64 protein-coding genes are annotated in these 53547 nt (G+C 32.4%); 29 read left to right on the forward strand and 35 right to left on the reverse strand.

What is annotated here, in order from left to right:
• Nucleotides 1-1052: 1052 nt before the first annotated feature.
• The 3 genes from asnS to BUR17_RS20205 form a co-directional block, all read right to left on the reverse strand.
• Nucleotides 1053-2501: an asparagine--tRNA ligase gene (gene asnS, locus BUR17_RS20195; protein ID WP_074232303.1), complete on the reverse strand. Its 1449-nt coding sequence runs from the start codon at nucleotides 2499-2501 to the stop codon at nucleotides 1053-1055.
• Between the two features lie 124 nt (nucleotides 2502-2625).
• Nucleotides 2626-3225, reverse strand: coding sequence for a CDP-alcohol phosphatidyltransferase family protein (locus BUR17_RS20200; protein ID WP_074232304.1), 600 nt, complete (start codon nucleotides 3223-3225; stop codon nucleotides 2626-2628).
• Nucleotides 3222-3869 carry an LA_2272 family surface repeat-containing protein gene (locus BUR17_RS20205; protein ID WP_074232305.1) on the reverse strand — a complete coding sequence of 216 codons (648 nt, stop codon included), beginning with the start codon at nucleotides 3867-3869 and terminating at the stop codon, nucleotides 3222-3224. The genes BUR17_RS20200 and BUR17_RS20205 overlap by 4 nt, the downstream gene beginning before the upstream one ends.
• 107 nt (nucleotides 3870-3976) lie before the next feature.
• On the opposite strand from BUR17_RS20205, the gene BUR17_RS20210 reads away from it, so the two are divergent.
• A complete protein-coding gene (locus BUR17_RS20210) occupies nucleotides 3977-4909 on the forward strand; it encodes a helix-turn-helix domain-containing protein (protein WP_074232306.1) in 933 nt (310 codons plus the stop codon).
• Between the two features lie 83 nt (nucleotides 4910-4992).
• Here BUR17_RS20210 and rimM read toward each other — a convergent pair whose 3' ends face one another.
• From rimM to BUR17_RS20230, 4 genes are all read right to left on the reverse strand, one after another.
• A complete protein-coding gene (rimM, locus tag BUR17_RS20215; protein WP_074232307.1) occupies nucleotides 4993-5535 on the reverse strand; it encodes a ribosome maturation factor RimM in 543 nt (180 codons plus the stop codon).
• Nucleotides 5536-5620: 85 nt separating this feature from the next.
• Nucleotides 5621-6184 carry a 30S ribosomal protein S16 gene (locus BUR17_RS20220; RefSeq protein WP_074232308.1) on the reverse strand — a complete coding sequence of 188 codons (564 nt, stop codon included), beginning with the start codon at nucleotides 6182-6184 and terminating at the stop codon, nucleotides 5621-5623.
• Between the two features lie 298 nt (nucleotides 6185-6482).
• Entirely contained in the window at nucleotides 6483-6995 is a 513-nt protein-coding gene (locus BUR17_RS20225) for a nitroreductase family protein (protein WP_074232309.1), read from the reverse strand.
• A 200-nt stretch (nucleotides 6996-7195) separates the two neighbouring features.
• On the reverse strand, nucleotides 7196-7645 hold the full coding sequence (locus BUR17_RS20230; RefSeq protein WP_074232310.1) for a hypothetical protein: 450 nt from the start codon (nucleotides 7643-7645) through the stop codon (nucleotides 7196-7198).
• Between the two features lie 72 nt (nucleotides 7646-7717).
• On the opposite strand from BUR17_RS20230, the gene BUR17_RS20235 reads away from it, so the two are divergent.
• Nucleotides 7718-8074, forward strand: a complete 357-nt coding sequence (locus BUR17_RS20235) for a DUF805 domain-containing protein (RefSeq protein WP_074232311.1) — start codon at nucleotides 7718-7720, stop codon at nucleotides 8072-8074.
• 62 nt (nucleotides 8075-8136) lie between these two features.
• On the opposite strand, the gene BUR17_RS20240 is transcribed toward BUR17_RS20235, so the two are convergent.
• Together BUR17_RS20240 and BUR17_RS20245 are read right to left on the reverse strand one after the other, a co-directional pair.
• Complete coding sequence (locus tag BUR17_RS20240; protein ID WP_074232312.1) at nucleotides 8137-8670, reverse strand: SRPBCC family protein; 534 nt, start codon at nucleotides 8668-8670, stop codon at nucleotides 8137-8139.
• Between the two features lie 18 nt (nucleotides 8671-8688).
• A complete protein-coding gene (locus BUR17_RS20245; protein WP_074232313.1) occupies nucleotides 8689-9039 on the reverse strand; it encodes a nuclear transport factor 2 family protein in 351 nt (116 codons plus the stop codon).
• A 183-nt stretch (nucleotides 9040-9222) separates the two neighbouring features.
• On the opposite strand from BUR17_RS20245, the gene BUR17_RS20250 reads away from it, so the two are divergent.
• The 12 genes from BUR17_RS20250 to BUR17_RS21270 all read left to right on the forward strand — a co-directional run bounded on the left by BUR17_RS20250 (nucleotide 9223) and on the right by BUR17_RS21270 (nucleotide 16721).
• Nucleotides 9223-11298 (forward strand): M3 family metallopeptidase, encoded by a 2076-nt coding sequence (locus BUR17_RS20250; protein WP_074232314.1) that lies wholly within the window; start codon nucleotides 9223-9225, stop codon nucleotides 11296-11298.
• A 67-nt stretch (nucleotides 11299-11365) separates the two neighbouring features.
• Nucleotides 11366-11800 (forward strand): hypothetical protein, encoded by a 435-nt coding sequence (locus tag BUR17_RS20255; RefSeq protein WP_074232315.1) that lies wholly within the window; start codon nucleotides 11366-11368, stop codon nucleotides 11798-11800.
• A gap of 224 nt (nucleotides 11801-12024) precedes the next feature.
• Nucleotides 12025-12366 carry a hypothetical protein gene (locus tag BUR17_RS20260; RefSeq protein ID WP_143747635.1) on the forward strand — a complete coding sequence of 114 codons (342 nt, stop codon included), beginning with the start codon at nucleotides 12025-12027 and terminating at the stop codon, nucleotides 12364-12366.
• A 72-nt stretch (nucleotides 12367-12438) separates the two neighbouring features.
• Entirely contained in the window at nucleotides 12439-13263 is an 825-nt protein-coding gene (locus BUR17_RS20265) for a carboxylesterase family protein (protein ID WP_074232317.1), read from the forward strand.
• Between the two features lie 34 nt (nucleotides 13264-13297).
• Entirely contained in the window at nucleotides 13298-13681 is a 384-nt protein-coding gene (locus tag BUR17_RS20270; protein WP_074232318.1) for a hypothetical protein, read from the forward strand.
• A gap of 28 nt (nucleotides 13682-13709) precedes the next feature.
• Nucleotides 13710-13916 carry a YqaE/Pmp3 family membrane protein gene (locus tag BUR17_RS20275; RefSeq protein ID WP_074232319.1) on the forward strand — a complete coding sequence of 69 codons (207 nt, stop codon included), beginning with the start codon at nucleotides 13710-13712 and terminating at the stop codon, nucleotides 13914-13916.
• 3 nt (nucleotides 13917-13919) lie between these two features.
• On the forward strand, nucleotides 13920-14339 hold the full coding sequence (locus BUR17_RS20280; RefSeq protein ID WP_074232320.1) for a DUF4348 domain-containing protein: 420 nt from the start codon (nucleotides 13920-13922) through the stop codon (nucleotides 14337-14339).
• Between the two features lie 73 nt (nucleotides 14340-14412).
• Nucleotides 14413-15087, forward strand: coding sequence for a DUF4919 domain-containing protein (locus tag BUR17_RS20285; RefSeq protein ID WP_074232321.1), 675 nt, complete (start codon nucleotides 14413-14415; stop codon nucleotides 15085-15087).
• Between the two features lie 178 nt (nucleotides 15088-15265).
• Nucleotides 15266-15859, forward strand: a complete 594-nt coding sequence (locus BUR17_RS20290) for a hypothetical protein (protein WP_074232322.1) — start codon at nucleotides 15266-15268, stop codon at nucleotides 15857-15859.
• Between the two features lie 77 nt (nucleotides 15860-15936).
• Nucleotides 15937-16314: a PEGA domain-containing protein gene (locus tag BUR17_RS20295; protein WP_074232323.1), complete on the forward strand. Its 378-nt coding sequence runs from the start codon at nucleotides 15937-15939 to the stop codon at nucleotides 16312-16314.
• Between the two features lie 78 nt (nucleotides 16315-16392).
• A complete protein-coding gene (locus BUR17_RS20610; RefSeq protein ID WP_084550853.1) occupies nucleotides 16393-16581 on the forward strand; it encodes a hypothetical protein in 189 nt (62 codons plus the stop codon).
• A 35-nt stretch (nucleotides 16582-16616) separates the two neighbouring features.
• Nucleotides 16617-16721, forward strand: coding sequence for a hypothetical protein (locus BUR17_RS21270; RefSeq protein ID WP_143747639.1), 105 nt, complete (start codon nucleotides 16617-16619; stop codon nucleotides 16719-16721).
• 1 nt (nucleotide 16722) lies between these two features.
• Here BUR17_RS21270 and BUR17_RS20305 read toward each other — a convergent pair whose 3' ends face one another.
• The 19 genes from BUR17_RS20305 to tssD (BUR17_RS20385) form a co-directional block, all read right to left on the reverse strand.
• Nucleotides 16723-17178 (reverse strand): VOC family protein, encoded by a 456-nt coding sequence (locus BUR17_RS20305; RefSeq protein WP_074232324.1) that lies wholly within the window; start codon nucleotides 17176-17178, stop codon nucleotides 16723-16725.
• A gap of 123 nt (nucleotides 17179-17301) precedes the next feature.
• Entirely contained in the window at nucleotides 17302-17502 is a 201-nt protein-coding gene (locus BUR17_RS20310) for a hypothetical protein (protein ID WP_074232325.1), read from the reverse strand.
• A 146-nt stretch (nucleotides 17503-17648) separates the two neighbouring features.
• Entirely contained in the window at nucleotides 17649-18104 is a 456-nt protein-coding gene (locus BUR17_RS20315) for a hypothetical protein (protein WP_074232326.1), read from the reverse strand.
• A gap of 25 nt (nucleotides 18105-18129) precedes the next feature.
• Nucleotides 18130-18693 carry a hypothetical protein gene (locus tag BUR17_RS20320; RefSeq protein ID WP_074232327.1) on the reverse strand — a complete coding sequence of 188 codons (564 nt, stop codon included), beginning with the start codon at nucleotides 18691-18693 and terminating at the stop codon, nucleotides 18130-18132.
• A 21-nt stretch (nucleotides 18694-18714) separates the two neighbouring features.
• Nucleotides 18715-20010, reverse strand: coding sequence for a PAAR-like protein (locus tag BUR17_RS20325; protein WP_074232328.1), 1296 nt, complete (start codon nucleotides 20008-20010; stop codon nucleotides 18715-18717).
• A gap of 13 nt (nucleotides 20011-20023) precedes the next feature.
• A complete protein-coding gene (locus tag BUR17_RS20330; protein ID WP_074232329.1) occupies nucleotides 20024-21082 on the reverse strand; it encodes a hypothetical protein in 1059 nt (352 codons plus the stop codon).
• A gap of 2 nt (nucleotides 21083-21084) precedes the next feature.
• A complete protein-coding gene (locus tag BUR17_RS20335) occupies nucleotides 21085-23226 on the reverse strand; it encodes a type VI secretion system Vgr family protein (RefSeq protein ID WP_084550856.1) in 2142 nt (713 codons plus the stop codon).
• A gap of 207 nt (nucleotides 23227-23433) precedes the next feature.
• Entirely contained in the window at nucleotides 23434-24342 is a 909-nt protein-coding gene (locus BUR17_RS20340) for an ankyrin repeat domain-containing protein (RefSeq protein WP_228418884.1), read from the reverse strand.
• A gap of 3 nt (nucleotides 24343-24345) precedes the next feature.
• Nucleotides 24346-25599: a PAAR-like protein gene (locus BUR17_RS20345; protein ID WP_074232330.1), complete on the reverse strand. Its 1254-nt coding sequence runs from the start codon at nucleotides 25597-25599 to the stop codon at nucleotides 24346-24348.
• 5 nt (nucleotides 25600-25604) lie between these two features.
• Nucleotides 25605-26456 carry a hypothetical protein gene (locus BUR17_RS20350; RefSeq protein WP_074232331.1) on the reverse strand — a complete coding sequence of 284 codons (852 nt, stop codon included), beginning with the start codon at nucleotides 26454-26456 and terminating at the stop codon, nucleotides 25605-25607.
• A gap of 111 nt (nucleotides 26457-26567) precedes the next feature.
• Nucleotides 26568-26972 (reverse strand): type VI secretion system tube protein TssD, encoded by a 405-nt coding sequence (gene tssD / locus BUR17_RS20355; protein ID WP_074232332.1) that lies wholly within the window; start codon nucleotides 26970-26972, stop codon nucleotides 26568-26570.
• Nucleotides 26973-27260: 288 nt separating this feature from the next.
• Nucleotides 27261-27938 (reverse strand): hypothetical protein, encoded by a 678-nt coding sequence (locus BUR17_RS20360; RefSeq protein ID WP_074232333.1) that lies wholly within the window; start codon nucleotides 27936-27938, stop codon nucleotides 27261-27263.
• Between the two features lie 70 nt (nucleotides 27939-28008).
• On the reverse strand, nucleotides 28009-28176 hold the full coding sequence (locus tag BUR17_RS20910; RefSeq protein WP_185116698.1) for a hypothetical protein: 168 nt from the start codon (nucleotides 28174-28176) through the stop codon (nucleotides 28009-28011).
• Nucleotides 28173-28481 (reverse strand): hypothetical protein, encoded by a 309-nt coding sequence (locus BUR17_RS20915; protein WP_074232334.1) that lies wholly within the window; start codon nucleotides 28479-28481, stop codon nucleotides 28173-28175. The genes BUR17_RS20910 and BUR17_RS20915 overlap by 4 nt, the downstream gene beginning before the upstream one ends.
• Nucleotides 28478-28588: a phage baseplate assembly protein V gene (locus BUR17_RS21115; RefSeq protein WP_228418887.1), complete on the reverse strand. Its 111-nt coding sequence runs from the start codon at nucleotides 28586-28588 to the stop codon at nucleotides 28478-28480. Before BUR17_RS21115 ends, BUR17_RS20915 begins: the two co-directional genes overlap by 4 nt.
• Before the next feature lie 21 nt (nucleotides 28589-28609).
• The gene (locus tag BUR17_RS20370) at nucleotides 28610-29260 is read right to left on the reverse strand and encodes a hypothetical protein (RefSeq protein ID WP_074232335.1); all 651 of its coding nucleotides are present in this window, start codon (nucleotides 29258-29260) and stop codon (nucleotides 28610-28612) included.
• Nucleotides 29253-30854, reverse strand: coding sequence for a hypothetical protein (locus BUR17_RS20375; RefSeq protein WP_074232336.1), 1602 nt, complete (start codon nucleotides 30852-30854; stop codon nucleotides 29253-29255). The genes BUR17_RS20370 and BUR17_RS20375 overlap by 8 nt, the downstream gene beginning before the upstream one ends.
• A gap of 2 nt (nucleotides 30855-30856) precedes the next feature.
• On the reverse strand, nucleotides 30857-32812 hold the full coding sequence (locus tag BUR17_RS20380; protein ID WP_074232337.1) for a type VI secretion system Vgr family protein: 1956 nt from the start codon (nucleotides 32810-32812) through the stop codon (nucleotides 30857-30859).
• A 363-nt stretch (nucleotides 32813-33175) separates the two neighbouring features.
• Nucleotides 33176-33580, reverse strand: coding sequence for a type VI secretion system tube protein TssD (tssD, locus tag BUR17_RS20385; protein ID WP_074232338.1), 405 nt, complete (start codon nucleotides 33578-33580; stop codon nucleotides 33176-33178).
• A gap of 253 nt (nucleotides 33581-33833) precedes the next feature.
• Between tssD (BUR17_RS20385) and BUR17_RS20390 the strand changes: the two genes are divergently transcribed.
• From BUR17_RS20390 to BUR17_RS20400, 3 genes are all read left to right on the forward strand, one after another.
• Nucleotides 33834-34034, forward strand: a complete 201-nt coding sequence (locus BUR17_RS20390) for a hypothetical protein (protein ID WP_074232339.1) — start codon at nucleotides 33834-33836, stop codon at nucleotides 34032-34034.
• 85 nt (nucleotides 34035-34119) lie between these two features.
• Nucleotides 34120-34383, forward strand: a complete 264-nt coding sequence (locus tag BUR17_RS20395) for a hypothetical protein (protein WP_074232340.1) — start codon at nucleotides 34120-34122, stop codon at nucleotides 34381-34383.
• Nucleotides 34384-34512: 129 nt separating this feature from the next.
• Complete coding sequence (locus BUR17_RS20400; protein WP_074232341.1) at nucleotides 34513-35673, forward strand: thioredoxin fold domain-containing protein; 1161 nt, start codon at nucleotides 34513-34515, stop codon at nucleotides 35671-35673.
• Nucleotides 35674-35869: 196 nt separating this feature from the next.
• On the opposite strand, the gene BUR17_RS20405 is transcribed toward BUR17_RS20400, so the two are convergent.
• On the reverse strand, nucleotides 35870-36892 hold the full coding sequence (locus BUR17_RS20405) for a 3-oxoacyl-ACP synthase III family protein (protein WP_074232342.1): 1023 nt from the start codon (nucleotides 36890-36892) through the stop codon (nucleotides 35870-35872).
• A 74-nt stretch (nucleotides 36893-36966) separates the two neighbouring features.
• On the opposite strand from BUR17_RS20405, the gene BUR17_RS20410 reads away from it, so the two are divergent.
• The 3 genes from BUR17_RS20410 to BUR17_RS20420 all read left to right on the forward strand — a co-directional run bounded on the left by BUR17_RS20410 (nucleotide 36967) and on the right by BUR17_RS20420 (nucleotide 40812).
• A complete protein-coding gene (locus BUR17_RS20410) occupies nucleotides 36967-37866 on the forward strand; it encodes a magnesium transporter CorA family protein (RefSeq protein WP_074232343.1) in 900 nt (299 codons plus the stop codon).
• 94 nt (nucleotides 37867-37960) lie between these two features.
• Nucleotides 37961-39541 (forward strand): patatin-like phospholipase family protein, encoded by a 1581-nt coding sequence (locus BUR17_RS20415; RefSeq protein ID WP_074232344.1) that lies wholly within the window; start codon nucleotides 37961-37963, stop codon nucleotides 39539-39541.
• Between the two features lie 494 nt (nucleotides 39542-40035).
• Entirely contained in the window at nucleotides 40036-40812 is a 777-nt protein-coding gene (locus tag BUR17_RS20420) for a hypothetical protein (RefSeq protein ID WP_074232345.1), read from the forward strand.
• A 186-nt stretch (nucleotides 40813-40998) separates the two neighbouring features.
• Here BUR17_RS20420 and BUR17_RS20425 read toward each other — a convergent pair whose 3' ends face one another.
• Both BUR17_RS20425 and BUR17_RS20430 read right to left on the reverse strand, forming a co-directional pair.
• Nucleotides 40999-41550 (reverse strand): DNA-3-methyladenine glycosylase I, encoded by a 552-nt coding sequence (locus BUR17_RS20425; RefSeq protein ID WP_074232346.1) that lies wholly within the window; start codon nucleotides 41548-41550, stop codon nucleotides 40999-41001.
• Nucleotides 41551-41628: 78 nt separating this feature from the next.
• The gene (locus tag BUR17_RS20430) at nucleotides 41629-42159 is read right to left on the reverse strand and encodes an NAD(P)H-dependent oxidoreductase (protein ID WP_074232347.1); all 531 of its coding nucleotides are present in this window, start codon (nucleotides 42157-42159) and stop codon (nucleotides 41629-41631) included.
• Between the two features lie 90 nt (nucleotides 42160-42249).
• On the opposite strand from BUR17_RS20430, the gene BUR17_RS20435 reads away from it, so the two are divergent.
• Nucleotides 42250-42606, forward strand: a complete 357-nt coding sequence (locus BUR17_RS20435; RefSeq protein ID WP_074232348.1) for a winged helix-turn-helix transcriptional regulator — start codon at nucleotides 42250-42252, stop codon at nucleotides 42604-42606.
• A gap of 22 nt (nucleotides 42607-42628) precedes the next feature.
• On the opposite strand, the gene BUR17_RS20440 is transcribed toward BUR17_RS20435, so the two are convergent.
• Nucleotides 42629-43528: an EamA family transporter gene (locus BUR17_RS20440; RefSeq protein WP_074232349.1), complete on the reverse strand. Its 900-nt coding sequence runs from the start codon at nucleotides 43526-43528 to the stop codon at nucleotides 42629-42631.
• 284 nt (nucleotides 43529-43812) lie between these two features.
• Here BUR17_RS20440 and BUR17_RS20445 point away from each other — a divergent pair, with 284 nt between their 5' ends.
• From BUR17_RS20445 to BUR17_RS20460, 4 genes are all read left to right on the forward strand, one after another.
• Nucleotides 43813-44190, forward strand: coding sequence for a hypothetical protein (locus BUR17_RS20445; protein WP_074232350.1), 378 nt, complete (start codon nucleotides 43813-43815; stop codon nucleotides 44188-44190).
• A 48-nt stretch (nucleotides 44191-44238) separates the two neighbouring features.
• Nucleotides 44239-45255 (forward strand): TQO small subunit DoxD, encoded by a 1017-nt coding sequence (locus BUR17_RS20450; RefSeq protein WP_084550859.1) that lies wholly within the window; start codon nucleotides 44239-44241, stop codon nucleotides 45253-45255.
• Nucleotides 45256-45369: 114 nt separating this feature from the next.
• Nucleotides 45370-45879 carry a hypothetical protein gene (locus BUR17_RS20455; RefSeq protein ID WP_074232351.1) on the forward strand — a complete coding sequence of 170 codons (510 nt, stop codon included), beginning with the start codon at nucleotides 45370-45372 and terminating at the stop codon, nucleotides 45877-45879.
• Between the two features lie 98 nt (nucleotides 45880-45977).
• Nucleotides 45978-46505 (forward strand): hypothetical protein, encoded by a 528-nt coding sequence (locus BUR17_RS20460; RefSeq protein WP_143747637.1) that lies wholly within the window; start codon nucleotides 45978-45980, stop codon nucleotides 46503-46505.
• Nucleotides 46506-46581: 76 nt separating this feature from the next.
• On the opposite strand, the gene BUR17_RS20465 is transcribed toward BUR17_RS20460, so the two are convergent.
• Entirely contained in the window at nucleotides 46582-47028 is a 447-nt protein-coding gene (locus BUR17_RS20465) for a hypothetical protein (RefSeq protein ID WP_074232361.1), read from the reverse strand.
• 220 nt (nucleotides 47029-47248) lie between these two features.
• Here BUR17_RS20465 and BUR17_RS20470 point away from each other — a divergent pair, with 220 nt between their 5' ends.
• The 3 genes from BUR17_RS20470 to BUR17_RS20480 all read left to right on the forward strand — a co-directional run bounded on the left by BUR17_RS20470 (nucleotide 47249) and on the right by BUR17_RS20480 (nucleotide 49836).
• Nucleotides 47249-47887, forward strand: a complete 639-nt coding sequence (locus BUR17_RS20470; protein WP_074232353.1) for an alpha/beta hydrolase — start codon at nucleotides 47249-47251, stop codon at nucleotides 47885-47887.
• A 97-nt stretch (nucleotides 47888-47984) separates the two neighbouring features.
• Complete coding sequence (locus BUR17_RS20475) at nucleotides 47985-49310, forward strand: PDZ domain-containing protein (RefSeq protein ID WP_074232354.1); 1326 nt, start codon at nucleotides 47985-47987, stop codon at nucleotides 49308-49310.
• A gap of 1 nt (nucleotide 49311) precedes the next feature.
• Entirely contained in the window at nucleotides 49312-49836 is a 525-nt protein-coding gene (locus tag BUR17_RS20480) for a hypothetical protein (protein WP_074232355.1), read from the forward strand.
• Here the strand turns inward: BUR17_RS20480 and BUR17_RS20485 are convergent.
• Nucleotides 49833-50858 carry a L,D-transpeptidase gene (locus BUR17_RS20485; RefSeq protein WP_084550862.1) on the reverse strand — a complete coding sequence of 342 codons (1026 nt, stop codon included), beginning with the start codon at nucleotides 50856-50858 and terminating at the stop codon, nucleotides 49833-49835. The two genes, BUR17_RS20480 and BUR17_RS20485, sit on opposite strands and share 4 nt — an antisense overlap.
• Before the next feature lie 191 nt (nucleotides 50859-51049).
• On the opposite strand from BUR17_RS20485, the gene BUR17_RS20490 reads away from it, so the two are divergent.
• The gene (locus BUR17_RS20490) at nucleotides 51050-51433 is read left to right on the forward strand and encodes a hypothetical protein (protein WP_074232356.1); all 384 of its coding nucleotides are present in this window, start codon (nucleotides 51050-51052) and stop codon (nucleotides 51431-51433) included.
• A gap of 242 nt (nucleotides 51434-51675) precedes the next feature.
• On the opposite strand, the gene BUR17_RS20495 is transcribed toward BUR17_RS20490, so the two are convergent.
• Nucleotides 51676-53547, reverse strand: a 1872-nt coding sequence (locus tag BUR17_RS20495) for a T9SS type A sorting domain-containing protein (protein WP_143747638.1), incomplete at its 5' end; no start/stop codon positions are given.

Below are 53547 nucleotides of genomic sequence, written 5' to 3' on the forward strand. Positions count from 1 at the left end.
TCAATGATCTCTTCTCTCTCGCTTTTTACGATACCTACATTTTCTGTCGTTTTCAGTACCGATTTGCGTGTGCAAAAGTAAAACTTTATTTCTAACTGACCAAATGTTTTTAAAAGAAATTTTAAAGTTTTTTAATGACCCTAAATCCTTATTTCCTACACTTGATTTATTCTACTCCGCTCCCGTTTTACCGGACTGCAAAGATACTAATCTTTTTATTTCTCGCAAATTTTTATTTCAAAAAATTTAAAAGTTTTTTTTAAGATCCTTATCTATTCGTAGATAACATTAGTATTATCGTTTTTGCCTTATTCAAAGCTCTTCTGCGCTACCGAACAACTCTCGTTTTTCAGTGGGGCAAAAGTAGTACTTTTTAATAACACAAAACAAATGAAGAAAACACCAAAATCAGAATTGTGGAAAATTACATTTTTAAATATTTGTTTTACAGAATATTAGTTTATTATTTATAGTTATCCACATTGACTTGATGTAATTTAGAAGTGTAAGTAAAATTGCTTTTATCCAGTTTCAATACATTTTTCTGGAAGAAAAAAAAACTGAGCAGCAATATTTAAATCGAAACGAACTACAAAACCATTTTATCTGTTTTGTTTTAAAAAATCGTAAGTTTCACTCCTCTGGAGCTCTTATCATGGTTACTAAATATTAATTCTACAAAGTTTTCGCTCCTACAGAGCTTTATATAATATAGAATAAGCTAATCGTTACTTGATTAAAGTATGACACTAATATTCACTTGATATGAATTACTAATTATTGGAACAGTATATATACATATCATACATTTCTGCTTTTCAATCGAAATAACAAATAATTCTACTTCTGACTTACTTTTTAGCCCGGATTGAACGGTATGTTTGAGCTCTTTTTGCTGCAAAGAAAAAGCTTGGCGCAAAAAAGCGAGTAGTGAAAGCTGGAATAAGCTACTGGAAAATGTGATAGTGTTGGATAATTTGAGAGTTGGGGATACTTATATATTAAGAATGTCCCTGAAATTTTCAGAGACATTCTTAATATATAATGTTGAATTAAAATTCTGCGTTCTTTGGAGTCCTTGGGAAAGGAATCACGTCGCGGATGTTTGTCATTCCTGTTACGAAAAGTACCAACCTTTCTAAACCTAAACCAAAACCTGCGTGAGGAACTGACCCAAATCTTCTGGTATCTAAATACCACCAAAGTTCGTGCTCGTCAACGTGCATTTCTGCCATTTTAGTTTTCAGAACATCTAATCTTGCTTCTCTTTCTGAACCACCGATGATTTCACCAATTCCTGGGAAAAGTACATCCATTGCAGCAACGGTTTTGTTATCATCGTTCAGTTTCATGTAGAATGCTTTGATTTCTTTTGGATAATCAAATAAAACTACAGGACACTCAAAATGCTTTTCTACCAAGAATCTTTCGTGCTCAGACTGAAGATCTGCCCCCCACTCTTCAATTGGGTAAGCAAATTTTCCTTTTTTATTTTCTTTTGAGTTTAATAAAATCTCAATTGCTTCGGTATAAGAAACTCTTTTGAAACGTTTGGCAATTACATTTTCAAGTTTTTCGATTAAACCTTCTTTTGCTCTTTCTTTTTCCGGTTTTGATTTTTGCTCTTCAGCAAAACGCTTGTCTAAGAAATCTAAATCGTCTTTACAGTTATCTAAAACATACTGAATGACATATTTCAGGAAATCTTCTGCCAAATCGATGTTGTCTTCTAAGTTATTGAAAGCAACTTCAGGTTCAATCATCCAAAATTCTGCTAGGTGACGCGTTGTATTTGAGTTCTCTGCACGGAAAGTTGGTCCGAAAGTATAAATTCTTCCCAATCCCATTGCTGCAGTTTCTCCTTCAAGCTGCCCAGAAACCGTTAAGTTGGTTTTCTTCCCAAAGAAATCCTGAGCAAAATCGATATCGCCTTGCTCGTCTCTTGGAATATTATTTAAATCGAAGTTGGTCACTCCGAACATTTCACCTGCTCCTTCCGCATCAGCTCCCGTTACAATTGGAGTGTTGATGTAGAAAAATTGGTTTTGGTTAAAAAATGAGTGAATTGCAAAACTCACGGCATGACGTACTCTGAAAACCGCACCAAATAAATTGGTCCTGAATCTTAAATGTGCCTGCTCTCTTAAAACTTCTAAAGAGTGTTTTTTGGGCTGAAGAATCGTTTTATCTCTTTCTTCGGTAAAGTTATCGCCTAAAATAATGATCTTTTTTGCAATAATTTCCACTGCTTGACCTGCTCCCTGGCTTTCTATCACCTCTCCTACTACCTTTAGAGAAGAAGCTGTGCTAATCTTACTGATCAACTCTTGATCGAAATTTTCAAAATCAACTACAATTTGCAAATTATTAATCGTAGAACCATCATTTAGCGCAATAAAGCGATTTGCACGGAATGTTCTTACCCAACCGTAAACTGTAATGTCATGATGTAATACTTTTTTGTAGCCCTCAAGGACTTCTTTAATCGTCTGCTTTTTCATTTGTTGATTAATAAATTTTTGTATAAAAAATTAATGTTTGCAAATTTACAAAAAACAGCGCAACTTTTAATGATTACGCCATTTGATTTAAAAATGATTATTTCATTCATGTGTTTTCTCTTGTTTAATTAAAAAAAGTAGTCTTTTTTCTTTGTTTTCCTTGCCTGATTTGCCATGCATGATAAAAACTTGGTACATCATACTGCCATTTTGGAAGAATTAAAATAATCAGAATTACATCAATGTGAGAAATAATTCCTAAAATTATTGTGAGATGAAACGCCCAACCTGCCTGTTGGAATCCGATTAAATAGGTGAAAGCAATCAGTAAGCTCAATCCCCACATTTTTGATAAAAAAGCGTGAGTGCAGGTTTCTTTCCCAAATTTTATCCAGCTTATAATATAACATAAAGCTTCCATGATGAAAATTAAAACAATACTTTGCCAATGATTTTTTATCAATTCGGTATTCAAAAAGTAAGTAGCCAATCCTAAAGAAAGCCAAAACACCAAATCTACCTGACTGTCGAGTCTTCTTAATTTTTCTGATGAAACTCCGACTTTTCTGGCGATGATTCCGTCAAAAATATCGGTAAGCAATCCAATAAACATTAAGGCTAAAATTAAAAACCGTGATTCTTCTCCTTTTAAATAAGCTAAAAACAAAATAATCGGTGCAAAAAGAAAACGGATTGCTATTAATATATAAGGTATATTTTTCATAATTTTTCTTTTTTAGATTTAAAATTCCAGTTGATAAGAGGTAATTTTCTTTTTTCATTTTCATTCCAAAAACCAATCTGCAATCCTTTTGAATCTTTACAGACATTGATAAGAGCGACTTGCAAACCTCTACACTTTTTGCTGACATTAGCAAATGTAGAAACCGTAACTCCGTTTGTTGTGTGATGGAAATTATACAAAGGTGAAACAGAAACTCCGTTGATAACAGAAGGAGCGCTAATGTTACTAGATAAACTTAGCTCAAACCCATTGGTTACCGTTGGTTCCATATTTATGATCGACAACTGCATTCCGTTTATCGTATTCATTTTCTTAGGTAAATCTTCAAAATCTGAATTATTAATTTCCCACGAATCAATACTTCCAATATTTACAAGAAGAAGAACCGGGAAAAAGACACCTAATCCATTAAATCCTAAACCAAGACCGTTTACTTTTTTAGGTTTAATTTCATTATCAATCTCATCATAATATTTCAACAACACTCCGTTTACATTTTTAGTTTTTTTGGAAGGAGAAACTCCAAATACTTTTGCTTTCTCGTTTTTATGTGATAAACTATCCTGACTATGCATCAAACTACTTATTAAAATAGTCATGATTAAAAAAAATTGCTTTTTCATTTTTGTAAATTTTAAAAATTATACTTCAAAGCTAATTTTGAAAACCCTATTTCTGAATGCGAAAAAAATTAAAATAAATTTCTACATTTGTGAAAATCGCAAAAACAATGAATCAGGAAGTATTACTGAAGCAAATTAGAAAGAAGATAGGCGACAAATCTTTGAATGATGAGATTGCTAATATTCTCAACATCAGTTACGATGCCGCTCACAGACGTACTTCAATGAAAGCAAAGTTCAGTTTTGAGGAAGCTTTGGAACTGGCAAAATATTATCAGATTTCTCTCGATCAGTTTTTGGGAACGGAAAATCAATTGGTGGTTAAAAGAACACGCCCGGTAAAAACACAGGAAGATTTATTGCATTTTTTTGAAAGTTCATTGAAGATTTTGGATGTTTTCCAAAGTGCCAATCAGTCGAAAGTCTATTATTCGGCGAAAGACATTCCGTTTTTCTATACGATTTCAGATACTATTCTTTCACGTTTTAAATTTTATGTTTGGATGAATTTGCTGAACGAAGACAAATTTCTATGTTCTTTTGAAGATTTTGACCTCCCCTATCATTCTCCAAAAAATGAAATGCTCAAAGAGCTATATGAAAATCAAAACGTAACCGAAGTCTGGAACGACACCACGATTATGAGTATTCTGATGCAGATTTCGTTCTACTCAGAAATGGGACTTTTAAAATATAAAGATATTGTACTTATTTTGGATGAAGTAAAAAGTGTAATTCAGAATATTGAGCATAAAATACAGCACAATCCTGATTTTAATTTCTACGTCAACGATTTGGTGATTTTAAGCAATAATATTTTGTTTAAAAATGAATATCAATCATCATTTTTTATTCCTTTCAATATGTTTGGATACATGATGACCAATGACGACAACACCTGTAGCGACACTTTAGTTTATTTTGAACACGAAATTAAAAATTCAAAGTCACTCAATACTTCCGGAAACCGGGAACGAAAAATGTTTTTTAATAAAATGTATAATCAGATTGATGACTTACTTGAGAAGCTAAAATCTTAACCATTCAAAAATTGAGTTTTATAATAAAAAAACATCTTCATTTCGAAAATAAAGATGTTGTATATAAAGATTGTATTTTAAATTTACTCATCCTTTTTAGAAGGCACCAAGAAAACATCGATCAAACCTTCCGGAAGTTGCATTTTGATGAATTTTTCATCACGGTCAACTTCAAGAATCCAGTCTTTAATCAAAGGAATTACTACTTCTTTACCATCTAAATTGGTAACAAAATAATTCTGCGCTGTCTGATCATTCACCGATCTGATGATCCCGCAACTGTTGTCCTGCTCATCAAAAATTTCATATCCGATGATTTCGTGATAATAGAATTGCTTTCCGGTAAGTTGAGGCAAACTCGTCAAAGGAAGATAGACACTTTTCCCTAAAGACTGATCTACCAAAGCTTCATTAGAATTTTTAAAAGCAATATTCAGAGCATCTAGTTTGCTCCAAGAAGATTTTTCAATAAAAAAAGGTACCAACAAACCATTGATTTCCACAAAAATAGAATCTAGTTTTTTATAAAGCTCGGGTTGGTCTGTATCCAGTTTAAGGATTACATTTCCGGCAAGCCCATGTCTGCGTGTAATTTTTCCTAATAAATAGCAATCTTCTTTTTTCATAATGATGTTTGAATTTTAAAAATCAGTTTTTAAACAACAAAGACACGAAAAAATCGTGCCTTTGCTTTGTATCTTTTTAGAAGAATTAAGCCTGAGTTTCTTCAGTTCCTTCTGCTTCAGCAGTTGGTTCTTCTGTAGCTTCTGTAACTTCTTCAGCAGGAGCGTTTGCAGCTTCTTCAGCAGCTTTCGCATCAGCTTCGGCTTGTGCAGCAGCAGCAATTCTAGCTTCTTTTACTTTAGTTTCAGCATCCAAAGCAGCTTTTTTAGCGTCAGCTTTAGCTGTTGCCAAACCATCAGCTTTACCTTGTACTTTAGATTCTTTAGCTTCAATCCAAGCACTGAATCTTTTTTCAGCTTCAGCCTCATCAAAAGCACCTTTAGCAACACCACCTTGTAAGTGTTTTTTGTAAAGAACTCCTTTGTAAGAAAGAATAGCTTTAGCAGTATCAGTTGGCTGAGCTCCGTTGTTTAACCACTTTACAGCAGAATCAACATTTAAATCTATTGTAGCAGGGTTAGTAATTGGGTTGTAAGTACCTAATTTTTCGATGAATCTACCATCTCTTCTAGCTCTTGCATCTGCAACTACGATGTGAAAAAAAGGTCTACCTTTTGATCCGTGTCTTTGTAATCTGATTTTTACTGACATAATGTTTGAATTTTAAGGGAACTCGTCCCGATTTAATATTTAAGTGTGCAAAGATAGTAAAAAAGTTTTAAGTAAGAAGACCCAAGTAAAAAGTTTTAGAATAATATTTTTTAGGAGCCGGGAACCTGCTTTCCGCTGTATCTTTTTCGCAAGCACTTTTTTCAAGCCAACGCAGAAAAAGGATGTCGCTGCAATCAGGGCTATAAAATTTGTCCGTAATTCACAATTTGTCCCTATTATCAAAATTGGTAAACTGCTACATTGTTAAATTGTTACATTATTAGATTGTTACATTAAACTAATCAACATTTCCCATGTAAAATAACCCAAGACACTTCTGGTTTTCTTCGATGGTTAAAGAATCTTTCAGATGATCAACAATTTTTGGGGAACTCCAGTAGCAACCCACTCCATTTGCGGTACACGTAAGATACATATTCTGTACAGCCATAGAAACTGCTGCAATTTCTTCCCATTCAGGAACCATTCCGCTGAAATTAACAATAATCGAAACTACAGCATCTGCTTTATTGATTTTAAAACCAATATCCTGATATTTTTTTTCTAAAAAAACTTGCGGAGCGGTAACCGATTTGTAAATTTCCTGCATTTCTACAGCCAAACTTGCTTTTTCTTCCCCTTTAAAAATCTTGAAACGCCAAGGTTTTGTACGCTTATGATTGGGAGCCAATGTTGCCGAATGAAGAATTTCATCGATGATTTCCTGAGAGATTTCTGTTTCGTTATAATCTTTTGGGAAGATACTTCTTCTCTGTTCTATAATATCTTTTAAGACTTCTGCTTTATTCATGCAGACAAAATTACGGAAAAGATGGAAGCGAGGTGTGAGAAGCGGAGTGTTTTTTTCGGATGCGGAATACTTTTACCAAATTTTTTGGTTACTATTTTTATGCTTTTTATGATGCCACGAATTCACGAATATAATTTTTAAAATTTGATAAAATTCGTGCATTCGTAGCGCTTGGCTCTTTTTACTTTTTCCTTGTCTCTTTAAACAACTTCCTCAATCTTCTGATGAATTTTATTCAGCGTAAACTCTTCACCCGCTTTCATGCCCATAATTTTTTGAGCCATCGGACTTTCAGGAGAAATAGCGTAGAAACGATCACCTTCAAAGAAAAATTCACCCAAGGAAACGGAAATATAAAACCTGGCTTTATTGGTAATGACCAGTGAACCTAACTTAACATGTTCAGAATCAGAATTTAAAACTTTCTTCATCTGTTGCTGCATGTTTTTTAAGTTAGCCATCTGTTTATCCAAATGGTAAATCTCATCCTGCATTTCTTCACGAATAGAATCGTATTTTGAAGTTTTTTTTACTTCGCGGCTTGCTTCCAAAGTAAAATTTAAATAAAACTCTAAGGTTTTTACTTTTCCGGAAATCATGTCTCTCACAAAAATCCGCAAATCATTTTTATTGTAAATCGCCTTCTGCATACATCGTAATCTTTAGTTAAAGATAATATTTTTTGAAAATAAATTATACTTTTACTCTTCAAAAATAAAACCATGTTTCAAAACGTATTTTCAACTGAAGGAAGAATCAGAAGAACAGAATTTGCTCTATCCATTTTAATACATGTAGCAGCTGTTTTTTTCACCGTTTTTTTAGCAGTCATTACTAAGATTGATTTTTTCTTTATCATTACAGCGCTTGTTTGGTTTGCAGGAATAATTTTCAGAGTTATTCAGGGAGCCAAAAGATGTCATGATATAGGCGTGAGTGGCTGGTTTCAGTTTATTCCGTTTTTTATTATTGCAATGGCTTTTGTAGATAGCAATCGTGGGAGCAATAAGTACGGAGATAATCCTAAAGGCACCGGAAATTACTATACAATCGACGAAATTGGTCAAAAAAATTATTAAATAAAAAAACTGTTTTCAAAAATTTGAAAACAGTTTTTAATAAGCTTAATTCTAAGTTATATTTACTTTTCAACCAAAGCTTTTAGATTATTAAGACCTTCTTCGTAAGATTTTCCCATTTGGTAATCCATCATCGGTCTCATAATTTTCATCCAGGTTTCCTGTTCGGTATCCATACTCCAGGTCACTTTTGTAGAATTTCCTTCCGAAGTTAAAACAATATCAGAAATCGCCTGTCCTTCGAAAGGTCTTTTGAAAAGCATTTCGGTCTTTTGTTTTTCGTTTGGGATAATCTCTTTAATTTCCTGACATCCTGCTCCTGCATCATCATTTTTGCTGTCCCAACAATACTTATCTCCTACTTCACCTGAGGTTCCACTGTAATTAATTGTCATATTCTTGTCTAATTTCATCCAAGGATTCCATTGGTTAAAAGATTTCATCGAAGCGATTTGCTGCCACACTTTTTCTTTCGGTGCATTCATCACCATCGATTTTTCGTAATGGTAATTTTTACCAAAAGCCAATACTGCAACGATTGCATATACCACAATCAGAAGGATAATTCCACCAATAATTTTTAAAATTGTTCGCATAGTTTATAAATATTAAAGTTATTTTTTTTGCATTAAATAAGAAACCAGCTTTTTAATGAGTCCGTTTTTCATTTCAAAAACATCGCAAAAATCAGCGTTCAGAATATCTCCGTTTTTAAAACTGGCAACCACATTTCCTTCAGCAATCACTACATCATTTTCTTCCGTCATTCTGAAAACTGTAATTTTAGGTTTTCCGGTAAAGTTTTCGTTCTCTATTTCTTTATCAAACGCTTCTTTTCCGTGATGAAGATAAACTCCGGGCATTTCCCAGATCACATCTTCGGTAAGGCAACTTAAAATCTTTTCATGATCTGTTTTCTGAAAAGAATCCATGTATTTCTGTACGGTCTTTTTGTTTTGAGACATGGTTTATTGTATTTACATCTAAAATCAAAATTAAACATTTCACTATAACCTCCTCTTTTCCTATGACAAGAATATTCTTCATTCAGTATTTTTGTCATACATCTTAATCAAGGCATCGTTTTTGTGTACCACATAGACAATTCAAATCAAATAATTAAATTTACATTAATTAAAAATACATCAATGAATATTTTAACAGAAAAATTCAGTACACCATATAATTCAGCGCCATTTAATCAAATAAAAAATGAAGATTATCTTCCTGCTTTCAAAGAATTAATTCAGAAATCGGAAGAAGAAATCAACGCAATTGTTAACAATCCGGAAGAACCAACTTTTAAAAACACCATTGAAGCATTGGCTTTTTCAGGTGAAAAGCTTGATGTAGCTTCCAATATATTTTTTAATTTAAATTCTGCAGAAACAAGTGACGAACTTCAGCAAATCGCTCAGGAAGTCTCTCCTATTTTAACTGAATATTCTTCAAAAATCTCTCAAAACGAAGCTCTTTTCAATAAAATCAAAAAAGTTTACGACGAAAAAGAGAAATATAATCTGAATGAAGAACAGCAAATGCTTTTGAATGAAACTTATAAAGGTTTTGTAAGAAGCGGTGCTTTATTAAATGAAGAAGACAAAGAAAAATTAAAGAAAATCAGCATGGATTTATCTTTAAAATCACTTCAGTTCGGACAAAATGTATTGGCTTCAACCAATAATTATTTTAAACACATCACCAATAAAGAGAATTTGGCTGGAATTCCGGAGGCTATTTTAGAACAATATGCCGAAGAAGCTAAAGAAAGAAATTTGGATGGCTATGTTTTGACATTGCAATATCCAAGCTATATTCCGTTGATGACCTATGCCGAAAACCGTGAATTGAGAAAAGAAATTGCATTGGCAAGCGGTAAAAAATCTTTCGATGGTGGTGAGTTTGATAATCAAAATTTAATAAAAGAACTTTTAAATCTAAAACAGCAAAAAGCAGAACTTCTAGGCTATGCAACTTATGCAGATTATGTTTTGGAGGAAAGAATGGCAAAATCTCCAACTAAAGTGATCGATTTTCTGAATGAACTTTTAACTAAAGCAAAACCTTACGCAGAAAAAGAGATCGAAGAATTAAAAACTTTAGCAAAAGCTGATGGAATTGAGGAAATGCAAGGTTATGATCATGCGTTTTACGCTGAAAAACTTCGTAAAGCAAAATATGACCTGAATGATGAGGAATTAAAACCATACTTCCCATTAGAACAGGTTCAGGAAGCTGTTTTTGGATTATCAAAACAACTTTTTGGACTAACTTTCGTGGAAAGAAACGACATTCCGAAATATCATGAAGATGTAAAAGTGTATGAAGTAAAAGAAGTCTTCGACTCCGCTCAGACTGACAACCAACTACCGTCAACTGACAACCAACAACCATCAACTAGCTACAAAGCTCTGCTTTACGTAGATTATTTCCCAAGAAAAGGCAAAAGAGCGGGAGCCTGGATGACGAGTTATAAAAATCAATATATAAAAGATGGCGAAAATTCTCGTCCGCATATTTCTATTGTTTGTAATTTCAGTAAACCGACAAAAGATACACCGAGTTTATTAACGTTCCAAGAAGTAACAACCTTGTTCCATGAATTTGGTCATGCGTTACACGGAATGTTGGCAAATACGCAATATCCGAATCTTTCCGGAACTTCTGTGAAATGGGATTTTGTGGAATTGCCTTCTCAGTTTTTGGAAAACTTCTGCTACGAACCTGAATTCTTAAAAACCTTCGCTAAACATTATAAAACAGGAGAAATTCTTCCTGACGAAAAAATCGAAAAAATTGCTCAGTCGAAAAACTTTATGGAAGGTTATCAGACGTTGAGACAAATTGGTTTTGGATTACTGGATATGAATTACCACACAAAAGTTGAAGAGTTGGAGAATAAAAGTGTGAAAGAGTTTGAGGATAATTATACAAAAGCAACACAACTTTATCCTGCAAATCCTGAAACAGCAATGAGCCCAAGTTTTTCACATATTTTCCAGGGTGGATATTCTGCGGGATATTATTCTTACAAATGGGCAGAAGTTTTGGATGCCGATGCGTTTCAATATTTTAAGGAAAACGGAATTTTCAATCCTGAAATCGCTGCAAAATATAAAGTTCTTCTTTCTTCCGGCGGAACTAAAGATCCAATGGAATTGTATAAAAATTTCAGAGGTAGCGAGCCAAAAGTGGAGAGTTTGCTGAAGAGAGCGTTTGGATAAAAAATAAACATCGAAAACCATTAAGTTTAAATAAAGCTTAATGGTTTTTTAATTTAATAAAAAATCGATGGAAATAATTAGAGATATTGTATGTCAGGTTTATTACGATACAAAATCATCTGAAAAAATTTTTGAGCTTCTCAATTTCTATTTACCGAAATATGAATCGCTAACTTTAGATTATACTTTCAGAATTGACAATGAGAAAGGATTTATCAGTAATCAAGAAATGATTGATTATTTTGTAAATACCGATAATATTGATCAAACATTTTATTGGAATCAGTATACTGATAATCCTGATAAAATTTATTTTGGTGTAAATATTACAGACGATAATAAAACTGTGTTTAGTTTGACAATTGATATAACAATTGAACAAGCTGAAATTTACTTAAATGATTTAAAACAGAAATTAAATTCTGAAATAGGAACCATTACTTTTGTAAATCCTGCGGAATATGAAAATGGACTTGATTTTAAAATGAAATATCTAAAATAACACGCCAAATCACAGATAAACTCATATTTGAAAATAAAGAATATTACCTCAACGTTGAGCTTTTAGAAGATTACTTCCGCGAATTCCCTGAGAAAAGACCTGAATTTAAAATCAGTTGCACTGCCTTATGGAGAGGATATATTGCTGTTTTTGAAATTAAAAATAAAGAACTTTTAATTAAAGAAATTAACTGGTTAACTGATGTTGATTTTAACATGAAATCATTGAAAGATGAAATATTTCCAAGTAATAAATTTGAATGGTATTCCGGATTGATTAGAATTGATGATTTTAGAGGAGAATTTGATAAAGAACCTCAAAATGGAATATTTGAATATTTGCAAATTGAAAACGGTAATTTTATTCAAAAAAGAGTTTTTAATTATGAGGAACTACAGAAATTTAAAAAAGAACAATACGAATATTTTTTATTGTCAGATGAAATAGAAATAATTTATGATTTTTGGAGAAAAAATAATGAAGAGGGAATAATCAATAAAGAAAAATTGAACAAAATTATTTCTGAGAATATTATGACGTATACACGAAAAGTATATGTTGATTAAAGTATTCTAATTATCTTTTTTTTTAAACACGAAAATAAACGAACTTTTTGCTTTCTAATAATCTTAACATTTATGAAATTTAAAGTAATTCTTTTATTAATTTTCACCATCCATCAAGCTTTTGCACAAAGAAAAGAATTTCGGGATACCGAAGTCGATACGCTTACATTTTTAAACAATAGAAAATTATTGAATAGTTTAAATACAGACAAATTTCAAAAGAAAATATTTGTAGAAAATGACATTCAAATTCCATACAGATTTTTAACACCGAAAAACAACCGAAAAAACGAGAAGTTCCCTTTGGTTATCACCTTTCATAATTCTACAAGGATTGGAAATGATAATGAAAATCAACTTGAACCATTTGCGAAAATGTGGTTACGAGATGAAATTTATGAGAAATACCCATGTTATGTTGTAGCACCACAATTTAATAAACGCTCCACAAATTATGAAATTAATGGAGAAGGTATTCAAATTTCAAAACCCTCCAACGAGGTTTTTGCTTTATTGAAATTGATTAAAAATCTTGAAAAACAATATCCAAACATTGATAAAAACAGGATTTATCTGATCGGTTATTCAATGGGAGGTTCTACCGCTCAAAATCTTATGAATTTAGATCCTGATACTTTTGGAGCAGTTGTTTCTGTTGCCGCTGTTCCTGATCTGTCAAACCTTAATAAAATTAAAGACAAGAATATATGGCTAATTCATGGCAAACAAGATGATGAAAACCCATACATTGGCAGCATTGAACTCTATAATAAACTTTCTACCAGCAAAAATTTGATCTTTACAACTTTCACAAACCTTCATCATAACAATATTGTGATCCCTTTTTTAGTAACAGATGAAATTCCGAAATGGTTATTTGAAAAACGCAGAAAATAGAAAATAAGTATTGGTAATTCCGTAATTTTACAAAATGAATAATATAGACCAAAGACTGGAAAATGTAAAAAAACTTCAGGCAAAAAGATGGGAAAATGAAGATCATTGGGACGACATCAATGATCTTTTGATTAAAGAGCTTGAAGATATTCTGACCATTGACGCTCAAAATATATCTGCTTTGGTTAATCTTGGTGCTATTTTATGTGATTCGGGTGAATATGAAACTGCTCTCGCTATTTTAAAAATCGCATTAGATCTGGGTTCAGAAGATAAAAATCTGTACACCAATCTTGCCATCGTGATGGTTGATATGGGAATGAATCCTGAAGAATATCATGAATATTTGGAAATTGCTGAAAATATGAGCGAAAACCCACTCACTTTTAAGGCATATTTTGATCCACATGCTTATTAAAAACCAATTAATTTAAAAACTCAAAACCATGTTACTCGCTATTTTACTTCCATTTTTATCATTCATTGTGAGAGGCAAAATCATCACTGGAATTATATGTTTTATTTTGCAAATTACCATTTTGGGCTGGATTCCTGCAGCGATTTGGGCAGCTTTATCGTTACAAAATTCAAGAGCTGAAAAGCGAAATGAAAAATTGATTCGTGCTGTACGTGAAAATAAAGCTCAATTTTAAAACATGAAATTCTTTAAAATAATTTGCATCAATACCTTTATTTTACTATTTTTTATATCCTGTCATCAGCAAAAAAACTGCGGTTCAGATTTTAATGTATTCATAGAAAAATTTAAAAAAGACAGCACCTTTCAAAAACAACACATCAATTTTCCGATGATAGAATATTATTCTGACGAAGATTTCCCGATGGATATTCTCGAAAGAATGACAACGGAAGACAGCTACAGCTTTATTGATATAGAAAATGATTTACCTACAGAATTAAGAAATAAAGATTTGTATGATGTTCACATCAACCAAAATCAGGATACCATTTATTATCAAAAAATTGGGAAACAGAACAGCATTAATATTACCTACAAATTCAGATGTACTCAAAAAACGTATCGCCTCATAGAAATAGAAGATTTGACCGATTAATCTTTTAACAATCATAATTGAGTTTTACAATTTCTCGTTTTTCCGTAAGTTAGCATTTCAAAAAAACACTAAAATGCTAAAACATTTTCTTTTCTTCTCACTGATTTTTATATCAAATTTTTCTTTTTCTCAACAAAAAGAATATGAAGCTCCCAATTACAATGTCATTCAGAAAAATATTGAGAATAAAGATTCGGAATTTTATTATCCGAAATTGATGGATAAGCTGAAAGCTAATGATACGCTTATTACCAATGATCAATACAAACATTTGTATTTTGGATATACTTTTCAGAAAGAGTATCATCCGTATAAAATCTCTGAAAATGAGAAAAAACTTAATCCCTATTTTCAAAAGAAAGATTTGAAAAAAACTGATTATGCTGAAATTATAAAAATCTCTAATGCTGCACTGAAAGAATTCCCTATCAATCTTCGGGTGATGAATTTTCTCGCCTACATTTATCATTTAGATGGAAATGAAGCGATGGCAAACAAAGTTTCTCGTAATTTTTATGGTTTATTCGGTGCTATTTTTAGTTCAGGAGACGGAAGAGATTGTACTACAGGATTTCATGTAATCACCGTGAATCATGAATATGTTGTGATGAATATTTTACAGTTAGAAATTGCTTCGCAAGGTTTATCGGGTGATTGTGATTATATAAGTTTAGAAAAAGACAAATATAAATTGCCGGGAGTTTATTTTAATATTACAAAACTCAAGGAAAAAGGGTTTGATTTTTAAGATTAAACTTTAGGAGATGTTTGTTAACCGCAAAAGAGACAAAAGATTTTGTGATAATATAAGTTATTAAAAAGCATGCAAAAAGATTAATAAATTAAGTTTTCACCCTTTATTTTCTTTAAAATTTTCTTTTTTTCAATCATTTCTTGTATGGTAAAAACTGATAAATTCACAAATAATGAAAAAGCTATTTACCCTTTTTTCCATCGTATTATCCTCGGTCATATATTCTCAAAATATACAGGCTGAACTTTTTTTAAATGAAAATCAAATTGAAGAATCATTTAAATCAGATTCAAGGATAGAAAAATTATTTACACAAAACAGTAAAGATTCTATTTTGGTAGTTACTGAGATTAAAAATGACTCTTTATTTTCTATATACGTGAAAAACAATGGGCAGAAAGATATACAACTGATTCCTCAAGATAATAAACTAACTCTTATTCAGGAAGCTCTCACTCCAGATAAAAAATGGAAACCGATTGAGTTTTGGATTAATTCAGATTGCGGAATGTCTTACCTAAAAGAAATCAATGTAAAATCTGGAGAAATTATTAGTTTAAATTCAAAAAAATATAAAGGAAACTTTAAAACTAAAATCAGATTTAAACTATTAATCGACAAAAAAGTTTATTATTCAAACTCTATCACAGCATCAATCAACAAATCAAAATTTGAAAAATCGATTTGGTATAAGCGATTTAAAGAGATGTATTACCCAGATAAAACTGAAAGTGAAGTTGAAAATATTTTGTTCTTAAATAAATAATTTAATTCTGAATACAGTGAATATTTTTTTATTCAACTTAAAAAATATATTTTCGCACCTCGAAAATTAATTAAAGAATGAAAAGAGTTTTATCACTTGTTTTAGGTTTAAGTATTGTGCTTTCTACAACATCTTGCGCAAGTATTTTTACAGGAACCAAAGATTCAATCGCATTTACCACAACGCCGGAAGGTGCAAAAGTAATCCATAAAGGAAAAGAAAAATGTACAACACCTTGTAGTGCGGAAATTCCGAGAGGTTTGGGTAAGCAAATGGTAATGTTTGAAAAGGAAGGTTTTCAGACTAAAGAAGTGAAATTGACAAAAACTTTTAATCCGGTAACACTTTTAAACATTCTTCTTGGTGGAGCAATCGGCGTAGGAATTGACGCTGCAACGGGATCGCTTACAAAATACAGCCCGAAAAGTTATACTGTAGAATTAGAATCCAAATAAGACTTTTAGGTTATAATATTATATGAAAAATCAGAATTAAAAGTTTTAGTTCTGATTTTCTTTTTTTATAATTGCTAAATGAAAAAAGAAAGCTCAACCAATTCTGCCAATGATACCATTTTACAGAATTACTGTAATGCTCACAAAATTTTATCTAAAATCAGCGGAAGATGGAAAGTTTCAATCCTTTTTGCTTTAAATGAAAATATATTGAGCTATTCTAATTTTAAAACAGCACTTCCCTCTTCGATTACAGACCGGATTTAGCCAAACAACTTAAGGAATTACAGGAGGCTGAACTTATCGAAAACAATAAAGACAAAACAAAGTCTGAATATTTTTTGACGAAAACCGGTAAAAAAGTTTTGAGGTTACTTCAGTATATTAATGAATTAGATTTTAATTAAATCAGAATTTTACTTTCTCTAAAAACTCAATCACTTCACCATTCGGGCTGTAAACAAGACTGTTTCTTACCTCAACAGATTTTTTTTCGTTAGCCAAGCTGATTTCAAAAACGCCTTCACTCAAATCTTTCGCACCGATTTTCAATGCTTCTTCTCTTGCTTTTTCAGTATTTTCTACGGTAAAACAGATGTGTAAAATAGAATTTTCTATAAATTCATCATGAGAATTCCTTTTTCTTCCCTGAGTCGGAATTTCAGCATCTTTATCAAATAATTCAATATGACAGTTGATTTTTTCGTTGTAAAGCATCATTCCTTTTTTCAGATTAAATGACGGCAATTCCCAAGAATGAACCTCATCAAATCCTAGTGCTTTATAAAATTTTAAGGTCTCATCAAAATCAGCCACTTTTAACGAATAATGATGAAATGCTAAAATATTTTCGGCTAAATTCATTTGTAAATATTTTTCACAAAGATATTTTTTGTTTTAGCGGAAAGAAAGAACTTACAAAATTGTGAGTTGATGGAGTTTTAAACATAACTTGAGAAAAGATGTTAGAAAGTTATGATTGAAATTTTACTTACCAAAAAAAGTATTTTTTAAGCTGATTAATTGAGTTTGTAATCTATAATCTTCCCCAAAAGCCATAATCTCATTTAATAATAGTCCTATCTTTTTTATAAGCTTTGGTAATAATATTGCTTTATAGCTTGTATTATTTGTAGTTGTTGATTTTCTTTCATATTCTTGATATCGCTCACCAAGATCTTGATTCAAAATTCGGGAACTTGAATTTGTAGTAGGATTTCGTCCTTCATAGACACCTGAAATCCTTTCATTTTCAGTACGAATGGTTGTACCATGCTATCAATATCGTCTAAACGACCAATCTTACCACAACACGAAGTATAACGAATTTGTCACTACTTTTTTTGCGTTTCCTGCAATGAGTCTAAAATTTTAAGATTTCCAGAACTATTGGGATTTCCTTGTTTTTCTGCTTCAAGTAAAAAATATTTTGATTTTGTCATATCACCAATCTGCATATAACATATGCCTAAAGAATTCGTTATCTTATCACGATACCCTTCTTTTTTTCCAATTCCGTTATTGTATGCAATTGTGAGATTAAATATTGCATTGTTGTAATCTTTCTTTTCCATGTAAGAGAATCCTATTGGTGCCACAACATCTGGATATTTATTTTTATCAACGCGATTAAGATAAAACAGCGTCAAGTCGTATTGTTTATTTTCGTAAGAATCCCAACCGTTTTTATAAAATTTGCTTTCATTATCTGTAAAAAAATTATATTTAATGATTACAACTAAAATAAATATCGAACATATTAATAAAATAATCTGAATTACTCTTTTCATAAAATAATTTTAGTTTTAATTTTTTTCACCAAAATAATAACAACAATAAATATACTATATCCACAAAAAAAATAATGCTAACTATTTTTAACTGAGTTATGCCTCCGTAATGATCAATAACCCAACTTGCTCCGAAAATATACATTATAAATATTACGAGAAGAACAAAAAAATATTTTTCTTTCACAAATTGAAAAATATCAAAGTAATAAGAAAAATTTTTATTCACATTATTCAGACTAAAAAATGAGATTTTTTCATCATCTGATTTATTTTGATTTATTTCTTTGTAAAACGTTAATGTATTACTGTTTTCAAATTGTTTAAGATTTCCAAGCACGTACCAATTTGTAACAAATCCTCTATAATTTCTTTCATATCTATGCTTTTTCGAATCATCTAAATAAAAGTAAACTCTTCTTTTACTGGCATGCTTATCAATGGTTAATTTTTTTTTGAGATTTCCTTGTAAAACAGGATCTTCTTTCACCAACTCTAATTTTGAATCGACTTTGATAATTCTAGTGATAAAAATAGCTGTAACTATTAAAGGAAAAATGAAAATTAATGTGAATACTAAATTTTTCATATAATATTAAACTGTTTATTCTTAATCTTTTCCCGCTATAACCGTAATCTTAGCTCTTGCAGCAACTTCTTCATTTTGCATAGCGTTATTAAGATCACTAATTTGTGAAGCCAATGCCCAATTTGAAGTAGCTCTTAATACATCAATACCAAAATTAATTGCCAAACCTTTGAGTGCACCCCCCAAAGTTGTTTTCACTCCCGTTGAAGCATTACTTCTCAAAGAATTATTGTACTGAGTGCCATGTACAGAATTCACATTCGTTGACGAAGCTGTAGTTGTATTTTGGGTAATTCTGACACTCGTGTTTGAAGCATTTACATTTATCTGGCTGTTTCCAATACTTGAATTTGGCAGACGATTATTAGCAGAGATGGTTGTGTTAGTAATTGTGGTTCCTGGTGGAGTGACATTACCTCTGCTATCAGCAACAAATACTCTATTTTGTGATATAGTAGATTGATTGACTGTAGTACTTTGATATCCTGATGTTTGAGCTTTAGCAATATCTTTACCAGATCCTAAAGCATCGGTAGCTGCACCATAAGATTTATCCGTGGCCTCTACCATCACTTGGTTTTCAGGCATATCATTCAAATTATAAGCTTCACCGGTTACATAATTTTCAAAACCTGTTGCATCTTTTACCTCATCGTACAAACCGTTTATCAAATATGAAGTTCCAAAAACCGTTGCCATACCAGTTCCCTGAGCAAATGCTGAAGCCAAACCAAACTCAGCATATGTTGCCATTATAGAGGTTCCTGCTGCACCGACACCAATAACAAATGCAGAAGCTAAATAAGAGACACAAATTATTGCTCCGACAGTTAATGCTGTTTCTGCAATTACTTTATCGGTAAATTCATCAGCTGCTTTCTCAGAATAAAGAATCATTACATTACCTCCTAAAAAACAAGGTATCATTGAGTTTTCTAATAATGGATGTTTTCCTACAGTAAGTACGTTGGTATCGTAAGGCATCCAGTCTTTCAGTAAAATTCCACATATAGAAGGTATCATGGATATACCTGCACCAGCAGCTGCACCCGCTGCCGCACAAGCAGCTACAGCCAAAGCACCTCCGGTCAGCACCGAACCTGCAACTAATGCAGCACCAACAATAGCACCGATAATAGCACCAGCAATAACCATTTTCGCACACATAAAGTTACCACCTGGCCTATCATCAATCGTAGCTTTAAAATAACCTCCTGCGATAGTTACCTTGTTTTGGCTGGTAACTTTTATTTGTTGTTTCTTCATTCCATCAGAACATACTAACCATGCTCCGTCAGGCACATATAATTTACTCATCTTGTGTTAAGTTTTATATTAGCTCTATCTTATGCTCCATCGAATGGATGTAATTACTGCTCGTACGTTCTTTTATTTTAGATTGACAAAAAAGCATCATCCCTTTTTCAATATCAAAATGATATTCAATCGACCATATTAATGAATAATCATAATTTTCTTTCAAAAACTCCTTCAATCGAGAATTATAAATTTCTTTCAAATGTTTATTATGATCAGAATCACTTTCGCATAAAAATTTTATCTTAGCAATATCACCTTCTTTTTCTACTTTTCTTTTTACTGTAATATTTACTTTTTCGTTGTTAAAAGCTTGAGAATTGTATTGCTCTTTTTTCTGTTCTACAAACTTTCCTGTGACATTGTAATCGCTGTAACAATCATTGAAAAACAGATTATATAAAATATTATTTTTAATAAGTGGTAGTGTATCTTGAAAATCTTTGTCTCCACCCTCCAAGATTTTTTTTTCTTCAATTGTGTTATCTGTTTCAGTTTCTAATGATTTTCTAAGTACTACCCAATTTGACCATATTTCATCTTGGTTAGCCACAGATTGTATATTACCTGCATCTGTCATTTCTATAACAAGATGTTCGAGGGGCTTATTAAATTTTTGCATATATTCTGCAAACTGGCGGTAGATAGATTTAATATATTTTACCTGATGTGAAACTTGCTTGATATCACTATAAAAACTATTTTCTTCTTTTCGCTTACTGACTTCCCAAATAATCTCAGTCTCAGAATCAATCATACTGTTTCCAGAAATCTGCAAATCAATTTTCTGATTGATTTTATACTTACTTTTATCAATGCTTGTCTGTTTTAAACTAACAAAATCTAAAGATTCTCTTATTTTCTTTTTCTCTATTAAATTGATTTCTGAATCAGGTATATATAAACATTCAAGCCATTGTGGAAATGTATCATCATCTTTAATCCATTCATGAGGATGAGAATTGGTATTATGAAAATCCTTAAGTTGCTTTGCATTTAAACCTAAATTTTCCGCAATTTTTTGAAGACTAAATGACCTATCTATCTGATATTTGTGCAAATTCGATTTCATTATTAGTTTTCAATAATTTTTCCGCCTTTAATAGTAACATCTCCATCAATTTTTATTCCTGCATCTGCGCCTTTTTTACCTATTTCTGTTAGCGAGCTTCCAATTATTTTTGTTGTAGTTCCCTCGACAGTTATATTAATTCCTTTTATAGTAATATTTCCATCTTTATCCATAGTGATTGAGCTACTTCCTGTCTCAAGTTTTATTTCGGTATTGCTTTTTACACTTATTTTTCCGGCATTATCCATCGTTAAAACACTCTTGTCTTTTCCAACATTGATTGTGGTCTTAGTTGCCACATTTGTCGTATGATTATTCCCAATATCTTCATTATTATCATTGCTCACAAAAGTAGTAACATCCCCTGTCCCACTTAAAGTAACATGATTTCCGTTCCTGTCTTTAATCTCAATTCCGGCTCCGTCATTTAAACAAATAATATTTCCGCTTTTACTGGATAAACTTTTAACATTATTTCCGGCTCCGCCACCGCCACCAACTCCACCATGAAACATTCCTCCCATCACAAAAGGTCGGTCTGGATGTTGATGAACGAAATTGATAATTACCTGATCACCAACTTCCGGAATGGCCATAAATCCACGGTTTTTATTTACTTTGTCACTGCTTCCTGCATCCGGAGTCATTACTCTGATAAACTCTGATGTATCTTGTCCACTTTGCCAATCAAACTGAACCTTTACTCTTCCCTGATTTAATGGATCTGCATTTGCGGTAACTTTTGCAAACTGCGCTTCAGCTCTGGGACTTTCAAACTCAGGACGTGGGATATAACCGCTGTCTGCAGCAATTGCCTCAAAATTTCCGGTATAATATCCTCTTGCATCCACTTCATGAGTCACTTCGATCATCATTAATTTGGTGAAATAAGAGGTTTGATTGGTATCCTGTTTTCTCATCTCAACATCTGCCGTACAACCAGGATATAAGAATGGAACTGTAGTTTCTCCTGACGTAATGAATACCTGAGAAGCCTTACTTCCCGCTGTTCCTTTTTGTGAAGCATCAATATCCATGAAAGAGGCTGCTTTTATCGGGGCAACTCTTAGAGAGGGTGTTGTAAATGTTTTTTCTGAAATTTCGTAAGCGCGTTTTGCAATATCTGAAGCGTGGTTAATTTTAGAACTTCCTGTGGTCAGCTTTTCGTTTTTACTGCTGTTGTATCCGTAAAATGAAGGATTCACATGCTGCGCTTTCATCCTTACTTTCACATCATTTACATTACTTCCGTAAGTCAGTTTTACGGGTTGCTCTGCCGGTGGAAGTTTCCCAAAATGAAGAACTTCTCCATCATAGAAAAACTGTTCGCCATAAGCTTCCGCCATTCTTGCCAAATAATTGTAATGCGTCTCTTCGTACTGAGAGCTGTAAGAAACGTTTCCATATTGAGCATCTACTCTAAAATCGAATTTATTTCCGCCAAGTCCTTCTTTGATCACCTGATCGGCAATACTGTTAAGACTAATGGGTTGAGCTCCTCCGAAACTCTGAATATGCGGAGCAGCATCTAAAAGTATTGTCGGACTGAAACCACTCAGTACAATATTTCCTAAACTTCCTTTTTCCTGACTGAAACCAACTTCAGTGATGACTCCCACAAAATTTCTTTCGGGACCATCGATGACATCTTTATATTTAAAAATTACCGTCAGTCTTTTGCCTAAAAAATTCTGAGCTTCTTCAAGATTATGATTTTCTGCAGAACCAAGTGTGTCATGAGCAAGAGTAATGCTGAATTCATGATGTTTTATCGCACTTTGACTTAATTTAAAATGCTTAAAATGTTTGATCTCTTTACCTTCGATAACCAAATCGAGCTTTACCACTCTGTTAATTCCTAAAATCTGGCTTGTAGGAATTGCCAAAGCATTGTGAATTTTCGAGGTGGGCTGATTTGTCCAAACTTTATCTTCTACTATTGCCGAATTATTGGTCTGAGCCATCTGATTCATAAACATGTCTGAAGAATTCTTAACCGCTCCATTCATTGGCTGGCTGAGATTTTTAATATTTTCAGTGGCTTTATCTGCTATTTTTGTTGAAACTTCTTCTTTTAGATTTTGCGCTGCGCCAGACTTTACTTCATCCGAAAGCTGCGGTTTTATAGAGTTATCCTGAAACATAATATTTTTCTTTAAACTTGTGAATTTGGTTTTTATATTTTATTCTATCTCATTGGAGATGACAAAATTTTCATATTTTTTACTATGAAAATTTTTGTGATTCTAACTATTTTAAATTTAATCATAATTAATACCGAAAGAAAAATTTAAGCTTAAAATTTCACTTTTTGTAGTAATACTACGACTCGTTTTTGAGTAATTTCTATTTTATTGAGACAAAAGCTTCTGATCTTCTTTATATCTGTTTTCACCATAATTTTTATTAAAATTCACAGATTTTTTGTCTTTTTCACTCAACTTTTCATACAGATCCATTCTTAGTTTTGCTTCTGCCTTTGGATCTTCTATTACAGGAAATTTAATATTATATTTATCCTGAAGTACTTTGGAGATTTTCGATAGATTTTTACGATAAACAGCTGCTTTAGGATTTTGATTTTTAGCTTGCTCTTTTTTTTCATGCTCAATATATTTTGCCATTGGAGAAAGCTCCGTTCCTTTTATTTTAGGGTTTCCCCCTTTTTCTAAAAAATATTCAGCTGTTTCAAAATCATTTCGTGCTGCTGCTTCCATAATATTTTCACCCAAATAAGAAGTATGATTAATATCTGCACCATGTTCCAGCAAAAAATCGATCATTTTTCTTTCGGTTTGTTCGTTTCCTAAGAACATTGCACTGCAAAGCGGACTGTTCCCTAATTCAGGATTTGGATTAGCTTTATATTTAAATAAAAGTTTTACCATTTCATAATTATTTATGGCAACTGCATGAGAAAGGGGTAAACCCAGCCCTTCATTAGGAACTACAAGATTGGGGTCTGCTCCGTTTTTAAGGAGAATTTCCATTGCAGGAAGATTTTCTACAATAGAAGCATACATCAGCAAAGTATATCCTTTAGTATCACTCAACTGATTGATGATTTGTGGGTTATCTTTTAAAACACTTTCTAATCCTGAATTATCTTCATCAAAAATTTTTTGTGCAGCCTGTAATTGTGTTCCTTCAAATAATTTTTGAGGAGGATATTGCTCTTTATTTTGAGTTTTTCGGGATCTTGTATCTTGACAGGAAAATAAGGTCATGGTAAAAAAGATTAAAAAGATTATTTTTTTCATGGATTATGGGTTTACTGCAATTACATTGGTATTGATGGTTGCAATCATAGCTTCTACAGCATCTGCATACGCGCTGTGACCGCTTCCGAATGTTTTTAGATTCATTCCTTCATTATCCGGAATGTATCCGAAAATTTCGTTTTGTTCGCCTAATGCTCTAGGAACACCACCTGTGAGACCTCCAAAAATTGCCAGTTTATTCAGACCGGGAATTCTTGAAATGGCAAGTGTAGATAAAAGACCTTCTCTGTTATTCTGAAGTGCATTTAGGATATCATTACTCGTGCTGTAATTGATGATATTGGAAGTAGAACCTGCTGCTCCTTTTTCATCCAGAAATTCAAGAGTATTGTCATGTACTCCTCTTGTATTGAAAGTATAAGCCGGTAATCCTGTATAATAAGATGCCATTGCGCTGTTTCCACCACCCAAAGAATGTCCTGTAAAAGAAGTATTTCCGTTGGTTACCTCCTTCATCTTCTTGGCGAGATTCATCGTTTTTTCTATCTGCGGAGTATGAGCTCCAAAAGCCTGCCCTCCATCTTCTATAAACCAGTCATGATAAAACTGCATTCCTTTAGGTTCCGATCCTCGGAAAGCTACAAAATATTGTCCTGTATTATTATTTTTGTATAAAGAAGCATAAAAACCGTTATCACGATTCGTATTAAAATCTTCAGGTTTAAAAGTTCCGGGACCAAACATTTCGTCCAGCACCGCCTGATCATCAGTATTCATTCTTGTATAATCACCAATTGGTGCAGCTTCATCAGAATTATCATTATAAGAATCCTGCGCCATAGCTGCGGCGTTGCTCAATTCAGTAATCTGAGCTGGTGTAGGAAGATGAAATTTCACTGTTCCACCCAAAAAACAATTTAATGTAGAATTTTGAAGAAGTGGCTTTTTACCTTCAACTCTCACTTTTTGGTGTGTATTCGTCCAGTCACTTCCTTTGGTAAGAAATGAGCAAATATTCAGGCAATCATCAATAAGTGCACTTCCAGCCCAAGCTGCAGCAGCCAAAACAAATAATCCGCCCCCAAATGCAGCGGCAATTCCAACTCCGGCAACAGCTCCGGCAATCATCATTTGCGGACAAATAAAATTGTCTTTAAAACGATCGTCTTCTGTCGCCATCAGTTTTGAGCCATTTTTAAGGTAAACGCTCGACTGAGAACTGACTCCTATTCCGATCAGCCGTCTTCCGCTGGTACACATAAGCGGAGTTTCTTGTGCGATATACAGTTGACTCATATTGTTTATGTTATTAATTGAATATGATATCTGCAGACATACAGCATTTTTTCATTTAGCTTTTCCTTTACATGAAATACAATTTCTGATAAAACGGAATCGAGGTTATAAATATATTCTCCTTCCATCATAAGATCATATTCTAATGGAATATTTAAAGCTTTCTGATAATTTTGAGCATAAATTTCATCAAAATCTCCGGTATGGTTTTTAAGCTTTCCTAGAATGTTCATCTGAAATTTATCTTTATTATCTACAAACTGATAGTTTGTTTCGTACACTATTTTTTCTCCCGGAAAAAGAGTTGAAAGAAATTCTCTTTCTTTGAATTTCCCTTCATTTGTAAAGTTCACTCCGGTATTTGGAAAAGGATAAAAAAGTATCTGATAAAGTAGATTGGCTTTAATATTATCATCAATCCGATGAAATTGTTTATCGTAAATATTGATAATTTCGTTGTAAGAATCTTTTACCAACTGAAGAAAACGCAATTCTTTTCGTTTAATCTCTTCCCATTTTTCAATAATTACCACTTCATTTTCAATCTTATCAATCGTTTTATCTTCATTGAGAAGTAATGAGAGATTTTCAGTTGCTTTATTGACCTGATCTAAAATTTCGTAGAAAGGTTTCATCTGAGCATCGAAATGAATATATTTTTTATCAGAAATAAGAATTTCAATATGCTTATATTCTCCAGGAATGATTTCCCAGATTTCTTCTGTTTCTGTTTCGTTTGCTTTTCCGTTGCCTAAGGTAAGGTATGACTTGACGTTTACAGAATATTTTCCGTTTCTGTACCAAGCATATTTAAATGAATTTAATTCTTGAATTTCGTTTACTTCACTTTGATTCATAACCGGAAAGTTTTGGAAATTAAGGATGATTTTACAACAAAAATGATACTATATTGAAAATGTGTATGAATAGTTTTACTCATACACATTAATCATTTCATAAGCGAAAAATTAAGCTCCCGGCCAAACACCTGCGTATTCAGCTCCTCCGTAATTGATTTTTTCTGCACTTACTACAAAGCTGATTAACATAGAGTTTTGGTCTATTGCATCAAAATCTACTTCGTGCTGAATAACGTATCCGTTTTCCCAGTTTAGGGTAATCAAAGTACCTTCTTCATGAGATTTGTTGAACGTAATTTCACCTGTAGTCGGTTTGTACTTGCCATTAAGCAAACTTTCAAGAATTTCAGATTTCTCTGTTGCCTCAATCGTCAATTTAATGATTGCGTTGGAAGGATCTGATGCTACACGTCCTGAAACATCTGTAGATCTCGATACGCTGTAATTAAGCTTTAGTAATTTTTGTCCTTCGCTTCCGTTGAATTTTAAGATTCCTCTTGAATTGTCTGCCATTTTGTAAATTTTAAACAGTTAATATTTTGTGATTTGGTTACTCCAAAGATAGAGCCATTGATTTCTTTTGGAACCATAAATCTGATAAATCTCAGTTTTTGTAGTAATACTACGATTTGATGTAGTAGTTCTACGACTTTTGACACGAACACAGAAAAACCCTTTTGTATAAAGGGTTTTAGATATTATAAAATAAAATTATCACATTTATATGATTAATTTTAAGGAATTTTTAAGAAAGGTTTGGTATAATTAACAAATCTATTTATGCGAATTATTTTGCTGTATTTATGGCTCTCTGAATGTCTGGTATTCTTTAATAATATTCCCTGTTGTAGCGTCTATCTCAACATTTTCAATTATTTGAAACATCAAAGCATTCTTTTTACCCGTATCCCAATCCAGATACCAAGTCGGTATATTTTGATCGTTTAATTCTCGAAATACATTTGTTAATGGATCCATTAAATCCACTTTTTTGCTTAGAAGAAACTGTTCAACTTTCTCCCAAGGATAACTTTTGTACGGAATATCATAATCAACCTCTTTTATAAATTCTCCTTTTTCATTATATTCTTTCCAAATACCTTTTAAAAATCCATTATGAAAAGAAGTACCTATCATTTTTAAAAATCCATTTGCATGAAAATTTTTACTGATATTAAATGGTGATTTTTTGGTTTTTACCTCTATCGTATAGCCGTCCATTTTGGTTTTTGTAGTGTATTCATTATTTTCAAAAACCATGCTCTCGTTTTTTGTTGCTCTAACAGAATTACCATCTTCATCTATATAAGTCCAAACATTATTTTGCTGGTTTCTATTAAATTTATCTATATCAAATCGTTCCATTGTAAATTCTTTTTTCTTCGATTCAATTTTTTTCTTTGATTCAGTTTTTTCACTTTCTTGCCCATTACAAGAATTTAAGCTGAAGAAAAGAAGGATAATTATTATTTTGTACATTTATTCTGGTTTTACTAATGTATTTTTTCTAATGATGTCCCACTGCCACTTAAAAGTGGCATACCTTGGATTAGTATAATCCATAATATTTTATAAATCCGTTTGAAGTAGTTTCAATTCCCTGATCAGAATTAATTACAGTTTTGCCTTGCTTCACTTCACTTGTAACATCTCCCTCAATCATTTCCGTCAATTTTCCTGTAATAAACATACTTGTATCTCCAATTACAGAAGTCATTTCATAGCTCCCACACTTTGGGTAGCGTTTAATCCTATACTTTGGGTTCTGTTCATTCCAATAGTATCAGACTGATCCATTCCTAAACTAGTGGTCATGTTTTCAGACACATTAATAAACATATTCTTACAATTCAATGTCATCGTCTCTGGAGCAGTGATATTAATATTACTTCCCGTTGTATCGAGATGAATTTCATTACCCGATTTATCAGTAATAATAATACTTTCATCTTCTGTGAAAACCACTTTATGTCCGCTTCGGGTCATGATAGATTTTACACTGTTATCTGCAAATCCTCTCAAAGCTGTTCCCCATGAAACATTCCACCCATTACAAAAGGTCTGTCGGGATGATTATGTACAAAGTTTACCATTACCTGATCTCCAACTTCAAGGATTGCAAGGAACATTTTTCTTTAATAAAAAAAGCCTTAATAACAAGGCTCTTTTTTATTAAAAATACAATGTGGAAAACGGACATCTACCGAATCTTTTAAAGTATAAATTTTCGTACTATCAATTTTCCCTTCTTTATTGTAATATTTCCATTCTCCGAATTTAAAATTGTTTCTTACTTCGCCCTCTTCTTTTATTTGAAAGTTAATGCCATTTAAGGTTTTGTAATCTTTATGATAATAGTTTTTCCAAGCTCCATTTCCCTTTTTAAATTGAGTTTCATAATTTGCTACGGCAAAAACACCACTCAAGTCACCGTTCCTATCATAATTTATTAATCGCCAATCCATGTTATTGCTTTTCTTCTCATAATAAGAATTGATAGGCAATCCATTTTTTAGGTATACATCTTCGGAACTATTCTTATCTTTCCTAAACTGAATAGTAATGTTTGATACAAATATTTTTTCGACTCTGTCATATAACTTTCCATTCTTTGTTGTGTATTTTTTTTTTACTTCTTTTAATGACAGAATATTTTCTCCATCATATTTATAATTTCCCCACAAAGCTAACGAGTCACTCCTATTATCGGATGGATTAATTGGGTTAGCTGTTTTTTGTGAGTTAATTTTACAACCAATTAAAATAAATGATAGTACCAGTAAAATAAGATTCTTATTCATGATAATATTGTTTTGCTTCGTCTTGTATAACTTTCCATTGCCATTTATCAAATGTTTTTTGATTATTTAAATCATAATCCATAATATTCTCTGTAGTTTGAATTGCAAAACGATGGATATTTTTTCTTAAAACATTAATTTCATCGTTAAATCGGCTAATTTGCTCGTCAAAAATTCTTTCGTGCTCTCTTCTTAATTGAGAATTTCCGACATATTGAGCCGCATTATTTCTAAACCAATCCCTTTTTTCTTGTTCTTTTAATATTTTTTTATTCTCAATCGCTTGAATTTCTTGATCAACTGTTAGTGTTCCATCTAAAAAGAAGTGCTCCAAACCTAATGTATGACCGATCTCATGTGCATACGATTCAAAATGATTCAAATTTTGATTAAATATAATACAGTGCTTGTTAGCTAAGGGTACATTATAAGCAGCTCCTCCTGCAGTTGGTGAAGTTAATGGTGTTAAATACAAAAAAATTCCTTTTTTTCTTGTTAAACCAGGAAACATCAATTTAAATCTATCATTGATATAATTCATGTACAACCCCGTATCAACTTCCATTGTTGTTTCGTTTAAAAGCATTCCCCTATAAGCATTTTCAACGGACGCATTTTTAAGAGAAATTTTTCTAAATGCCCAATCATAAGGGTTTCCATCTGTATCATAATTAAACTTAATCTGTATTAAGCCTTGATTTAAACTTTGCTTATTTAAAAAGTCTTCAAATGCTTGTAATCCTCCTTTCGAATTTATCTGAGTGTCAATTACAGTTTCTCCAAAAGAAGCATCATCAACAATATACGTTTTTATCACATACACATTTATTGTATATTTAGGCTGGTCACTATTCTTCATAACCATCATTTTTCCCACCTCTTTTTTATCTTCTATTCCCGAGGAAGGGTCTTTAAGTTTTGCGAAGATTTTAATTTGTTCATTTACAGTAAAGGCTCGGTTACATTTTACTTTCACTTGATTATTTGCAAGATAATAATCTCTTGTAGCAGTACCTCCGAGATTTTTGCTTTGTTTACCTCCTGCAATCAATGTGCTCAATGCAATATTCGTCGGTGTTATTACCAAATCAGAATTACTGCTTTCAAACAAAATTTCTGTTGCATCAGAAGATAAAGTTTCTAATTCTTCTACTTCTATATCTAAAGTAACCTCTTGATTCAGCATTAAATTCAGAAAACTGCAATAGTAGTCTTTTCCATAGGGCGAAATAATGTTAGATACATCTGTTGTTTTGTATTCTATTTTTAGTTTTGTTGGATCAAGAGATAATTCTTTATTTGTTCCTCCAACGTTTGTTATCGGATAAATATATTCATCCCGTATCCAATCAAACCCAAACTCTCCATTGTATGTAGTATTTCTTCTAAAATGTATTAAAAACTTCTTTAAAACTATATTTGTTGAAATTATCGGAGGTTCTTCATTAGAAGCATAGCTCACTCCAGAATCAATTCCATTCTGTGTAAATTGATTTCCAAAGGAAGAGTTTTCAATATTTTTCCCTGCATAGGTTTTGGAAGCACCTCCGGTAGTTTCAATATAATCTCCCCCTATAAAAGATTCCTTGCCCATAACTAATGGTTTTTTGAAATTTCTGCAGAATTATTCTTAATCTCTTTTTGAGAATGCTGTTCAAAAACTCCCTGACTTTGATTGGTAATTTTACCATTAGCAACTCTTAATCGATCTTTTTCTGTATGCGATTCTTTATTTCCGGTAATAAACTCAGTCATTTTCCCTGTAACGTTTGTAATAAAATCAGTTCCAACAGAAAGCATATTTAATAAACCAACAGTAGAAGTTCTATTCATACCTGCACTTTCAGAAATATTCATTCCCACGGTATTGTTTTGGTTCATTCCCACGTTTGTGTTCATACTTTCCGTCACATTGATATTCATATTCTTACAATTCAGCGTCATTGTTTCAGGAGCAGTGATATTAATATTACTTCCCGTTGTATCGAGATGAATTTCATTACCCGATTTATCAGTAATAATAATACTTTCATCTTCTGTGAAAACCACTTTATGTCCGCTTCGGGTCATGATAGATTTTACACGGTTGTCTGCAAATCCTCCCAAAGCTGTTCCCCCATGAAACATTCCACCCATTACAAAAGGTCGGTCGGGATGATTGTGTACAAAATTCACCATTACCTGATCTCCAACTTCAGGTATTGCAACATAACCTCGGTTTTGGGTAATTTGATCCGTTCCTCCTGCATCGGGACTCATCATTCTTATAAAATGAGTTGTGTCGTTTGTTTGCCAATCAAATCGTACCTGAACTCTTCCCTGTCCTTCCGGATCGGTGTTTGAAATAACTGTCGCAATCTGTGGCTGTGCGATAGGAACAGTGAATTCAGGCTTTGGTAAAAATCCTGTGTCTGATGCAATTCCGGCAAAACTTCCGGTGTAATGTCCGATCGTATCTATTTCATGCGTGGTTTCCGTCACCATGATTCTTGTGAAATACGATGTTTCATTCGTATCAACTTTTCGCATTTCAATATCTATGCTGCAACCAGGATGCAAAAAAGGAACGGTTGTAGAACCTGAAAGATTGAAAACATTGACCGCCTCGCTTCCAGAAGTGCTTTTTTGTGAATACTCAACATCCAAATGAGTTGTTGCTTTGATGGGAGCAACTCTCAAAGAAGGCGTTTTATAAATTGTATCGTTGTGCTGATAAGCTGTTTTTGCCAAATCTCCAACATGCTGAATCGGTGTTGAACCCGACTTCAAAACTTCATTCTTATTACTATTGTAACCGTAAAATTGTGGTTTGGTATGAACCGCTTTTAATTCTACTTTTATGTCGTTTGCACTGCTTCCGTACGTTAATTTGATCGGCTTATTTTGTGGTGGAAGTTTTCCAAAATGAAGAACTTCTCCGTCGTAATAAAACTGTTCGCCATAAGCTTCTGCCATTCTCGCCAGATAATTGTAATGTGTTTCGTCGTACTGACTGCTGTAAATAATTTGAGAATAATCATTGGTATCAATTCTGATATCAAAACGGCTTTTATCTAAACCCTGTTTTATCACTTCTTCAGCAATAATTCCCATATTGACAGCCTGATTTCCACCAAAACTCTGAATATGCGGTGCTCCATCCAATAAAATTGTTGGACTGTAACCTGACAAAACGATATTTCCCAGACTCATTTTCTCCTGACTGAAACCAACTCCCGTGATAACGCCTACAAAAGTACGTTCCGGACTGTTTTCGATGTCTTTATAAGAAATGACAGCCGTTAATCTTTTGCCTAAAAATTTATTCGCTTCTTCTAAAGTATGGGTTTGGCGGTCGCCTAAAGTATCATGCGCTAAAGTAAGCGTAAATTCGTGGTGCTTTTGTGAGCTTTGGGTAAGCTTAAAATGTTTGTAATATTTGATCACCTTACCTTCAATGACCAAAGATAATTTTACCAATCGGTTAATTCCGGTATGATGATTCTCTGAAATTCCTGCCGCATTCTGAGACGGGCGGAAAACGGAACCTCCATTTTTTTCTGAGGTATTCATATTGTTGTGATTATGTGGTGGATTAAAGATATTAAATTTTATTTATCCATCTAAATTTTAAGTCATAAATTTCATATTCAGGCTTTTAACTTCATGTTATTGTAAAGAGAATTTGTCTTTTTAACTGGCTTTTTTAAGAACAGACTCAATTGCAGCCCTGCTTGAACGGAGCTCTTTTTTATTTTTTGGTGATAACCAGAAAATAAAAAAAGCGGGAGTGGAAGAAGGATAAGCTGCCCTAAAAAATAATAAAGCTTTTTTTACAATGCTCAAACCGAAATCTAGCCAAAATATTGAGTCAAAAAAGACCGTCTTTTCGGGACAGTCTTTATTTGAATCTCTACAAACCTTAATGAATTGCTGTTATGCAGTCGGCCAAATTCCTTCGTAAGCAGAGTTACCATAGTTGATTTTCTCAGCACTTACGATAAAGCTGATCAGCATTGAGTTTTCGTCTACCGCGTCGAAGTCTACTTCGTGTTGAATTACGTAACCGTTTTCCCAGCTTAAAGTAATCAAAGTTCCTTCTTCGTGAGATTTGTTGAACGTGATTTCACCTGTTGTAGGCTTGTATTTTCCGTTTAACAATGACTCAAGGATATCAGATTTTTCTGTTGCCTCGATTGTTAATTTGATCAGTGCATTTGAAGGATCTGATGCTACTCTACCTGAAACATCTGTAGATCTTGAAACGCTGTAGTTAAGCTTTAATAATTTTTGTCCTTCGCTACCGTTGAATTTTAAGATTCCTCTTGAATTTGCTGCCATAATAAGTAAATTTTAAATCGTTAGTATTTTTGTGATTTCTATAACCCAAAGATAGAAACATCGGAAATATTTTTAAAATTTTTAAACCATTATTTCGAAAATTGTAGTAATTCTACGATTTCATGTAGTAGAACTACGACATTTCATGAACATCAACCATTTTTTAACAAACATTGCTAAACTTTAATATAAAGTTCACATTTTATGGAATGATAATTGGCTATGTTTTTAAACACCATAAAAATAAAATATTATGAAAAAGTTAATGTTATTTGCCTTTGGAATAGGCTTAGTTGCGGCAAGTTGCGGATCAAAAGAACCGCAAATGTCTTCAGAAAACAAAGATTCGATGAATATAACTGCAGATACGTCTGCAAGTAAAGACTCGATGCCGGTGAAAAGTCCGGATACAGTGAAAATGCCTGTAGATACAGTTACAGCCCCAGTAAAATAAAGAATAAAATTTCAGACAAAAATAAATCTGCTGATAATTTCGGCAGATTTTTTATATTTGATTGAACAACCAAAACGTTTTAAATATGAAAAAAACAGGAATAGCAATGCTTTTAGGTTTAATGACTTTAGGAAGCTGTGCAGACAAAAAAGAAAACAGAGAAGCGTATAAAGAAAATCACAATAAAGACTCTCTGCTCAATCTATCGGCAGATTCTGCGGCTGCAAATTCTGAACCCACTAAACCGGAAAAAGATACTCCGAAAGCATTACGAGATACCGCTGCTACACCAACCGATTACGGCAGTAAAGAATCAAAACCTAATACCGCTGTAGGAGGCTCAAGATAAAAAACAAATCCGTAGAACATTCTATGGATTTTATTTTTAAAAAATTTACAAAACATCCCTCTTATTTTCATTAAAAAGAGAATAATTATTTAACTTAATTATTACATTTGTATCCAACAAAAAAAATTCATGAAAAAAACAGCAATATTATCATTCCTTTTTCTTGCAGCAATAGCATTTGCTCAGGGAATTAAATTTGAAGAAGGAAATTTTAAAAGTATTTTGGCTAAAGCAAAAAAAGAAAACAAGCTTGTTTTTATTGATGCTTATGCAGTTTGGTGTGGACCATGTAAATTAATGGTGAAAAATATTTTCCCGTTAAAGCCAGTTGGAGATTATTATAACGCAAACTTCGTCAATGCAAAAATTGACATGGAAAAAGGCGAAGGTATTGATCTTGCAAAAAAATACAATGTAAAAGTATTCCCTACTTATCTTTTCATCAACGGTGACGGTGAAGAAGTTCACAGAACAATCGGTTATGTTGAAGAAAAAGATTTCATCCAGTTTGCAATGGATGCAGGTGATCCTAATAAAAGACTGACTGCTTTAAAGCAAAAATTTGAAAAAGGAGAAAAAGATTCTGAATTCCTTTTAAATCTTGCTGAGCTAACTGTTTATAACGATACAGAATTTTCTAACAGAGTTTTGGAGCGTTATTTTGCTGCAAAACCGGAAATCAATCAGAATAACCTGCAACTTCTTTTCCAGGCAATGAAAAGCACAGAAGGAGCTCCTTACAAGATTTTCACAGAAAGAAAAGCTGACATCATGAAAATCATACCTGAGAAAAATCTTGAAAACATCGAGAAAAATGTGAAGGTAAATACAGTAATGAGCAAAGCTTACAACACAACAACCAAAAAGTTGGACGAAGCTTATTTCCTTGCAGAAACTCAAAAATTCATGACTAAAGAAGATGCTGAGAAACTTTTGAAAAGAGTAAAATCCAGCAGAGCTTTAAAAGACAAAGATTTTGCAACGTATGAGAAAATCAGTTTAGAATTATATAAAGATTATACGGCTGCATCATCTGACGAATTAAATTCTATTGCATGGAACTTCTTTGAAAATGTGACAACCAAATCTTCTTTGGAAACTGCTGTAAAATGGGCACAGGAATCTGTAAATAAGAATGAAAATTACGCAAATACAGATACTTTAGCAAACCTTTACAACAAAATTGGTGATAAGAAAAATGCTAAAATATGGGCAGAAAAATCACTTCAGCTTGGAAAAGCAGCTGGTGAAGATACTGCAGACACAGAAAAACTATTGAAGAGCCTTTAATCTTTAATTTTAAAACATAGAAAATCCCGCTGAACAATATATTTTTCAGCGGGATTTTTATTTATTAACATAGTTAATTGTTCATTACGTCAGTTCGAGTAGCGAAGCGTATCGAGAACAACTTTTCTTATTAAAACTTCTCGATACAGTTTTTTTCAAAAACTTACTCGAAGTGACGACGAAAACCTTTGACAATTTAATACTCAAACAAAATACTTCCCCAAGTAAAACCACTCCCAAAAGCCGAAAGAAGAACCAAATCTCCTCTTTTGATCTTTCCTAATTCAATCGCTTCACTTAAAGCAATCGGAATAGAAGCTGCCGTTGTATTTCCGTATTTCTGAATATTATTATGGATCTTTTCGTCCGGTAAACCAAATTTCTGCTGGACAAACTGGGCAATTCTTAAATTCGCCTGATGCGGAATGAACATATCGAGATCTTCAATGGTTTTTCCTGCTTTATCTAAAGCCTCCTTCATCGTTTCAGGAAATCTTGTCACCGCATGTTTGAAAACGAAATTCCCGTTCATAATCGGATATACTTCTTTATCCGTTACATTTTCAGGTTCTTTTCTCATTCTGTCGCTCCAGCCGTATTTTGAACCAGGGAATTGCGTACACAATTCATCTGCATATTTTCCTTCAGAATGCATATTCATCGCTAAAATATCTCCTGCTTTTTCATCTTCAGTTGCAGAAAGTACAATTGCTCCCGCACCGTCACCGAAAATTACAGAAACTCCTCTTCCTTCATCAGAAAAATCAAGTCCGAAAGAATGAACTTCAGCGCCTACAACCAGAATATTTTTATACGTTCCAGATTTAATAAAAGCATTCGCAACGCTCATTGCATACACAAATCCTGAACACTGGTTCCTTACATCCAAAGCTCCGATCGTATCACACCCCAACATATCCTGAAGTAAAACTCCACATCCCGGAAAATAATAATCCGGAGAAAGGGTAGCAAAAACAATATAATCGATATCTTTTGCCGTTAAACCAGCTTTTTCTAAAGCTTTTTCAGAAGCCTTAAAACCAAGATAAGCTGTCGTTTCCTGAGCATCGTTTCGGTTGATTCTGTGTCTTCTTTCTTTTATTCCGGTACGCTCGGTAATCCACTCATCATTGGTGGTCATTAGTTTTGCTAAATCATCATTGGTGACCACATGATCCGGAACATGAAATCCGATCCCTTTTATTGTACTTTTAATCATATAGTTTTTTCTAATTTTGGTAAAGATAAAATTATTTTATACATCATATTTCAAATTAATAGTATTTTTACTTTATGCCTATTGATACAATTTACAGAGATTCGGGATGCGAATGGATAGACGTGGAAGCGCCTACTGCAGAAGACATGAAATACCTTCATGAGCGCTACGAAATTAACAATCTTCTTTTGGAAGACACCTTAGATCCGAATCACCTACCCAAATACGAAGCCGACGGAAACGTAAAGTTTTTTCTTTTGCGTGAAAGCACCGAGCTGGAAAGAAAAAACCTCAACACCATAAGTGACATCAGTACGAAAATCGGAATTTTTCTTCTGGAAAACACGATTATCACTGTTCACAGAATGAAAACCAAAAGTATTTCGGAGACAAAAAAACAGCTTTCGGCAGGTCAGGAAAACTGTTCTCCCGATAAAGTTGCGTTAATGATTGCTCTGATTATTATGAAAAGTTTTGATGATGAAGCCATCAGTCTTTTTGAAACAATGGATAATATCGAGAACGAAATTTTCCTTAAAAATACCAATCACACGAATCAAATCCGCAGATTATATAAACTGAAACGAAAATCAGGATTGAACTCAAGAGTTTTGACGATTTCTACAGATGCTATTGATAAGTTTAAGCTACTCAATTTACAAGATTCTGAAGTGGTCGATTTAAAAGATAAACACAAAGATGTGGTTGCCGATTTTGATCATCTCAACATTCAGATTACCAACTTAATTTCGATGTTTCTGGCGCTGTCTGATCAGAAAGCCAATCAGGTAATGAAAGTTTTGGCGATTTATTCTGTTTACTTTTTACCGATCACATTTATTGCCGGTTTATACGGAATGAACTTTGACAATATGCCAGAATTACATACCAAACAAGGATATTTTTATACTTTAGGAGTAATGGGAATCATTGTGATTTGCACGTTTATTTATGCAAGAAGAAAGCAATGGTAAAACCAGTGAAAATACCTATTGATTTAAAAATAGTTTTTAATTAATTTTATAATATAAACAACAATAATCCAATTAGGTAAAACAAAAACCAATCATGAAAACAGAAATGCTTCAAAAAATTATTGAGGAGGACATGCTTTCTCAACATTCTAAAGATAAGCTAAAAGATTTGCATGAAAATATTTCACAAAAAGAATTCTCAGATATTCTGGATGCTGAAGGGAACCAATATATAAATTTTGTACAAGAAGGAGGTGGTGTTTGGGGGGTTGCATTGGTAGGCTATCTTTATGCATTAGAAATTTTCGGAATTCGGTTTCTAAGAATTGCAGGAACAAGTGCAGGTGCAATTAACACGATGTTGATTGCTGCTTTGGGTGATAGAAGCAAAAATAAAAGTAATCAAATAAAAAAAATATTATTTAACTGGAAATTTATCGATTTTATGGATGGTAAATCTATTGTTAGACAAATGGCCAGTCGTATTTTAAAAAGTAAAAATTATGTACAAAAAATAAGCTTTTCTTTTCTTTTACTAGCTTTTATAATAATAATTTTCCCTTTTCTTATTCTTTTCTTTAAAATAAATGCTTGGCTATATCTTATTCCATTTCTTTTATTATCTCTATCATTTCTTACAGTCTATCATTATTACAATCTTTTTAAAGTAAACAATGTAGGTCTTAATCCTGGTACGGCTTTCGAAAAAAAATTACAAGATGCGCTGGATAGTTTCAATATTAAAAGTGTAAGTGATTTAAATAAGGAGTACAATAAAAAAGGAAGGGCGCTCAACTTAAATTACCGTTATGGTAACGAAGATCAGTATTATAATATTGCTTTAAAAAATATTAAAAGTATCTACGACAATCAAATGGCAAACTTGAGTATATCAAAATTTAAGTTTTTTTTAGAATCTGCTCAAAACAATCATATTTACAAAGAAAACCCATTCACATTGCTCCGTTCAGATTATACTATTATAACAACTGACATTAATTCAAAAATAAAAATTGAATTACCTAAAATGGCAAACCTGTACTGGACCAAGGAAGAGCTTTCACAAATTAGTCCTGCAAAATTTGTCCGCGCATCCATGTCTGTTCCGTTCTTTTTTGAACCTATGATTAAGAAAATTGATACCTCCAAAGATTCTATTGTTCAAGCCTGGAAATTTTGGCTGAATGCAGATCCTGCCAATGTCTTTGAAGAAGGGATTTTTGTAGATGGTGGTAGTATCTCAAATTTCCCTATCGATATCTTTCATGAAAATGATATTTTTTATCCAAGAATTCCTGTTTTTGGTGTACGACTTATTAATAAAGCTGAAATTGGTGAAGCCAGAGGCTCAGGAAGTAAAGTAATACTGAAAAGCCCAATAAGTTTTGTAGGAAATATTTTTGATACCTTAAAAGGATTCAATGATAAGGCATTCTTAAACAAATATACTTTTTATAGTAGCCACAGCATTCAGTTTGTAGATTGTAGCCCTAGTAATTGGCTTAATTTTTTTATGGAAGACAAAGAAAAAAAAGAACTTTTCAATAAAGGATTTTTAGCCGGGCTTGAGTTTTTAGAAAAATTTGACTGGGAAAAATATAAATATGAAAGAATGTTAGTTGCTTTAAAAGAAAAAAATATTTTGCTACAAGAGACAAAACCCGATATGGGATAAAACTTAAATATCCAAGAATATTTTTTAATTATTTAAATTTTCAAAGTGGTAGCAATTTTAAAAATTTATTTCTATGATTTTTAAATGAAACAAAAAAAAGAAATAGTTTGAAATAAATTTCATCCAAAAAAAAATTCTTATATGGAAATAGAATGTTGTATCTGAACTTTATAGATCATTATATTTGCTCTTTAACAAAACTAATAAAGTTATAAAAAAGATTTTTTTATAATAAAAGCATGTAACGAAAAAATCAAAAATTTACTTTTAGAAAGATTTTATTCCATCTTACCAAATTTATTTTAATATGCTCATAATTTGGTTAAGCTTTATGATGTTAAGCTAGTAAAATTTATTAAACTAATAAAAACTGAAAAGCCTGTAATTGATAAAAAATTGCTTTTGCTTATCCATATCTAAAAAAATATGAGAAAAAATTCATAAAAATATTTAGAATTCTGAAATTCTAAATATCAATAATTAAAAACAATTATATGAAATCGGAAAAATGGTTTGAAACTAAAAAAGAAGCTGAAATAGATTCTGAAGGTAAAATAGTAGTTAAGAAAATAACACTTGAAAGGCAAAAAGACTTTGAAAAGAGAGAATTCATAGACTATGCAATTAAAATAATCGGAGTATTTTCTATTGGTATCCCTTTAGTTTTGTTTTTTTTTAATCAAAAATTAGAAAAAGATAAACAAATCAGAAATAAGCAACTGGAAACTTATACTTCTACAATGACAGACCTGCATAAATTTTCATATATCAATCCATTTGTACAAGATTATGAAAAAGAAGCATCGAAAGTCTTAAATGAAGTTTATCCTAAGGTTTTAATTCTAAATGACAAAAATGTTATTAAAGAATTTGAAAATTTAAATGAATATATTGAGTTTTGTATTCAAAACAATAGTTTTTTAATAAAATGTGATAAAATAAACATTTCAATTATTCATTATCTTCCCCAAAAAAATTATATAGACAAAAACGATGACTACAATTATTTGAATTATCAGAAAAAAAACCTCAGTGATTTCAGAAAATCTCAAAACCATCTTATAATAAAACAATTAAATCGTATCGACATTATTGTTGATAGTTTGAAAAATAATTTAAATACCCTTGATAACAAGAAAAAAGCACAATTAATTCCCTACAGAGGACCAAATTTTTATAAAACAGATTTTATGAATGAATATCAAGATTACACTAAAGAACAAATAAAAAAAATTAATGAAGAAATTAAAAATACTTTGGATCTCAATTAACTTTAAAATATTTTATAAATCGAATAAATAGTTTTTCATAAATAGAAATTATTTACTTGAAGTACAAATAATAAATTAAGAGACTTCCATCCATCAGAATAACAGATTAGTAAGCTTTTATGTGTGTCGTTCCGAATGAAATAAAGCTAAATGATAAATTTCTAAAATTACTAGCTTTTTCACGTTCTACCCTTTCCTCCACATCGGATCATGCTTTAAGATCGCCTCATTCACAATGCAATCTTCTGCGTGCGCACCTTTTATAAAACCAATGCTCATTAAAAACTCATTTACAATTTCGCCGCCTGTAAATTTGAAAGTTTTTTTAAACAGTTTCATCCATTCCTGTAAAGTTTTGGGATGATGATGTTCCAGCCATTTCTCAAAAGAACCGAATTCTTTTTGAAGCTCTATGATCGTTTTTGCATTTTCAATGGCAGCATTTACCTTTAGTTTATTTCTGATAATTCCGGGATCACTTAATAACCTTTCACGGTCTTCTTCACTATAAGCGGCAATTTTTTCGATATTAAAATTATCATACGCTTTCCTGAAACCTTCTTCTTTCTTTAAAATAGTTTCCCAGCTCAATCCTGCCTGATTGATCTCCATAATCAACCTTCCAAACAATTCATTATCATCATGAATCGGAAATCCGTAATGATTGTCGTGATATTTTTTGTGCAACTCTTTTCTGCTTTCAGGCTGCATTCTTTCGACTGCTGAACAATAACTCATGAAAATAAATTTTGTATAAAGTTAATATAAACTGCTGACAAGTGTTTGTCAGCAGCAGCATTTATTTAGAAAAACATTTTACAGATGATCTATAAAATCAAGATATTGAGGAACACTTTTTTCTATCCATTCCGGAGAAGGATTATGTTCCATTCCGTAATAAACAAAAGGGTCTTTGTAATCTGCTTTTATATATTCAAAGCTGAGTTCGAAAGGTCTTGTTAATTCTTTCATCGTGTATTTATATTTTCCGGAAGCACTAAAGCCTTCATCATCAATTCCTGTTGAAATTGCCAAAGCAATCTTTTTTCCGCCTACTTTAAATCCGCTTTTACTTCCATAAGCCCAACCGTGCAAAAGAACTTCATCCAACCATTTTTTCAATAAAGGCGGACTGCTAAACCAATAAAACGGAAACTGAAAAATAATTTTATCATAAGCTTCAATCAATTCTTGTTCTTTTTTAACATCAATATTTTCATCAGGATAACTTTCGTACAGTTGATGAACCGTATATTTTTCGGGAAACTTCTTCAATTCTTTCACCCATCTTTTATTGATCAACGACTCTTCCATTTTTGGGTGAGTAACGATTACTAATGTTCTCATATTTTTAAATTTCTTTTACAAAAATAATAGGTGTAACTTACATTTTGTACATTAGCAACCCATTGTATGGTACTATAAAAAATGTAAGTAATGACTAAAATAAAGGAAACTTCAACCAATTTTGCGAATAAAAAAGCACTCATCGATGAATGTCCGGAGCTTTATGCCTCAAAATTAATTGGCGGACAATGGTCACTTGCCATCTGCTGTTATCTGATCAACGGAAAACTGAGATTCGGAGAACTCAGAAAGATCCTCGGAAATATTACAGAACGTATGCTTACGCTTCAGCTTCGAAGACTTGAAGAAGATAAAATTATCACAAGAACAGTTTATGCAGAAGTTCCGCCAAGAGTGGAATATGAATTAACAGAAATTGGTTATCAGCTAAAACCCGTTATCGAAGAATTAGAAAAATGGGGAATTATGCACAAGCAAAGTATTTAAACTTAAGATCTTTATAGAAGTTTTAAACCGCTCGTTCCGGCTTTAAACGAAAAATTTCTTTTGCATTAAAAATAATAACGGCTAAAAATATAATTGCATAAGACAGAATCTGCAACCCTCCAAGAGCCTCGTGATAAACAGCTCCTGCTAAAACAAAGGCAATAATAGGATTGATATTGAGAATCATTCCGACTTTTGATGAGGCAATTCCTGATAACGCATATAAATTCAGCAATAATGGGACAATTGTGTACATTACTGCAATGATTTCAATATAGAAATAGAATTTAAATTCTGTAGGAACCGTTCCTGAATACGACGGAAAAAACGGCAATAAGATCAATGCCGCCAAGATCATATGGAAATTAAGAATCAGAAACTTATCAAACTTAGAATTTACACTCTGAATAATTAAATAACATGCATAAGTAGAACCAATTAAACTACTGTAAACCATATCAATAAGATTGGAATACGACAACAAAACACATCCTACTCCACTTAAAACTACCGAGATCCATTGTAATTTTGTCAGCTTTTCCCGAAGAATAAAAAAAGCAAGAATCGTTGTAATTATCGGACATACAAGATAGGCGACAGACGTTGCTCTCACACTGATATGATTCATCACATAGATAAACGAAAACCAATTTCCGGTAAGTAAAATACTGCTTAAAACATTTAATCCTACTATTTTATATTTACTGTCCTTTGAAATACTTTTAAAATATTTTAAATTTTCTTTAAACTTAGCTCTTCTAAAAAGTACCGTTACCACAGACATAATCAATGCACAGCTGAAAACTCTGTAAAAAAGGATGTCTAAAGAAGCATACGAATGCAGCGGTCTTAAAACCAGACTGAATGTTCCCCAAGTAGCGAATGCGAAAATGGCGGCTAAATAATATTTTAGATTCTTCAATTGAAGTAAAAGTATTTTATTGCTTTAAATAGAGACAAAGATAAGAATAAGGAAGCTGTGATTATAGAATAACTTTAGTACACGACATATTTTTCAACACAAAAGAGTCAAAAGATTTTATACAGAAATAAGTTGTTCAAAAACTAGCAAAAAAACAATAAATGAAAATTTTACATTTTAGAAACTTTTGAATCTCTCTTTTTTCAATCATTTCTTTTGATTCTTTTGCGGTAAAATACAATAATTGCAGCCCTTTTAATTTTGAAAACCGTAGTTTTGTAGAGATGTCAAATATAAAACTTCACATAAAATTCTACCGAGCAATAGTAATGATGCTTGTTGTAGCGTTTTCTTTATCTCCGTGTTCATTAAAGAGAGATGTATTGGAGGTTTTTGACATTCAGCACATCGGTACTCTCAACAAAGTAAAAACAACGGCACCATCATTTTCTGCTTGCGAGAGTTTTAATTCTTCTTCGAAAGTTTCCGTTTCAAAATCTGATTTTAAATTTAAAGGAATTGCATTTTCAGATTTTTTAAAATCGGATAATTTAAATTTTGAAAAGCCAGCTTTTTCTCAAAAAAATTATTCCGGAAACACTTCAGGAAACAGTCCTCCAAAGTATATTTTATTTAAAAGATTGAAACTGGATATGGCTTAGAATAATTTCTAAATCATTTTTCACAATCAATTTTTAAAATAAACTTTAATGACAAAAAATATGACCAATCAGCCTACTGATATGGCTGGTTTATATACATTATCAATCCGCCTTGTAATTGGCTGGACCTACTTTTCAGCTTTCTGGCGCAGACTTATTCTCGAAAACAAACTCATTCCCGATGAAGCCGGATATATCGGCGAAAAATTCAACCATTTTTTACCGAATGCTTTAGGAATAAAACCCATAATTGAATATCTGGTTACTCATCCTGATGCGCTGCAAACCTCAATGGTCAGCTTTACCATCATTGAAGCTATTGTAGGATTATTTATTATTTTGGGACTGTTCACAAGATTGATGGCTGCAGGAGTTTTTGCTTTAGCAATGGGAATTTTATTAGGTTCGGGATGGATAGGAACGACCTGTTTAGACGAATGGCAAATAGGCGTTTTGGGAATCGCTTGCGGTTTTACGCTTTTTCTTACAGGTAGCGGAACTTATTCTTTAGACCAATATTTTAAAAATAAAGAATATCGTTTTACTCAGAAAAAATGGTTTCATTATGTAGGTTCTGGGATTTTACCGATTAGAAATCTAAAACGTTTTGTACTTGTAGGTTCACTGCTTATTTTTGGATTGACGTTATACACCAATCAATATTTTCATGGTGGTATTTTTGGAACTCTGCATAATAAATCGGTGAAACCAAAGGTTGAAATTTCCAATATAAAAATGAATCTGTCGCAGGTAAAATTTGAGATTTACAGAACAGAAGGTGTCGATGTTTATGGTTCTTTTCTTATTGGAATTGATTTGTTAAATGAGCAAGGAGAAGTCATTCAATCCATGAATGGAGCTGAACTTTCAAAATTTTCTAAAGAAAAAATTCATAATCATTATGTGGCGAAAGTAAAGCCCGGAAAGCACAGTTTAATTATTCCTTTAGGTTCAAAAGCTGATTTAACGATTGATTTGAAAGATAATTCTTCTTCATCCGAAAAAATTTCATTGATAAAATTAACTGACATCAGCGGTGCGGAATGGATTGCGAAAATCAAATAAATTTAAATTAATATTTTATCATATTCACTGATTTTCTGAATATGATAAAATATTAATATCTGGAAAAGGTTTTATTTTGTAAATTTAAACTAATAACAAATTCAAAACTACCTCATGAAAAACTCAATTCTTCTAATTTTCATGCTTACATTCTTAAGTTTCGGAAACTTTGCAAAAGCCCAGAAAATATCCGATGGCGAAACTGCAGACGTTAACGGAATGAAAGTAAGCTTCAACATCCTTAATAAAGAAAGCATCCAAGTCGGAGGAAAAAACTTCGACCGCTACAAAGTATCGGCTTCGGTAAAAAATACGTCAGATAAATCTTACAATATCCGACTTACCTCTTACCCACAAATTGTAATGGACACCGGCATTGTAGAGCTCGATTGTGTAAATGCTACCGGAGCAAAACTAACATCGAAAAAGATTCAGCTAAAAATGAAAACTCAGATGATCAATGTTTCGTATTCTGCTTACGACAAATCCGGAAAGTTTGTTACCAACATCTTGCCTGTTATCGGAAGTTATTATTTTGATACAGGAGATACAATTAATGATGATGCTATTTTTATTGTTCCACAGGGTGAAAAACCTGAGGTAAGTGTAAGAAGTTTGAGATAATGTTTTGAAAAAATATGACTAAATGCTTATTTTTCTGTTTCTTAATAATCCAGTTCAATTTTTTGTTGGGCCAAAGCAATTTGGAGTATGATAAAATTTTGAAAATTGAAAATCTGAAATTCAATGACTCTGAAATCAGGGTTTATAAAGATTACCAAACTTCTACAGGTTTAGAGCTCTTTCGGTTTTATAAGGACAACAATGAAAACTGGAAAGCTGAATTTTATAACACTGTAGCTTCAAAAAATAATAAAGATGAAACGATTATAAGAACAAGGAAGTCTAAATTAAATTCTCTGAAAAATTTTGAACTGATTTGGTTACAAATCCTAGACACTCAAATTATTCATCTTCCTAAATGGGAAGCTTTCCAATACAAATTAAAAACTATAAACAAGAAATATCAGATTGAAGATGGCGAACTTTTATCATCATCGTCTAATATTGCCGTTCTTGACGGAGTATCTTTTTATGTGAAAATTAAAGTTGGAAAAAAAGAAAATGAGTTCATATATTACAATCCTAAGTCTTATTTAGAAACATATCCTAATGTAGATGAATTGCTTTCGTTTCAAGAATTACTGAATCTTATTAGTAATGAATTTAATATTTTTATAAAAAAATAATTCAAACATTACACTAAGCTTACAAAAAAACACCTCTGAATACAGAGGTGTTTTTTATATAATAAATTGATATTAATTATAATTCTAAGAAACTGTGTGCTACCGCAACTTCTTTAGTTCCGCTTCCTTCGATTGTATCTGTTTCTGCAACTTCACCATCAATATAAATTGATACAATAAGTTTAGAATCAGCATTCAAAAGATTAGCATTTGCTGCAAAATTTAATTGAGACTGGCTAGAATTTACAAAAAACTCACCGCTCGTCCAAAGTAAACCAGGAGAATCAAACAATGTTTCCTGCTTTGTTCCTACCTGAGTAATAATCGTTTTGAATGTACTTACAGGAGGAGTAGGAGCTGTACCGCCATTAACTATTTTTGCTTCAAACTGTACCAAGTGATCTTGAAACTGGTCTTCGTCGTCGTCATCTTTACAAGAATTAAAAACAGAAGCTACTGAAAGTAATATCACTGCTAAAAATGAAAGTCTAAGTAAATTTTTTGATTTGTAAAATTGCTTCATTTCTCCAAATAGATTTTTTAATGTTTCAAATATAGGATTTTTATCAATATAAAAATAACTTTTATGAAAATTTTCCAACAAAGATTTCCAAATAATATCAAATCAATAAAAGACTCAATATGCTTTCTATGATGTAAATTCTTGATGATATTTTATATTTACCTGAGCATTTCGTCTTAAAATTATTAAATAGAAATCTCAATATTATTATCTTTGCTAAATGAATTTAGATTATATCGTAAGAGAACCCGAAAATATTAGTTCAATTACCCCCATTCTTTTCATGCTTCACGGTTATGGCAGCAATGAGCAAGATCTTTTCAGTTTTAGAGAAAGCCTTCCGGCAGATTGGATTATTGTGAGTTTCAGAGCTCCAAAACCTACTCAGTTTGAAGGATATTCTTGGTTTGATATCGATTTCAACAATCCTGAACAATTTATAGATATCGATCAGGCAAAAGAAGTTCTTGAAAGTGTTCTGCAAAATATCATGGCAATTACCAACAAATATGGGCTTACTAGAAATAAAACACATCTTTGCGGATTCAGCCAAGGTGGAATTCTGTGTTACAGTTTAGCTTTAAAATACCCTGAGCTTTTTAATTATGTTGCCTGCTTAAGTAGTTATCCTGAAGAAAAACTGCTTACTGATATTGTGAAAGATAAAAAGAAATTAGAAAATCTACGTTTCTTTGTTTCTCATGGTACAGACGACGCCATTATCCCTATGGATTGGGGAAGAAAAGCTGCAGATCTTCTGTATGATTTGAGTTGCTATTTCACATTCAGAGAATATATGAGCGGTCATGGTGTCAACCAAAAAAATTATATTGATCTGATGGAATTTTTCTCAAAATAGCACATTAAAAAATCATTGTCGATTTATAAAATATTAAACATTCATACTCATGAATGTTTTTTTTGTAACATATGATATAATTTACTAAATTCAAAACATGAAATTCAGATTTTTAATATCAATTTTACTGTTCAGTATTTTCATTAATGCTCAAAATAATTTTGAGATTAAAAACGGAAATAAAGTAGTGATTCCTTTTAAGTTGATTAATAATTTAATCTTCATTCCTATTAACATCAATGGTGCAGAACTCACCTTCATGCTTGATAGCGGAGTAACAGAAAACACTATTTTCAGCCTTGAAGACAAAGAAATAAAGCTAAGCGCAATGGAAAAAATGAAATTTTCCGGGCTTGGTGGTAACAGAAGTATTGAAGGATTTAAATCTGATCTTAATGTCGGGAAAATTGGGAAAAACTTCGTTAATGATTCTTTGATGGTTTACATTATTCAGGATGAGGAATTCAATATTTCTTCACACATAGGAATTCCCGTGAACGGATTTATCGGCTATCATTTTTTTAAAGACTACCCAATTATCATAGATTACAGTTCAAAAAAAATTACCGTTTTTAAAGACCGCGCTCTTTTTGAAAAGAAAATTAAAAAGTTTGATGAGTTTCCTATTTCTATTGAGAAAAATAAACCTTACATTTCTGCTGATGTAGAAATGACAAGCGACAAAAAAGCTTCAAAAATGTTAATTGATATTGGCAATAGCGATGCTATCTGGTTATTCCCTACTCTGATAAAAGATTTTGTCTACAACAGACCCAATATTGATGATTTTTTAGGCAGAGGTTTTAATGGAGATATCTATGGAAAAAGAAGCAGAATTCATCAGCTTAATCTTGGGAAATTTAAGTTTGAAAAACCTTTAACTGCGATGCCGGATGAATTTTCTATTCAGCACCTCAATTTGGCAAAAGATAGGAAAGGTTCAGTTGGAGGAGAAATCATGCGTAGATTTACAGTAGCTTTTGATTATCCGAACGAAAAAATATATCTTAGAAAAAATAGAAATTACGATGATCCTTTTCATTTTAATATGAGCGGGCTCGATTTTAAACAAGACGGTCTTCAATGGGAGAAAGATTATTTAACTTTTAAAACACTAACTGAAAAATCGGCAACAGGTGAAAACCAAACTTATAACAGTAATCTTTATTATAAATTTGTTTTAAAACCTCTATTTTCACTTGCGGGTGTAAGAAAAGATTCTCCTGCAGATAAAGCAGGCCTAAAAAAAAATGATCAATTAATAACCATTAACGGAAAGAAAACTTCAGAGATGACATTGAACAAAATTATGGAAATGATGAAATCTGAAGAAGGAAAAACAATCAATATCACCGTAGACAGAAAAGGTTTAGAGCTAAAATTTTCGTTTACATTAGAAGACCCCATTCCCTATCAAGAATAATATGGAAACAAAAGAAACCACTTTAGATAAAATAAGAACTCGCCCGAGATTTAAAATGTATACGCATCTCAGCAAAGAGACGTATGCCGAAAATCTGAAAAAATATTTAGTTGAGCATAAAGACGAATTTACAGGCAATGTAAACACAGAAGTTGCGACCATTTCTGTTTTAACCAAAGACGATAATTACTGGAAACCTTGTTTAGCACTCAGAACCGAACTTGATGAAGAAATTACGGTTATAAGAGGAGTTTTCGGACCAAGTTCTGCAGTGTGGACATTTTTTATGTTTCTCTATTTCTTGTTTACCATTTCGTGGATGACTTTTTTCACCATGTATTATGTAGAAAATCAAATCAACAGCCACGAATATCCGTGGGCTTTACACGCTTCATTTTTAATGCTCATTTTCATTGCAATTACTTACACAGCAGCAAGATTCGGACAAATAAAAGCTAAGGAGGAAATGAAAAAACTCCGCAAATTTGCGGAGGAATCTACTTTAAAATTCGAAAAAATAGTTTAGTTTTCTGAAGTTTCAGTTTCCTGAAGAGCCGATTGTGAAGCTTTTGCTGCTTTTATAGAATCTGATATTTTCTCACGATTGGTTTGCTCGAAAACCATTTTTTCAACATTAGGCTGAATCAATTTGGTCATTTCTTCAACTGAAATATTATTGGCATTAGGATCATTCAGAAGATTTCTCCAGGGTTTTCTTTTTCCCCAAGGATAGTCACCAAAAACCATTACCGGTGTACCTTTCGCTTTTGTGGTTGCACCACCCGGATTTAAAATCCATGTATCTGCATAATTATATAACCAAATTGCATCTTTCATTAATAATCTTAGGCAAGAATGAGATGCAGGATAACCAGGAAGGTCATACTGATGCCATCCTATTCCGTGGGTATTGTGAATATTGAAATTATAAGGAAGTTTCCATTCGCTTTTTACCGTGGAAATTGCGAGTTTCTTTTTCCAATTCGCAAACATCAAACCTCTGTCGGTTTGAGCTGCTTTTTTTCCCATACTTGTTGGTCCCCATTTTACCAAGGCTCCGTTTGAATATACTCCGTAAGCTTGAATAGGATATGAAAATATGACAAACTTTTTCACATCGCTCAATACATCAAGCTGCATTGGGAAAGGTGAATATGTCATTAAAGTGGTGTCTATTTTTGCAGGAACCACCAATGTATCAGAATTCCATTTGCTTTTGGAATCTAATCTGTTTAATGCTAAAATTGCATATCGTTCTCTTTCTGTATATTTTTTACTGAAAATCGCATACAGAGAATCTCTCAGCTTTTTATCTTTTGGGATTGCAAAGGCATTGTAAAATCCGTTCTCCTGCATCATTGGCGGCGCAGATTCTTCTACCGGTTTTGTTTTGATAGAATCAGGATTGGCGGTATTTTTTGCAATTTCTTCTGAGGTAGAAGTCTGTTGCTGATTTTGATCTACAGCTTCTTCTTTTTTACAGGAAGTAAGACATAATGCAAAAAATAAAGTGTAAAATATTGATTTTTTCAAAGTTAGGTTTTTCATAAATATAATGATTCATCAGAGTCTCGTATAGACTTACAAATATCAGACCTAAATTATAAAAACACAGGACTTTTAATTCTACAAGTCTTGATTAAATTTACAAAAATCATTTTTCATTTAGACAATAAATTATATATTTACCAATAATTCATCATTATTTGAATTATTAAAATATAAATATTTTTAAAACAATGAAAAAAACAACGATTTATTCGATTACTGTAGCTTTTGCTTTAATTTTAATTCTTTCATCTTTTCAAATTTCCAGAGGAAGACACCTTTACAGAAATCAATGGACAATCCCTTCACAGAAGCAACTTCAGATTAAAAATTCATCAAAAGAAAATTTAAATGTGGTTTTATATAACACTTCGAAAACAGAAGATTTGAAATATATTACCGATAAAAATCAGACAAAAGTACTTCCGAAAAACGATTCTGTAGTAACAAAAATCAATTTTATAAATGAATTATACATCGTAAACAATTCGTCTCAACAGAATTTATTTAAAATTAAAATCATTAATAACAGCGGAAAAATAAAGGCAACCGTAAAAGATAAATCGTCTAAATAACCATTCTTTAATTAGCCGAAATCAAACATTACTATCAAAAGATGGTAATGTTTTTTTTTGTGATTAATCGACAACATTTTAGAGGGCATTCAAATGATTTTCATGTTTAAAAAAGCACTTTCTAGAAAATAGTTTTGGAAGGATTATTATAATTCTGTCCGCATTTTAGGTAAAAAAAAGCCAGCAGCAATAAATTGCTACTGGCTGATCATTAAGTTATGATTGATTAATACCTAAGTATTTTATCTTTTTATAAACTTAAATGTTTTAACATCATCTTTAGTGAATACCTGAATCAAGTAAACTCCCTGAACTAATGAATGAACATTAATGCTTCTTTCATTTTTAGATAATGTTTTCTCGGTAACTTTTCTACCGTCAGCTGCATAAATCGCTAATTTTATAATTTTCTCCTCTCCACTTATGTTAAGGATATCTATTACAGGATTAGGATAAATTTGCATATCTGAGTTTGGTTTTATAGCGTTACCTACACTTAAACTCGCATTGTAAGCAAGAACAGCCAATGAAGCTGTAGACTCACAAACCCCCACTGTTTGGGTTGCATAATACGTTGTATTATTTACAATCACTGTAGTGATTGGTAAACTTCCCGTATGATTTGCCGCATCTGTAGCAGAAGCATACCATTTGATATTCTGCCCGGTAACTACTAAAGCACTTAAAGTATTTCCTAAATTAAAGCTTTGTACTGCCGCTCCAGTAGGAGCTGCTACTGCACTTGATTGAGTTACTGTCGCACTTACTGTTCCTGTACATCCGTTTGCATCAGTAATGGTTACTGTGTAAGTTCCTGCAGCTAAACCTGTACGGTCTTCTGTAGTGATTCCTCCTCCCCAGTTGAAAGTATAAGGTGCTGTTCCTCCCGTTGGAGTTAAGTTAATAGCTCCTGTAGAACCTCCGTTACATGCAATATTAGTAACTACTGTTGTTCCTGAAACCGCTGATGCAGGTTGAGTAATTGTTACTGTTCTCGTAATTGTACATGCATTAGCATCTGTCACTGTTACCGTGTAAATTCCTGCGGCTAATCCTGAAGCTGTTGCTGCAGTTCCACCGCTCGGTGACCATGAGTAAGTGTAAGGTGCTGTTCCTCCCGTTACAACAATATTTGCTGTTCCGTTAGATCCTCCGTTACATGAAATGTTTGTTTGAGAAGTTGTTGCACTCATTGCTGTTGGCTGAGTGATGGTTACCGTTCTCGTAATTGTACATGCATTTGCATCCGTTACTGTTACTGTATAAGCTCCTGCTGATAATCCTGAAGCTGTTGCTGCTGTTCCACCGCTCGGTGACCATGAATAAGTGTAAGGTGCTGTTCCTCCCGTTACAACAATACTTGCTGTTCCGTTAGTTCCTCCGTTACATGAAATGTTTGTTTGAGAAGTCGTTGCACTCATTGCTGTTGGCTGAGTTACAGTAGCACTTACTGTTCCTGTACATCCGTTTGCATCAGTAATGGTTACTGTATAAGTTCCTGCTGATAATCCTGTACGATCTTCTGTAGTGATTCCACCTCCCCAGTTGAAAGTATAAGGTGCTGCTCCTCCTGTTGGTGTTAAATTAATAGCTCCTGTAGAACCACCGTTACACGCAATATTAGTAACAACTGTTGTGCCTGAAACTGCTGATGCAGGTTGAGTGATTGTAGCACTAACTGTTCCTGTACATCCGTTAGCATCAGTAATCGTTACTGTATAAGTTCCAGCTGCTAAACCTGTACGGTCTTCGGTTGTGATTCCTCCTCCCCAGTTGAAAGTATAAGGTGCTACTCCTCCTGTTGGTGTTAAATTAATAGCTCCGGTTGAACCTCCGTTACATGCAATATTTGTAACAACTGTTGTTCCTGATATTGCTGTAGGTTGAGTGATGGTTACCGTTCTCGTAATTGTACAAGTATTTGCATCAGTTACTGTTACTGTATAAGCTCCTGCTGATAATCCTGAAGCTGTTGCTGCAGTTCCACCGTTTGGCGACCATGAGTAAGTATAAGGAGCAGTTCCTCCCGTTACAACAATACTTGCTGTTCCGTTAGTTCCTCCGTTACATGAAATATTTGTTTGAGAAGTCGTTGCACTCATTGCTGTTGGCTG

The sequence above is a fragment of the Chryseobacterium scophthalmum genome (assembly GCF_900143185.1).
GTDB lineage: Bacteria > Bacteroidota > Bacteroidia > Flavobacteriales > Weeksellaceae > Chryseobacterium > Chryseobacterium scophthalmum.

Bases quoted from the DNA above. Each gene is read 5' to 3' on its own strand.
- BUR17_RS20320 (WP_074232327.1), bottom strand. From the start codon at position 18,693: ATGAAAAATTTAGTATTCACATTAATTTTCATTTTTCCTTTAATAGTT.
- BUR17_RS20390 (WP_074232339.1), top strand. From the start codon at position 33,834: ATGAAAAAGTTAATGTTATTTGCCTTTGGAATAGGCTTAGTTGCGGCA.
- BUR17_RS20350 (WP_074232331.1), bottom strand. From the start codon at position 26,456: ATGAATCAAAGTGAAGTAAACGAAATTCAAGAATTAAATTCATTTAAA.
- BUR17_RS20295 (WP_074232323.1), top strand. From the start codon at position 15,937: ATGAAAAGAGTTTTATCACTTGTTTTAGGTTTAAGTATTGTGCTTTCT.
- BUR17_RS20315 (WP_074232326.1), bottom strand. From the start codon at position 18,104: ATGAAAAGAGTAATTCAGATTATTTTATTAATATGTTCGATATTTATT.
- BUR17_RS20280 (WP_074232320.1), top strand. From the start codon at position 13,920: ATGAAATTCTTTAAAATAATTTGCATCAATACCTTTATTTTACTATTT.
- BUR17_RS20360 (WP_074232333.1), bottom strand. From the start codon at position 27,938: ATGTACAAAATAATAATTATCCTTCTTTTCTTCAGCTTAAATTCTTGT.
- BUR17_RS20910 (WP_185116698.1), bottom strand. From the start codon at position 28,176: ATGACTTCTGTAATTGGAGATACAAGTATGTTTATTACAGGAAAATTG.
- BUR17_RS20305 (WP_074232324.1), bottom strand. From the start codon at position 17,178: ATGAATTTAGCCGAAAATATTTTAGCATTTCATCATTATTCGTTAAAA.
- BUR17_RS20265 (WP_074232317.1), top strand. From the start codon at position 12,439: ATGAAATTTAAAGTAATTCTTTTATTAATTTTCACCATCCATCAAGCT.
- BUR17_RS20330 (WP_074232329.1), bottom strand. From the start codon at position 21,082: ATGAAATCGAATTTGCACAAATATCAGATAGATAGGTCATTTAGTCTT.
- BUR17_RS20345 (WP_074232330.1), bottom strand. From the start codon at position 25,599: ATGAGTCAACTGTATATCGCACAAGAAACTCCGCTTATGTGTACCAGC.
- BUR17_RS20340 (WP_228418884.1), bottom strand. From the start codon at position 24,342: ATGAAAAAAATAATCTTTTTAATCTTTTTTACCATGACCTTATTTTCC.
- BUR17_RS20465 (WP_074232361.1), bottom strand. From the start codon at position 47,028: ATGAAGCAATTTTACAAATCAAAAAATTTACTTAGACTTTCATTTTTA.
- BUR17_RS20480 (WP_074232355.1), top strand. From the start codon at position 49,312: ATGGAAACAAAAGAAACCACTTTAGATAAAATAAGAACTCGCCCGAGA.
- asnS (WP_074232303.1), bottom strand. From the start codon at position 2,501: ATGAAAAAGCAGACGATTAAAGAAGTCCTTGAGGGCTACAAAAAAGTA.
- BUR17_RS20290 (WP_074232322.1), top strand. From the start codon at position 15,266: ATGAAAAAGCTATTTACCCTTTTTTCCATCGTATTATCCTCGGTCATA.
- BUR17_RS20270 (WP_074232318.1), top strand. From the start codon at position 13,298: ATGAATAATATAGACCAAAGACTGGAAAATGTAAAAAAACTTCAGGCA.
- BUR17_RS20200 (WP_074232304.1), bottom strand. From the start codon at position 3,225: ATGAAAAATATACCTTATATATTAATAGCAATCCGTTTTCTTTTTGCA.
- BUR17_RS20275 (WP_074232319.1), top strand. From the start codon at position 13,710: ATGTTACTCGCTATTTTACTTCCATTTTTATCATTCATTGTGAGAGGC.
- BUR17_RS20450 (WP_084550859.1), top strand. From the start codon at position 44,239: ATGACAAAAAATATGACCAATCAGCCTACTGATATGGCTGGTTTATAT.
- tssD (WP_074232338.1), bottom strand. From the start codon at position 33,580: ATGGCAGCAAATTCAAGAGGAATCTTAAAATTCAACGGTAGCGAAGGA.
- BUR17_RS20485 (WP_084550862.1), bottom strand. From the start codon at position 50,858: ATGAAAAACCTAACTTTGAAAAAATCAATATTTTACACTTTATTTTTT.
- BUR17_RS20420 (WP_074232345.1), top strand. From the start codon at position 40,036: ATGAAATCGGAAAAATGGTTTGAAACTAAAAAAGAAGCTGAAATAGAT.
- BUR17_RS20400 (WP_074232341.1), top strand. From the start codon at position 34,513: ATGAAAAAAACAGCAATATTATCATTCCTTTTTCTTGCAGCAATAGCA.
- BUR17_RS20455 (WP_074232351.1), top strand. From the start codon at position 45,370: ATGAAAAACTCAATTCTTCTAATTTTCATGCTTACATTCTTAAGTTTC.
- BUR17_RS20230 (WP_074232310.1), bottom strand. From the start codon at position 7,645: ATGCAGAAGGCGATTTACAATAAAAATGATTTGCGGATTTTTGTGAGA.
- rimM (WP_074232307.1), bottom strand. From the start codon at position 5,535: ATGAAAAAAGAAGATTGCTATTTATTAGGAAAAATTACACGCAGACAT.
- BUR17_RS20370 (WP_074232335.1), bottom strand. From the start codon at position 29,260: ATGAATAAGAATCTTATTTTACTGGTACTATCATTTATTTTAATTGGT.
- tssD (WP_074232332.1), bottom strand. From the start codon at position 26,972: ATGGCAGACAATTCAAGAGGAATCTTAAAATTCAACGGAAGCGAAGGA.
- BUR17_RS20285 (WP_074232321.1), top strand. From the start codon at position 14,413: ATGCTAAAACATTTTCTTTTCTTCTCACTGATTTTTATATCAAATTTT.
- BUR17_RS20235 (WP_074232311.1), top strand. From the start codon at position 7,718: ATGTTTCAAAACGTATTTTCAACTGAAGGAAGAATCAGAAGAACAGAA.
- BUR17_RS20410 (WP_074232343.1), top strand. From the start codon at position 36,967: ATGCCTATTGATACAATTTACAGAGATTCGGGATGCGAATGGATAGAC.
- BUR17_RS20245 (WP_074232313.1), bottom strand. From the start codon at position 9,039: ATGTCTCAAAACAAAAAGACCGTACAGAAATACATGGATTCTTTTCAG.
- BUR17_RS20445 (WP_074232350.1), top strand. From the start codon at position 43,813: ATGTCAAATATAAAACTTCACATAAAATTCTACCGAGCAATAGTAATG.
- BUR17_RS20475 (WP_074232354.1), top strand. From the start codon at position 47,985: ATGAAATTCAGATTTTTAATATCAATTTTACTGTTCAGTATTTTCATT.
- BUR17_RS20470 (WP_074232353.1), top strand. From the start codon at position 47,249: ATGAATTTAGATTATATCGTAAGAGAACCCGAAAATATTAGTTCAATT.
- BUR17_RS20375 (WP_074232336.1), bottom strand. From the start codon at position 30,854: ATGGGCAAGGAATCTTTTATAGGGGGAGATTATATTGAAACTACCGGA.
- BUR17_RS20395 (WP_074232340.1), top strand. From the start codon at position 34,120: ATGAAAAAAACAGGAATAGCAATGCTTTTAGGTTTAATGACTTTAGGA.
- BUR17_RS20610 (WP_084550853.1), top strand. From the start codon at position 16,393: ATGAAAAAAGAAAGCTCAACCAATTCTGCCAATGATACCATTTTACAG.
- BUR17_RS20255 (WP_074232315.1), top strand. From the start codon at position 11,366: ATGGAAATAATTAGAGATATTGTATGTCAGGTTTATTACGATACAAAA.
- BUR17_RS20325 (WP_074232328.1), bottom strand. From the start codon at position 20,010: ATGAGTAAATTATATGTGCCTGACGGAGCATGGTTAGTATGTTCTGAT.
- BUR17_RS20415 (WP_074232344.1), top strand. From the start codon at position 37,961: ATGAAAACAGAAATGCTTCAAAAAATTATTGAGGAGGACATGCTTTCT.
- BUR17_RS20435 (WP_074232348.1), top strand. From the start codon at position 42,250: ATGACTAAAATAAAGGAAACTTCAACCAATTTTGCGAATAAAAAAGCA.
- BUR17_RS20425 (WP_074232346.1), bottom strand. From the start codon at position 41,550: ATGAGTTATTGTTCAGCAGTCGAAAGAATGCAGCCTGAAAGCAGAAAA.
- BUR17_RS20250 (WP_074232314.1), top strand. From the start codon at position 9,223: ATGAATATTTTAACAGAAAAATTCAGTACACCATATAATTCAGCGCCA.
- BUR17_RS21115 (WP_228418887.1), bottom strand. From the start codon at position 28,588: ATGTTCCTTGCAATCCTTGAAGTTGGAGATCAGGTAATGGTAAACTTT.
- BUR17_RS20220 (WP_074232308.1), bottom strand. From the start codon at position 6,184: ATGTCAGTAAAAATCAGATTACAAAGACACGGATCAAAAGGTAGACCT.
- BUR17_RS20205 (WP_074232305.1), bottom strand. From the start codon at position 3,869: ATGAAAAAGCAATTTTTTTTAATCATGACTATTTTAATAAGTAGTTTG.
- BUR17_RS20240 (WP_074232312.1), bottom strand. From the start codon at position 8,670: ATGCGAACAATTTTAAAAATTATTGGTGGAATTATCCTTCTGATTGTG.
- BUR17_RS20405 (WP_074232342.1), bottom strand. From the start codon at position 36,892: ATGATTAAAAGTACAATAAAAGGGATCGGATTTCATGTTCCGGATCAT.
- BUR17_RS20225 (WP_074232309.1), bottom strand. From the start codon at position 6,995: ATGAATAAAGCAGAAGTCTTAAAAGATATTATAGAACAGAGAAGAAGT.
- BUR17_RS20430 (WP_074232347.1), bottom strand. From the start codon at position 42,159: ATGAGAACATTAGTAATCGTTACTCACCCAAAAATGGAAGAGTCGTTG.
- BUR17_RS20380 (WP_074232337.1), bottom strand. From the start codon at position 32,812: ATGAATACCTCAGAAAAAAATGGAGGTTCCGTTTTCCGCCCGTCTCAG.
- BUR17_RS20490 (WP_074232356.1), top strand. From the start codon at position 51,050: ATGAAAAAAACAACGATTTATTCGATTACTGTAGCTTTTGCTTTAATT.
- BUR17_RS20335 (WP_084550856.1), bottom strand. From the start codon at position 23,226: ATGTTTCAGGATAACTCTATAAAACCGCAGCTTTCGGATGAAGTAAAG.
- BUR17_RS20210 (WP_074232306.1), top strand. From the start codon at position 3,977: ATGAATCAGGAAGTATTACTGAAGCAAATTAGAAAGAAGATAGGCGAC.